Annotated in this window: 45 protein-coding genes, 1 tRNA gene and 1 pseudogene (1 of these 47 running past the window's edge); 35 read left to right on the top strand and 12 right to left on the bottom strand. The window is 37.7% G+C overall.

Annotation, left to right across the window (positions count from 1 at the left end):
* The 13 genes and pseudogenes from ACFINI_RS05895 to ACFINI_RS05955 form a co-directional block, all read left to right on the top strand.
* A pseudogene (locus ACFINI_RS05895) lies at positions 1–65 on the top strand (elongation factor Tu); the annotation flags it as partial.
* A gap of 47 nt (positions 66–112) precedes the next feature.
* A tRNA-Trp gene (locus tag ACFINI_RS05900) sits at positions 113–188 on the top strand.
* 199 nt (positions 189–387) lie between these two features.
* Positions 388–600, top strand: coding sequence for a preprotein translocase subunit SecE (secE, locus tag ACFINI_RS05905; RefSeq protein ID WP_273790652.1), 213 nt, complete (start codon positions 388–390; stop codon positions 598–600).
* Between the two features lie 20 nt (positions 601–620).
* Positions 621–1,151: a transcription termination/antitermination protein NusG gene (nusG, locus tag ACFINI_RS05910; protein WP_273790740.1), complete on the top strand. Its 531-nt coding sequence runs from the start codon at positions 621–623 to the stop codon at positions 1,149–1,151.
* A 150-nt stretch (positions 1,152–1,301) separates the two neighbouring features.
* Entirely contained in the window at positions 1,302–1,730 is a 429-nt protein-coding gene (gene rplK, locus ACFINI_RS05915) for a 50S ribosomal protein L11 (RefSeq protein WP_273723157.1), read from the top strand.
* A gap of 4 nt (positions 1,731–1,734) precedes the next feature.
* On the top strand, positions 1,735–2,439 hold the full coding sequence (rplA, locus tag ACFINI_RS05920) for a 50S ribosomal protein L1 (protein ID WP_375612112.1): 705 nt from the start codon (positions 1,735–1,737) through the stop codon (positions 2,437–2,439).
* A gap of 354 nt (positions 2,440–2,793) precedes the next feature.
* Positions 2,794–3,312, top strand: a complete 519-nt coding sequence (rplJ, locus tag ACFINI_RS05925) for a 50S ribosomal protein L10 (protein ID WP_012755027.1) — start codon at positions 2,794–2,796, stop codon at positions 3,310–3,312.
* 101 nt (positions 3,313–3,413) lie between these two features.
* Positions 3,414–3,785, top strand: coding sequence for a 50S ribosomal protein L7/L12 (gene rplL, locus ACFINI_RS05930; protein ID WP_273790654.1), 372 nt, complete (start codon positions 3,414–3,416; stop codon positions 3,783–3,785).
* Positions 3,786–4,074: 289 nt separating this feature from the next.
* The gene (gene rpoB / locus ACFINI_RS05935; protein ID WP_375646769.1) at positions 4,075–8,223 is read left to right on the top strand and encodes a DNA-directed RNA polymerase subunit beta; all 4,149 of its coding nucleotides are present in this window, start codon (positions 4,075–4,077) and stop codon (positions 8,221–8,223) included.
* 172 nt (positions 8,224–8,395) lie between these two features.
* On the top strand, positions 8,396–12,607 hold the full coding sequence (gene rpoC, locus ACFINI_RS05940; protein WP_375637731.1) for a DNA-directed RNA polymerase subunit beta': 4,212 nt from the start codon (positions 8,396–8,398) through the stop codon (positions 12,605–12,607).
* A 725-nt stretch (positions 12,608–13,332) separates the two neighbouring features.
* Positions 13,333–13,506, top strand: coding sequence for a hypothetical protein (locus tag ACFINI_RS05945; RefSeq protein WP_375646776.1), 174 nt, complete (start codon positions 13,333–13,335; stop codon positions 13,504–13,506).
* Positions 13,507–13,742: 236 nt separating this feature from the next.
* Positions 13,743–14,432, top strand: a complete 690-nt coding sequence (locus ACFINI_RS05950) for a nitroreductase (protein WP_375612167.1) — start codon at positions 13,743–13,745, stop codon at positions 14,430–14,432.
* Between the two features lie 340 nt (positions 14,433–14,772).
* On the top strand, positions 14,773–16,164 hold the full coding sequence (locus tag ACFINI_RS05955) for an L-serine ammonia-lyase (protein ID WP_375646781.1): 1,392 nt from the start codon (positions 14,773–14,775) through the stop codon (positions 16,162–16,164).
* A gap of 1,832 nt (positions 16,165–17,996) precedes the next feature.
* Here the strand turns inward: ACFINI_RS05955 and ACFINI_RS05960 are convergent.
* Positions 17,997–18,275, bottom strand: a complete 279-nt coding sequence (locus ACFINI_RS05960; RefSeq protein WP_375612117.1) for a hypothetical protein — start codon at positions 18,273–18,275, stop codon at positions 17,997–17,999.
* 32 nt (positions 18,276–18,307) lie between these two features.
* The gene (locus tag ACFINI_RS05965; RefSeq protein WP_375620781.1) at positions 18,308–19,657 is read right to left on the bottom strand and encodes a D-alanyl-D-alanine carboxypeptidase; all 1,350 of its coding nucleotides are present in this window, start codon (positions 19,655–19,657) and stop codon (positions 18,308–18,310) included.
* Between the two features lie 234 nt (positions 19,658–19,891).
* On the opposite strand from ACFINI_RS05965, the gene clpS reads away from it, so the two are divergent.
* Both clpS and clpA read left to right on the top strand, forming a co-directional pair.
* Positions 19,892–20,263, top strand: a complete 372-nt coding sequence (gene clpS / locus ACFINI_RS05970; RefSeq protein ID WP_375612119.1) for an ATP-dependent Clp protease adapter ClpS — start codon at positions 19,892–19,894, stop codon at positions 20,261–20,263.
* A 6-nt stretch (positions 20,264–20,269) separates the two neighbouring features.
* Positions 20,270–22,633 (top strand): ATP-dependent Clp protease ATP-binding subunit ClpA, encoded by a 2,364-nt coding sequence (gene clpA, locus ACFINI_RS05975; protein WP_375646785.1) that lies wholly within the window; start codon positions 20,270–20,272, stop codon positions 22,631–22,633.
* Here clpA and ACFINI_RS05980 read toward each other — a convergent pair.
* Entirely contained in the window at positions 22,628–23,050 is a 423-nt protein-coding gene (locus ACFINI_RS05980; RefSeq protein WP_375607220.1) for an HIT family protein, read from the bottom strand. The two genes, clpA and ACFINI_RS05980, sit on opposite strands and share 6 nt — an antisense overlap.
* A 134-nt stretch (positions 23,051–23,184) precedes the next feature.
* A complete protein-coding gene (locus ACFINI_RS05985; RefSeq protein WP_375607219.1) occupies positions 23,185–23,646 on the bottom strand; it encodes a RidA family protein in 462 nt (153 codons plus the stop codon).
* Between the two features lie 143 nt (positions 23,647–23,789).
* Between ACFINI_RS05985 and ACFINI_RS05990 the strand changes: the two genes are divergently transcribed.
* The 13 genes from ACFINI_RS05990 to lpxB all read left to right on the top strand — a co-directional run bounded on the left by ACFINI_RS05990 (position 23,790) and on the right by lpxB (position 37,880).
* Positions 23,790–24,626, top strand: coding sequence for a cell envelope integrity EipB family protein (locus ACFINI_RS05990; RefSeq protein ID WP_375612121.1), 837 nt, complete (start codon positions 23,790–23,792; stop codon positions 24,624–24,626).
* 167 nt (positions 24,627–24,793) lie between these two features.
* Positions 24,794–25,573, top strand: a complete 780-nt coding sequence (rpsB, locus tag ACFINI_RS05995; protein ID WP_273788135.1) for a 30S ribosomal protein S2 — start codon at positions 24,794–24,796, stop codon at positions 25,571–25,573.
* A gap of 102 nt (positions 25,574–25,675) precedes the next feature.
* Positions 25,676–26,599, top strand: coding sequence for a translation elongation factor Ts (gene tsf / locus ACFINI_RS06000; RefSeq protein WP_375646790.1), 924 nt, complete (start codon positions 25,676–25,678; stop codon positions 26,597–26,599).
* 157 nt (positions 26,600–26,756) lie between these two features.
* Positions 26,757–27,476, top strand: coding sequence for a UMP kinase (gene pyrH / locus ACFINI_RS06005; RefSeq protein WP_273790666.1), 720 nt, complete (start codon positions 26,757–26,759; stop codon positions 27,474–27,476).
* A gap of 37 nt (positions 27,477–27,513) precedes the next feature.
* Entirely contained in the window at positions 27,514–28,074 is a 561-nt protein-coding gene (frr, locus tag ACFINI_RS06010; protein ID WP_273790667.1) for a ribosome recycling factor, read from the top strand.
* A 733-nt stretch (positions 28,075–28,807) separates the two neighbouring features.
* A complete protein-coding gene (locus ACFINI_RS06015; RefSeq protein WP_375646794.1) occupies positions 28,808–29,623 on the top strand; it encodes a phosphatidate cytidylyltransferase in 816 nt (271 codons plus the stop codon).
* A 15-nt stretch (positions 29,624–29,638) separates the two neighbouring features.
* Complete coding sequence (locus ACFINI_RS06020; RefSeq protein WP_375612125.1) at positions 29,639–30,787, top strand: RIP metalloprotease; 1,149 nt, start codon at positions 29,639–29,641, stop codon at positions 30,785–30,787.
* A 202-nt stretch (positions 30,788–30,989) separates the two neighbouring features.
* Positions 30,990–33,386 (top strand): outer membrane protein assembly factor BamA, encoded by a 2,397-nt coding sequence (gene bamA / locus ACFINI_RS06025; RefSeq protein ID WP_375612126.1) that lies wholly within the window; start codon positions 30,990–30,992, stop codon positions 33,384–33,386.
* Between the two features lie 65 nt (positions 33,387–33,451).
* Positions 33,452–34,498, top strand: a complete 1,047-nt coding sequence (gene lpxD / locus ACFINI_RS06030) for a UDP-3-O-(3-hydroxymyristoyl)glucosamine N-acyltransferase (protein WP_375612127.1) — start codon at positions 33,452–33,454, stop codon at positions 34,496–34,498.
* 1 nt (position 34,499) lies between these two features.
* Positions 34,500–34,967, top strand: a complete 468-nt coding sequence (fabZ, locus tag ACFINI_RS06035; RefSeq protein WP_375646798.1) for a 3-hydroxyacyl-ACP dehydratase FabZ — start codon at positions 34,500–34,502, stop codon at positions 34,965–34,967.
* A 24-nt stretch (positions 34,968–34,991) separates the two neighbouring features.
* Positions 34,992–35,816 carry an acyl-ACP--UDP-N-acetylglucosamine O-acyltransferase gene (lpxA, locus tag ACFINI_RS06040; RefSeq protein WP_375609506.1) on the top strand — a complete coding sequence of 275 codons (825 nt, stop codon included), beginning with the start codon at positions 34,992–34,994 and terminating at the stop codon, positions 35,814–35,816.
* 2 nt (positions 35,817–35,818) lie between these two features.
* Positions 35,819–36,691 (top strand): LpxI family protein, encoded by an 873-nt coding sequence (locus ACFINI_RS06045; protein WP_375612129.1) that lies wholly within the window; start codon positions 35,819–35,821, stop codon positions 36,689–36,691.
* A complete protein-coding gene (gene lpxB / locus ACFINI_RS06050; RefSeq protein ID WP_375640927.1) occupies positions 36,684–37,880 on the top strand; it encodes a lipid-A-disaccharide synthase in 1,197 nt (398 codons plus the stop codon). Before ACFINI_RS06045 ends, lpxB begins: the two co-directional genes overlap by 8 nt.
* A 20-nt stretch (positions 37,881–37,900) precedes the next feature.
* Here the strand turns inward: lpxB and ACFINI_RS06055 are convergent, their stop codons facing one another.
* From ACFINI_RS06055 to gltX (ACFINI_RS06085), 7 genes are all read right to left on the bottom strand, one after another.
* On the bottom strand, positions 37,901–38,674 hold the full coding sequence (locus tag ACFINI_RS06055) for an amino acid ABC transporter ATP-binding protein (RefSeq protein ID WP_375620787.1): 774 nt from the start codon (positions 38,672–38,674) through the stop codon (positions 37,901–37,903).
* Positions 38,675–38,753: 79 nt separating this feature from the next.
* Positions 38,754–39,461, bottom strand: coding sequence for an ABC transporter permease (locus ACFINI_RS06060; RefSeq protein ID WP_375620788.1), 708 nt, complete (start codon positions 39,459–39,461; stop codon positions 38,754–38,756).
* On the bottom strand, positions 39,458–40,180 hold the full coding sequence (locus tag ACFINI_RS06065; protein ID WP_375646803.1) for an ABC transporter permease: 723 nt from the start codon (positions 40,178–40,180) through the stop codon (positions 39,458–39,460). Before ACFINI_RS06065 ends, ACFINI_RS06060 begins: the two co-directional genes overlap by 4 nt.
* A gap of 79 nt (positions 40,181–40,259) precedes the next feature.
* Positions 40,260–41,012: a transporter substrate-binding domain-containing protein gene (locus ACFINI_RS06070; RefSeq protein WP_375646807.1), complete on the bottom strand. Its 753-nt coding sequence runs from the start codon at positions 41,010–41,012 to the stop codon at positions 40,260–40,262.
* A 466-nt stretch (positions 41,013–41,478) separates the two neighbouring features.
* Positions 41,479–42,231 (bottom strand): transporter substrate-binding domain-containing protein, encoded by a 753-nt coding sequence (locus ACFINI_RS06075; protein WP_375646811.1) that lies wholly within the window; start codon positions 42,229–42,231, stop codon positions 41,479–41,481.
* 707 nt (positions 42,232–42,938) lie between these two features.
* Entirely contained in the window at positions 42,939–44,234 is a 1,296-nt protein-coding gene (gene gltA / locus ACFINI_RS06080) for a citrate synthase (RefSeq protein WP_375618359.1), read from the bottom strand.
* A 261-nt stretch (positions 44,235–44,495) separates the two neighbouring features.
* On the bottom strand, positions 44,496–45,926 hold the full coding sequence (gene gltX, locus ACFINI_RS06085) for a glutamate--tRNA ligase (protein WP_375646814.1): 1,431 nt from the start codon (positions 45,924–45,926) through the stop codon (positions 44,496–44,498).
* Positions 45,927–46,037: 111 nt separating this feature from the next.
* Here gltX (ACFINI_RS06085) and ACFINI_RS06090 point away from each other — a divergent pair, with 111 nt between their 5' ends.
* From ACFINI_RS06090 to gltX (ACFINI_RS06120), 7 genes are all read left to right on the top strand, one after another.
* Positions 46,038–48,296: a ComEC/Rec2 family competence protein gene (locus tag ACFINI_RS06090; protein ID WP_375646818.1), complete on the top strand. Its 2,259-nt coding sequence runs from the start codon at positions 46,038–46,040 to the stop codon at positions 48,294–48,296.
* A gap of 481 nt (positions 48,297–48,777) precedes the next feature.
* On the top strand, positions 48,778–49,482 hold the full coding sequence (gene rpiA / locus ACFINI_RS06095) for a ribose-5-phosphate isomerase RpiA (RefSeq protein ID WP_375612139.1): 705 nt from the start codon (positions 48,778–48,780) through the stop codon (positions 49,480–49,482).
* Between the two features lie 106 nt (positions 49,483–49,588).
* Positions 49,589–50,158, top strand: a complete 570-nt coding sequence (locus tag ACFINI_RS06100) for a DUF2059 domain-containing protein (RefSeq protein ID WP_375612140.1) — start codon at positions 49,589–49,591, stop codon at positions 50,156–50,158.
* Between the two features lie 199 nt (positions 50,159–50,357).
* Positions 50,358–51,749, top strand: coding sequence for a glutathione-disulfide reductase (gene gor, locus ACFINI_RS06105; protein WP_375612141.1), 1,392 nt, complete (start codon positions 50,358–50,360; stop codon positions 51,747–51,749).
* Positions 51,750–51,817: 68 nt separating this feature from the next.
* Complete coding sequence (locus ACFINI_RS06110; RefSeq protein ID WP_375612142.1) at positions 51,818–53,197, top strand: class II 3-deoxy-7-phosphoheptulonate synthase; 1,380 nt, start codon at positions 51,818–51,820, stop codon at positions 53,195–53,197.
* Positions 53,198–53,316: 119 nt separating this feature from the next.
* Positions 53,317–54,978: an NAD+ synthase gene (locus ACFINI_RS06115; RefSeq protein ID WP_375646823.1), complete on the top strand. Its 1,662-nt coding sequence runs from the start codon at positions 53,317–53,319 to the stop codon at positions 54,976–54,978.
* 10 nt (positions 54,979–54,988) lie between these two features.
* Entirely contained in the window at positions 54,989–56,362 is a 1,374-nt protein-coding gene (gene gltX, locus ACFINI_RS06120) for a glutamate--tRNA ligase (protein WP_375646826.1), read from the top strand.
* A gap of 59 nt (positions 56,363–56,421) precedes the next feature.
* On the opposite strand, the gene ACFINI_RS06125 is transcribed toward gltX (ACFINI_RS06120), so the two are convergent.
* Positions 56,422–57,671 carry the 3' portion of a DEAD/DEAH box helicase gene (locus ACFINI_RS06125; protein ID WP_375646828.1) on the bottom strand. The gene runs 154 nt beyond the window's last position, so only the last 1,250 of its 1,404 coding nucleotides appear in the window; its start codon lies off the right edge, out of view; the stop codon is at positions 56,422–56,424.

The raw sequence follows: 57,671 nt of genomic DNA on the forward strand, positions 1-57,671 counted from the left end.
GTTTTGCTATTCGTGAAGGTGGTCGTACTGTTGGTGCCGGTATCGTCTCTAAGATCATTGAATAAATAATGCTTGTTAAAGGGGTGTTAAAAGTGTTTTAGTTTTGAGAGTTAGGGGTATAGCTCAGTTGGTAGAGCGGCGGTCTCCAAAACCGCAGGTCGCGGGTTCAAGTCCTGCTGCCCCTGCCAAAGGGGGATTTTACATATAAGGGAGTGGATTTTGCTGCCTTTTTCGCTTTTTTTGATATGGGGCTTGTTTTTTTGTGTGTGAAACGGTATTGAATAGAAAGTAAGGAAATTGCATAAGTCTGAAAGTTGGCTTTTGCGTTTTTTCCTGTTTATTTTGTTCTATAAAACACAATAGGACTAGAGAGAGTATAGTGTGACGATGGCATCTAAAACCAATCCGATTACCTTTTTGAAGCAGGTTTATGCAGAAACAATTAAAGTGAAATGGCCTACACGTCGTGAGACGGTTATTTCTACTATTATGGTTTTGTTGGTAACTGCATTGGCTTCAGCTTTCTTTTTTATTGTGGATCAGGTTATGCATTTTGGTGTTTGGCGGGTTATTGATCTTCTGAAATATCTTTTTAGTTGAGAATGTAAGGAAGTGTGACTGTGGCAGCTCGTTGGTATATTGTTCAGGCATATTCAAATTTTGAAAAGAAAGTAGCGGAAGCTATTGATAAGGAGGCAAAGCAAAAGGGACTTGATCATCTTTTTGAAAAGATTTTTGTTCCAACAGAGCGTGTTGTAGAGGTTCGTCGTGGACGCAAAGTTGATACTGAGCGAAAATTTTTTCCTGGTTATGTTCTTGTTCGTGCTGAGTTAACAGATGAAGTTTATCATCTTATTAAGAATACGCCTAAAGTGACAGGTTTTTTAGGGTCGGATGCGCGTCCTGTTCCTATTTCTGATCGAGAGGTTGAGCAAATTCTCAAACAAGTTCAGGAAAGGGTTGAGTCTCCAAAGTCCTCTGTATTGTTTGAGGTTGGAGAGCAAGTTCGCGTTGCTGATGGTCCTTTTGTTTCGTTTAATGGAATTGTTCAAGAGGTTGAAGAAGAGCGCTCTCGTCTTAAGGTTGAAGTGCTTATTTTTGGGCGTCCTACGCCTGTTGATTTGGAATTTGGTCAGGTTGAAAAACTCTGATTAAACTTAGAGTAGTTTTAATTACTTTAAGGAAGGAGTGGGAGGTGATTTATAGCTTTTGTCGGCTTAATGATCCGAACCACGTGACTGCAAGCGGGTAACGGGCAAGATGAATTGTCAGTATACCAGTGAAATTAAAGGCAGATTGTTATGGCAAAAAAAAGTATAGGTCAGCTTAAGTTGCAGGTTCCTGCAGGAGCTGCTACTCCATCTCCACCAATTGGTCCAGCTCTTGGGCAGCGTGGTATTAATATCATGGAATTTTGTAAGGCGTTTAATGCAGCGACACAAGAAATGGAAAAGGGGGCACCGATTCCAGTTGTTATTACGTATTACCAAGATAAGTCTTTCACCTTTTCTCTCAAGACGCCTCCTGTATCATTCTTTTTAAAGAAGGAAGCAAACCTGAAATCTGGCTCAAAAGAGCCTGGTAAAGTGTCTGTAGGAAGCATTTCTCGCGATAAAATTCGTTCGATTGCGGAATCAAAGATGAAAGATCTTAATGCGAATGACATTGAGGCAGCAATGCGTATGGTTGAAGGTTCTGCTCGCTCGATGGGCTTGGAAGTGGTGGGCTAATATTATGGCAAAAGTAGCAAAAAGAATAAAAAATATCCGAAAAGATATTGATTTTAATGAACTCTACGCTTTAAAAGATGCCGTTTCAATGGTTAAGGAGCGTGCCGTTGCTAAGTTTGATGAAACAATCGAAATTTCAATGAACTTGGGTGTTGATCCTCGTCATGCTGATCAAATGGTTCGAGGCGTTGCTTATTTGCCTAATGGAACAGGGAGAAATATTCGTGTTGCCGTTTTTGCTCGTGGGGATAAGGCTGAGGAAGCTAAGGCGGCAGGAGCTGATATTGTGGGTGCCGAAGATTTATTTGAAAGCGTTAATAGAGGGACTATAGATTTTGATCGTTGTATTGCAACGCCAGACATGATGCCTCTTGTTGGTCGTCTTGGTAAGATTCTTGGTCCACGGAGTTTGATGCCGAATCCGAAAGTTGGTACTGTAACACTTGATGTTGCTGGTGCTGTCAAAGCTTCTAAAGGTGGTGCTGTTGAGTTTCGTGTGGAAAAAGCTGGTATTGTGCATGCTGGTATTGGTAAGGCTTCTTTTGGTGTTGAAAAAATCGTAGAAAATATAAAAGCCTTTGCAAGTGCAGTTATTAAAGCCAAACCGCAAGGTGCAAAAGGTGAGTATATTAAGCGCGTTGCTGTTTCGTCGACTATGGGAATTGGTGTTAAAGTTGATCCAGCAACGGTTCGTTCAGAGCTAGTATAAGCTGATTTATAATTTTGTTTTGGGGTATGGGAATATCAAAATTGTATTTAAAATGCTGATTTTGATCAGCTCGCTATCTAAGCTTTATAGGGCTTAGGTTGTACCGGGAGAAATTCCGGAATATCCTGTCCGAGATTGTAGGTGATGCTTTTAAGTATCTTAATCAAAAAAACCTGCATGAGACTGGGGTAAAAACTGAGAGTTAAAAGACTTAAAGGGTTTGAGCCAAGGTTGCCTTTGAACGCTGTGCGTGAAAAAGGGGACAGGATCCTCATCGGTGACATGAAGTATTTTATGTTATCAAAGGTAACCAACAGGTTTGTTTTAAGCAAATCTGTTAAATGGAGAGAGACAGTGAATAGAGCGGAAAAACGCGAATTTGTTACATGGCTTAACGAGGCTTTTCGGAAGTCTGGTTCTGTTGTTGTTGCACATTATTCCGGTCTGACAGTTTCACAGATGAATGATCTGCGTTCGAAAATGGGTGAAGCTGGCGGTGCCGTTAAGGTCGCCAAAAACCGTCTTGCTAAAATCGCTCTTCAGGGCACGGAATCTGAATCGATAGTGGGTTTGTTTACTGGACAAACACTTATTGCTTATTCAGAAGATCCAATCACAGCACCGAAAGTTGCTGTTGATTTTGCGAAAAGCAATGACAAATTTGTCATACTTGGCGGTTCAATGGGTGCAACAAGTTTAACTGTAGATGCTGTGAAGTCATTGGCTTCATTGCCTTCATTAAACGAGTTGCGTGCAAAACTTGTGGGTATGATTTCTACCCCTGCGACCCGTATTGCACAGGTTGTTAATGCCCCTGCTGGTCAGGTTGCACGTGTCATTGGAGCATATGCTCAGGAGGATAAGGCGGCTTAAGGCTGTTTGTATTCACGTTTATGGAAGAGCTTTAATGCTTTTCTGTTTTTTTGAATAAGATTTAATAATGGTTCAAATCTTTTAATTGAAGGAATTTAAAAATGGCTGATCTAGAGAAGATCGTAGAAGACCTTTCTAATCTAACCCTTTTGGAAGCCGCTGAGCTTTCTAAGTTACTTGAAGAAAAATGGGGAGTTTCGGCTGCTGCTCCTGTAGCTGTCGCTGCTGTTGCTGGTGCTGCTGCTCCAGCTGCTGAAGAAAAAACAGAATTTGATGTTATTCTTGTTGAAGGTGGCGCACAAAAAATTAATGTTATTAAGGAAGTTCGTGCTCTTACTGGACTTGGTCTTAAAGAAGCTAAAGATCTGGTTGAAGGTGCACCTAAGCCTATTAAAGAGGCTGCTTCTAAAGAAGAAGCAGAAAAAATTAAATCTCAACTTGAAGCTGCCGGTGCTAAGGTGGAACTTAAGTAAATTTAATTTTATCGGCGGGCATTTATGTTCGCCGATTTTCTTTCTCTTAATACAAAGAGGGAAAATAATGAGTAAAAAACTTTTCCCAATGGTTTCGTAACAGGAATGGGATAGGTTTGGATTACTTACCCCTTCATCATAGAGTCAAAGAGATAAATGGCTTATGTTGGTAGGGAAAGTTAATGATGCTCATTATTGAGTGTCAAGTGAACTGGTCTGCATATGCAGGTTAATGGTATAAGGCTTTCAAGGTTGGTCTACCTTGAAGAGTAAAGATCAAGGAGCGACGATGGCTCAGACTCACGCAATGATGTCTCAATTCAATGGTCGTAAGCGCGTACGGAAATTTTTTGGTAAGATTCCTGAAGTAGCAGAAATGCCGAATCTTATTGAGGTTCAAAAAGCCTCATACGATCAATTTCTCATGGTTGAGGAACCGAAAGGTGGGCGACCAGATGAAGGTTTGCAAGCTGTTTTTAAATCGGTTTTTCCTATTTCAGATTTTTCCGGTACAGCTATGCTTGAGTTTGTAGGTTATGAATTTGATTTACCAAAATTTGATGTTGAAGAGTGCCGTCAACGTGATTTAACTTATGCTGCCCCATTAAAGGTCATATTGCGTTTGATTGTTTTTGATGTTGATGAGGATACTGGCTCCAAAGATATCAAAGACATTAAAGAGCAAGGCGTTTATATGGGCGATATGCCTTTAATGACGACGAATGGTACCTTTATTGTTAATGGTACGGAGCGTGTTATTGTTTCTCAGATGCATCGTTCTCCTGGTGTCTTTTTTGACCATGATAAAGGAAAGTCCCATTCATCAGGAAAGCTTCTTTTTGCTGCTCGTGTTATTCCGTATCGTGGTTCTTGGCTTGATATTGAGTTTGATGCTAAGGACATCATTTATGCGCGTATTGATCGACGGCGCAAGATTCCTGTTACTAGTCTTTTGATGGCATTAGGTATGGATGCGTCGGATATTTTATCGACGTTTTATGATAAAGTGACTTATGAGCGTGATGGAGAAGGATGGCGAGTTCCTTATTCTGTGGATCGCTTTAAAGGAATGAAGCTCATTTCTGACCTTATAGATGCAGATAGTGGTGAAGTCGTTGCGGAGGCTGGTAAAAAATTAACAGTTCGTACTGCGAAGTCTTTGGTAGAAAAAGGACTTAAAGCGGTTAAAGTTAGTGAAGATGATTTATTAGGTTGTTATCTAGCCGAAGATATCGTCAATTACGAAACAGGTGAAATCTACCTTGAAGCTGGTGATGAAATTGACGAAAAAGTATTAAAAGTTCTGCTCGATGTTAGTGCTGATCAAGTCAATATTCTTGATATTGATCACATGAATATTGGCGCTTACATCCGCAATACTTTGAAGGTGGATAAAAATGAAAGTCGGCAGGATGCGTTATTTGATATTTACCGGGTGATGCGTCCAGGTGAACCTCCAACAATCGATACAGCAGAAGCAATGTTCCATTCATTGTTTTTTGATCCAGAGCGTTATGATCTTTCAGCTGTCGGGCGTGTTAAGATGAATTTACGTATGGATCTTGATTGTCCAGACACAGTTCGCATTTTACGCCAAGAGGATATTCTTGCTGTTGTTAAGATGTTGGTTGAATTGCGTGATGGACGTGGTGAAATTGATGATATTGATAATCTTGGCAACCGTCGCGTTCGTTCCGTCGGGGAGTTGATGGAAAATCAATATCGCATTGGTCTTCTTCGTATGGAACGTGCGATAAAAGAGCGTATGTCATCGGTTGAAATTGATACAGTTATGCCACAGGATTTGATCAATGCAAAGCCTGCGGCAGCAGCAGTCCGTGAATTTTTTGGGTCTTCACAATTGTCGCAGTTTATGGATCAAACCAATCCATTGTCAGAAATTACCCATAAGCGCCGTCTTTCTGCTCTTGGTCCAGGTGGTTTGACTCGTGAACGTGCGGGTTTTGAAGTCCGTGACGTACATCCTACGCATTATGGTCGTATTTGTCCGATTGAAACACCAGAAGGCCCCAATATTGGTCTGATTAACTCCTTAGCAACATTTGCGCGAGTTAACAAATATGGCTTTATTGAAAGCCCATATCGAAAAATTATTGATGGAAAAGTCACAAAAGAAGTTATTTATCTTTCAGCGATGGAAGAAGCAAAGCATTATGTCGCTCAGGCTAATTCTTCATTAGATAACGAAGGTCGTTTTATAGAAGAGTTTGTTGTTTGCCGTCATGCTGGTGAAGTTTTAATGGCGCCGCGTGATCATGTTGATTTGATGGATGTTTCACCAAAACAGTTGGTTTCAGTTGCAGCAGCGCTTATTCCTTTTTTGGAAAATGATGATGCGAATCGTGCGCTTATGGGATCGAACATGCAGCGTCAAGCAGTTCCTCTTGTACGCGCTGAAGCGCCATTTGTTGGGACGGGAATGGAATCTATTGTTGCGCGCGATTCAGGAGCTGCTGTGAGTGCAAAACGTAGTGGTGTTGTTGATCAAGTCGATGCTACCCGTATTGTTATCCGTGCAACAGAAGATTTAGATCCTTCAAAATCAGGCGTTGATATTTACCGCTTACAGAAATTTCAGCGTTCTAATCAGTCCACTTGTATTAATCAGCGTCCTCTTGTACATGTCGGTGATAGGGTAGAGAAAGGTGATATCATTGCAGATGGTCCATCCACGGATCTTGGTGATTTGGCTCTTGGGCGGAATGTTCTCGTAGCCTTTATGCCTTGGAATGGATACAATTATGAAGATTCTATTTTGTTATCCGAGCGCATTGTTGCTGATGATGTGTTTACTTCAATTCATATCGAGGAATTTGAAGTTGCGGCACGCGATACAAAACTTGGACCTGAGGAAATTACGCGCGACATTCCTAATGTTGCGGAAGAAGCGTTAAGAAATCTTGATGAAGCTGGCATTATTTATATTGGTGCTGAAGTTCAACCAGGTGATATTTTAGTTGGAAAGATTACCCCGAAAGGTGAAAGTCCCATGACGCCGGAAGAAAAGCTTCTGCGTGCAATTTTTGGGGAAAAGGCATCCGATGTTCGTGATACTTCTATGCGTATGCCTCCTGGGACTTTTGGTACTGTTGTTGAAGTTCGCGTTTTTAATCGCCATGGCGTGGAAAAAGATGAACGTGCGATGGCAATTGAGCGTGAAGAAATTGAGCGTTTAGCAAAAGACCGTGATGATGAACAGTCTATTCTTGATCGCAATGTTTATGCGCGCCTCACCGATATGTTGACAGGTAAAGTTGCTGTAGAAGGTCCGAAAGGCTTTTCGGGTAGTAAAAAGCTTGATAGTACAGTAATGGGGCATTATCCGCGATCCCAGTGGTGGCAATTTGCTGTTGAGGATGAAAAGCTTCAAAATGAAATTGAAGCTTTGCGCAAGCAATATGATGAATCAAAAGAAGCATTACAACGTCGCTTTATGGATAAGGTTGAAAAGGTCCAAAGAGGTGATGAAATGCCTCCTGGTGTCATGAAAATGGTGAAAGTTTTTGTGGCTGTGAAGCGCAAAATCCAACCAGGTGACAAGATGGCGGGGCGTCACGGGAATAAGGGTGTTGTTTCACGTATTCTTCCCGTAGAAGATATGCCATTTCTTGAAGATGGGACCCATGCTGATATCGTCTTGAATCCGCTTGGTGTGCCTAGTCGTATGAATGTTGGACAAATTCTTGAAACGCATCTTGGTTGGGCATGTGCGGGGATGGGCAAGAAGATTGGTGCTTTGTTAGAGTTATATCAAGAGACTGGGGATATATTGCCGTTGCGTCAGCGTATTGAAAATCTTATGCCTGATGATAATCATAATGAACCAATTCGTCAGTATGATAATGAAAGCCTTTACAAATTGGCATTGCAGATGAAGAAAGGGGTTTCAATTGCAACGCCTGTTTTTGATGGAGCACATGAGTCTGATATTAACATGATGCTGGAAGACGCAGGCTTAGATAGTTCAGGGCAGGTTACGCTTTATGATGGTCGTACTGGGGAGCCTTTTGATCGCCCAGTAACGGTGGGATATATTTACATGTTGAAATTGCATCACCTTGTTGATGATAAGATTCATGCACGTTCTATTGGTCCCTATTCACTCGTTACGCAGCAGCCATTAGGAGGTAAGGCACAATTTGGTGGTCAGCGTTTTGGTGAAATGGAGGTTTGGGCACTTGAAGCTTATGGTGCTGCATACACTTTGCAGGAGATGCTAACAGTAAAATCAGATGATGTGGCTGGTCGAACAAAAGTCTATGAGGCAATTGTGCGTGGTGATGATACATTTGAGGCAGGTATACCCGAAAGCTTTAATGTGTTGGTAAAAGAAATGCGCTCACTTGCTCTTAATGTGGAGCTTGATGATGCGCGTGAACTTATTGCACAGCGGGCATTGTCTGATACGGCAGAATAATAATTCAAGGAGCGCACTAGAAAAAAGCTGCGCTCTTATTACTTTAAGAGGCTCAATAACCTTATTAAGGCTATACAGGTCATTTTTAAAAGTAAATGTATTTTAAAGAAGATCTGTTATAAAATAAATGAGATATTACAACAGGTTCTAAGAATCTTTGAAGGAGAACAGCATGAACCACGAGGTCATGAATCTTTTCAATCCTCAAGCGCCAGCGCAGACATTTGACTCTATTCGTATTTCTATTGCGAGTCCTGAGAAAATTTTGTCCTGGTCGTATGGTGAGATTAAGAAGCCTGAGACTATTAATTATCGGACTTTTAAACCAGAACGTGATGGTCTTTTCTGTGCACGTATATTTGGCCCTATTAAGGACTATGAGTGTCTATGTGGCAAATATAAACGCATGAAGTATAAGGGCATTATTTGTGAAAAATGCGGTGTAGAGGTTACTCTTTCGCGCGTACGTCGTGAGCGTATGGGGCATATTGAACTTGCGGCACCTGTTGCACATATATGGTTTCTTAAATCATTACCAGGTCGTATTTCTACACTTTTAGATTTAACTTTAAAAGATATTGAGCGGGTTCTTTATTTTGAGAATTATATTGTAACCGAACCAGGATTGACATCTCTTAAGCTCCATCAGCTTCTTTCTGAAGAAGAATATATGCTTGCTATTGATGAGTTCGGAGAAGATCAATTTACAGCTATGATTGGCGCTGAAGCTATTTACGAGCTTTTAGCTAGTATGGAGTTAGATAAAATCGCTAATGATTTGCGTCTTGAATTAGCTGAGACAACTTCAGAGTTAAAGCAGAAAAAATTGATTAAACGACTTAAAATCGTTGAAAATTTTCTTGAATCTGGGAATAAGCCAGAGTGGATGATAATGAAAACAATTCCGGTTATTCCACCGGATTTGCGTCCATTGGTTCCGCTTGATGGTGGGCGTTTTGCGACATCAGATCTGAATGATCTTTATCGGCGTGTTATTAATCGTAATAACCGCTTGAAACGGCTGATTGAATTGCGTGCTCCTGGAATTATCGTGCGCAATGAAAAGCGTATGGTACAAGAAGCTGTTGATGCATTGTTTGATAATGGACGGCGTGGGCGTGTGATTACTGGAGCCAATAAACGTCCTCTCAAGTCTCTATCAGATATGTTGAAGGGCAAGCAAGGACGGTTTCGTCAGAACTTACTTGGGAAGCGAGTTGATTACTCGGGGCGTTCTGTTATCGTGACGGGTCCTGAATTAAAATTGCATCAATGTGGTCTTCCTAAAAAAATGGCTCTTGAATTATTTAAGCCTTTTATTTATGCGCGGCTTGATGCAAAAGGCTATTCATCAACGGTAAAGCAGGCAAAGAAGCTTGTTGAAAAAGAACATCCAGAAGTTTGGGATATCTTGGATGAGGTTATTCGTGAACATCCTGTTTTACTCAACCGTGCGCCAACATTGCACCGTTTGGGGATTCAGGCTTTTGAACCTATCTTAATTGAAGGCAAAGCTATTCAACTTCATCCACTGGTGTGTACTGCTTTTAATGCAGATTTTGATGGTGATCAGATGGCGGTTCACGTTCCGCTTTCTCTTGAAGCACAGCTTGAAGCCCGTGTTTTGATGATGTCCACCAATAATATTCTTCATCCGGCCAATGGTGCTCCCATTATTGTTCCCTCACAGGATATGGTTCTTGGTCTTTATTATCTTTCAATTGTTTCTGAAAAAGAACCAGGTGAAGGAATGGCCTTTTCTGATATAGGTGAGCTTCATTATGCCTTGGAAAATAAGGTTGTAACGCTTCATACGAAGATTAAAGGCCGTGTTAAGAATATTGGGAAGGATGGAAAAGAAGTTTCTAAACTTTATGATACGACACCTGGTCGTTTGATTATCGGTGAGCTTTTGCCAAGAAGTGCGGATATCTCATTTGATATTGTCAATCAAGAGATGACGAAAAAGAATATTTCTAAAATGATTGATCATGTTTATCGGCACTGTGGACAAAAAGAGACGGTTATTTTTTGTGACCGTATTATGCAGCTTGGCTTTTCTTATGCTTGTCGTGCAGGAATTTCATTCGGTAAGGACGATATGGTTATTCCTGATAGTAAGTCGCGTTTAGTTGCAGAAACAGAAGCTTTGGCTAAGGAGTACGAACAGCAATATAATGATGGTTTGATTACACAAGGTGAAAAATACAATAAGGTTGTAGATGCTTGGGGTAAGTGTACAGATCGCGTTGCAGATGAAATGATGAAACGTATTCAAGCCGTCGATTTTGATCCTAAAACAGGTCGTCAACGGCCGATGAATTCGATCTATATGATGTCGCACTCTGGTGCTCGTGGTTCTGCTAACCAGATGAGACAATTGGCCGGTATGCGTGGATTAATGGCAAAACCATCGGGTGAAATTATTGAAACGCCCATTATTTCAAATTTTAAAGAAGGTCTAACTGTTAATGAGTACTTCAATTCCACGCATGGTGCACGTAAAGGACTTGCTGATACTGCTTTAAAGACGGCGAACTCTGGTTATTTAACACGGCGTCTTGTTGATGTTGCACAGGATGCTATTATTTCAGCAGTTGATTGTGGTACCGCAAAAGGGCTTACCATGCAGCCGATTGTTGATGCAGGACAAATTGTTGCCTCCATTGGGCAAAGAATTCTTGGTCGTACAGCGCTTGTTGATATTCTACATCCTGTCTCTGGAGAAGTTATCCTTGAAGGTGGAGCAATGATTGAGGAAGCTGATGTCGCGAAGATTGAAGCAGCTGGGATTCAATCTGTTCAAATTCGTTCTGCTTTAACATGTGAAACACGTCTTGGTGTTTGTGCAAAATGCTATGGTCGTGATTTGGCGCGTGGAACACCTGTTAATCAGGGAGAAGCCGTTGGTGTTATTGCTGCTCAATCCATTGGTGAGCCGGGAACACAGCTTACTATGCGTACTTTCCACTTAGGAGGAACTGCGCAGGTTGTTGATTCATCGTATTTAGAGGCATCTTATGAAGGTAAGGTGGAGATTCGTAATCGTAATGTGGTTCGTAACTCTGAAGGCCAATTGGTTGTTATGGGGCGTAATATGGCTATCCTTATCAAGGATGAGTTAGGAAAAGAGCGCGTTGTACATCGTGTTAGCTATGGTGCTCATATTTTTGTTGATGATGGTGATGTGGTTAAACGTGGCCAACGTATAGCAGAATGGGATCCTTATACACGTCCAATTTTAACGGAAGTTGAAGGTTATGTGGGGTTTGAAGATATGATTGATGGTTTATCTGTCACTGAAACAGCTGATGAATCTACGGGTATTACGAAGCGTTTGGTGATTGATTGGCGCGCTAATCCACGTGGTGCGGATCTTAAACCAGCCATTATTATTCACACAGATAAAGAAGGTGAATCCATTGCTAAATTGTATAAGGGAGGTGAAGCCCGTTATATGATGTCAGTTGAAACTATTCTTTCTGTTGAGCTTGGTGCTCATGTTAAGGCTGGTGATGTTATTGCTCGTTTGCCAATGGAAAGTGCCAAGACGAAAGATATTACGGGTGGTTTACCACGTGTGGCTGAGCTTTTTGAAGCGCGTCGTCCAAAGGATCATGCGATTATTGCTGAAGTAAGTGGCACGATTCGATTCGGCCGTGGTTATAAGAATAAACGTCGTATCATTATTGAACCAAATGATGAAACTCTTGAGGCAGTAGAATATTTGATTCCAAAAGGTAAGTTGTTTCACTTCCAAGAAGGCGATCAAATTGAAAAGGGAGATTATATCCTTGATGGTAATCCAGCACCTCATGATATCTTGGCGATTAAGGGGGTTGAAGCTTTGGCATCTTATCTTGTTAATGAGATTCAGGAGGTTTATCGTTTACAGGGAGTTCTTATTAATGATAAGCACATTGAAGTGATTGTTCGTCAAATGTTGCAAAAAGTTGAAATTACTGAATCTGGAGATTCTGGTTATATTCCAGGTGATAATGTTGATCGTATTGAACTTGATGAAATCAATGATAATTTGATTGCAGAAGGGAAGAAACCAGCATCTGGTAATCCCATTCTTCTTGGAATTACAAAAGCTTCTCTTCAAACGCCTTCTTTCATTTCGGCGGCATCGTTTCAGGAAACAACACGTGTTCTTACTGAAGCAGCAGTTTCTGGTAAAATTGATACTTTGCAAGGACTTAAAGAGAACGTTATTGTCGGTCGTCTTATTCCAGCAGGTACTGGTGGTACAATTTCTCAAATCCGTCGTATTGCTGCAGTTCGTGATGATTTGATTGTAGATGAGCAGCGTAAGTCTAGTAATAACGAAGTGGCTAAGGCTATGTTGACAAATATGACAACTGGGGCCGTTGCTGAATAATTTAAATACAACATTACATAATAAAAAACGTCTGAATAGAACGTTCAGACGTTTTTTTATTTCGAAATACAGAAGTTGTATATTTTTTTGAAAAATATCAAAAATTATAAGGCGATAGTTATTTTAAACATCTTTAGTAGCTTATTGTTTTGTAATGATGCTTATCTTTTTTGTTACTTTATTTTAAAGTTTCTTAATTTCTAAAAGCAGTATAGAAAGTTTTTTTCCAAATATGTGAAACTCAAAAATCATATTCAAGGAAAAGAGTTGATTATCTACAAATCAAATAATGATTGATTTTGAATTTGAGTAAATTTTTTGATTGATATCTTCTATAAAGCTTTAAAAAGACTTATAATGAAAGATCAATAGTCTTTTCTGTAATCTAAAAAATAATTGATTCTCTACTATACAATGCTTGTACGATAAGAATGTATTTTCTTATAAATTAGAATGCAGGAAAGTAGAGATTGGGGTGCTTATTAAGTTATATAAAAAATAGACATATTTCTTATAACAATGTGATCTATGCAGACAGAATAATAAAATGTACGAATATTATTCAATTGGAAAATTAACACGTGAGTTTTCAATAATAGCTCGAACTTTGCTATGAAGAAGAGGGACTTCTTATCCCTTTTCGGTGTGGAAGTACACGGATTTATACATAAACGGATCGTCATAAGTTAAAACAAATCCTGTATGCTAACAGAGTAAAATTTTCGTTGTCTGAAATATCTGATATGTTGACAATGGTTGGAAAACCACCTGATGATGAGAAAAAGCTTAAGAAATTAATTGCAGGAATTCATAAAAAACGAACTGATTTAAAGCAGATGCAGCATGATGTTGATGATCTTCTACAGGATTTAGAACGAATTGAAGAGAGTTTTTTTTGAGAGCTTAGCGGAGTTGGAGGGTAGTCATTGATTATAAATTTATTTTGTCTTCTTTTAGACTAATTTCTTTCTCTTAAAAGAGATAGATTATACCGTCTCTAAGGGGAATATTTACCACTGCGTGAAATGTGTAAGTCATTTAAAGAAATAGAGTGTTTGAAAAAGCTGCAAAGGTATTTTCGCAGTATATTATTCTTGATAAGAAAAAACTATTTTTCATAAAGAAAGTAAAAACAATGACAGTTTCTCCTATGAGTGTTTTTCAATCTATATTGTCACGAAAGTCAATTCGCGCTTTTACTGATCAGCCAGTTAGTTTGGAAACAATCAAAGAAATCTTAAAACTTGCAGCACGTGCACCATCTGGAACAAATATTCAGCCATGGCAAGTAATTGTGCTTACAGGAAGTGTATTACAGAAAGTAGGGCAAGAGCTTTCACAACTTGTGCTTTCAGGTGTAAAAGGAGAGCGTGAATATAGTTATTATCCACGTCAGTGGCGTGAGCCTTATATTTCAAGGCGTCGAAAAGTTGGTTTGGATCTTTATCAGAGTCTTGGAATTCAAAAAGGTGATGAAGAAAAAATACTTCATCAAAAGGCGCGAAATTTTTTATTTTTTGATGCACCTGTAGGACTCTTATTTACAATGGATCACGACATGGAAATGGGGAGTTGGCTTGATTTGGGTATGTTTATGCAGACCATTATGTTAGCTGCACGTGGATTTGGATTAGATACCTGTCCTCAAGCTGCTTTTGCTGATTATCATAAACAGATTCGTACGCTTTTATCTATTCCTTCTGATCGCCATATTATCTGTGGTATGGCACTTGGTTATCGCGATATGAGTGCTCCAGAAAACAATTTTGAGACAGAACGAGAATCGTTAGAAAAATTTGTACGTTTCATTGAAACATACCCATAAAATATTTTATACAATTAAGCATATGTTTTGAAGAACTTAGTGCATTATGAAAAATATTTCCGATAAGATTTCTCATCCTTATTGAATTTTAATATTGCATATTAACACTTATTTTACTACGTTTGGAACATTGGGAGTGGTGACTCTAGGGGCATTGTCCGTTTTAAAGGTTGGCTAATGGAAAACACTATAGAAAGAAAGTGTTGGGTGGTAGCAAAACGAGCGACATTCGTGTTTATTGTTGTCATTTTTTTAGTTTATCTCGCAATTTGATTTTAAACGGAAGAAACGTTATGAAAAAGCATATATGCTCAAGCTGTACTATAGTTTAAGGTGATACGTGTTTCTATCTGTTTTTGAACTTTTTAAAATTGGGATTGGTCCTTCTAGCTCACATACGATGGGACCAATGACTGCTGCTAATATGTTTTTGCAAAAGATAGGAGATTTTTCTCAGTCGTCTGATGTTCAAGTTTCTCGTATACGTGTTTATCTTTATGGTTCTTTAGCTTTCACGGGTATTGGTCATGCAACAGATAGAGCTATCATATTAGGACTTTTAGGAGAAAAAGCTTCTACTGTTGATCCTGATAGCATGGGGTTTTTGTTAGAACAAGTTATACGTGAAAAAAAAGTGCAACCAGAAGGTCATCCCGCTTATCAGTTTGATGTACAACGTGATCTTATTTTTGAACGAAAGCAAATCCTCCCTGGACATACAAATGGACTAGCCTTTGAAGGACTTGATACTGATGGGAATGTTCTGTTGCGGCAGATTTATTATTCTATCGGTGGTGGCTTTGTTGTGACTGAGGATGAATTAAGCCATATGAATGATAATATACAACCAGAAGCATTTGAGGTACCATATCCATTCGATTCTGCTTGTACAATGTTATCAATGGCAGAAAAATCAGGACTTTCAATTGCTGAAATGAAGCGCTTAAATGAAGAAACAAAGATAGAGCGTTTTTCTCTTGATGTAGGGCTTGATGAAATTTTTTCAGCGATGACAAATTGCATTGATAGAGGTCTTTCACAAGAAGGTGAGTTGCCTGGTGGATTGCGTGTTCTAAGGCGCGCTAAAAAGCTGCATGAAACGCTTTTGGAAAAACAAAAGAAAAATTACAATTATCCACTTTGGGCAAATGATTGGCTTTCGGTATATGCTATAGCAGTCAATGAGGAAAATGCAGCGGGTGGTCGTGTTGTTACAGCACCAACAAATGGAGCAGCCGGTGTCGTCCCAGCCGTTTTGCGTTATTATCTTCAGTTTAATGATGATTCAGATCGAGAGGGAATACATAATTTTCTATTAACGGCAGCAGCTATAGGCGGTGTTATCAAACATAATGCCTCTATTTCTGGTGCAGAAGTTGGGTGTCAAGGTGAAGTTGGAACGGCATCTTCAATGGCCGCAGCAGGGTTGACCGCAGCGTTAGGTGGAACACCAGCTCAAATTGAAAATGCGGCAGAAATTGCGCTTGAACATCACTTGGGAATGACATGTGATCCTGTTGCAGGTCTTGTACAAGTGCCTTGTATTGAGCGTAATGCAATGGGAGCTGTTAAGGCGGTAACGGCTTCTTCTCTTGCATTATATGGTAATGGAGATCATTTTGTTTCTCTTGATGCTTGTATAGAAACAATGCGCCAGACTGGTCATGATATGAGTGAACGCTATAAAGAGACAAGTAAAGGTGGTCTTGCAGTCAATGCGATATCTTGTTAAGAGCTGGAACATTTTTCAATCCATAACTGGACTTTTTGGAGAGAGATCGTATTTCCTAATAAAGCTTATGTTTTTTGTTCCTTATAAATCAAAATTCCACTTTAATGCAGCAGTAGTTTGAAATAAATCTGAGATGATTCAGTGTTTTCTTAACGAATAATAGCTTTTTCATGCAAGCTTGGAGGGGAGAGTGTTCTACATCTGTTTGATTTGTCTCTAAAATAGGAAAAAAGTTTAATTTGGAAAAAATAAGAAAGCGTAAAGTAAAATTAGTGATCAATCTGCCATTATTTTTAGCTGGGCTTTATGGCTTTAAAAAGTTTCCATAGTCACATATCTTTTAAGTAATGGAAGATTATGCCTGAGTATCCAAGGAAAATTTGTTTTAAGTCTGAATAATTATGATGAAGAAAGTAGAATTTTAAAGGTTTTAATTTTTTAAAAGTGAAGTTTTTTTCTACCTAGTATGGTAAAAAATGCCTTGAAAAAAAACACTAATTTACAATAATTAAGAGATATATTGGAAATATCTTTTTTATTTATAAATTTTGTACCGACAAAAAAATTAAAATAAATAATAACGTATACATTAAGAAATATTTATAAAAATTCTCATGAGAATAGAATGCACACGATAGAACATTGTTGTGTTACGCGTTCGTGAGTTCGTTTTAAAAAAATATCTCTCAGGCCTCCCCCCAAGCTCATTTCGCGATGGCACCTGTGAATGATATAACGGTAAATCCATTGAGCTGTCTCTATCTTTATGCTTAATAAAAAGAAGTACGCTGGCATGGTTACACACTTTACCAGAGCCCCCCTCTGTACAGGGGGACTAAAGCACTTGGCATTTGAAACGGTTCATTATAGGCATTTTTAGTCTTTTTGGGACAGTTTCACGCTACACACTAATCTCGCTCATAACATGCAAGAGACGGTTTTGATTGATTCAACATAAACAGATTTTAAATGAGAGAATCTTACGATATTCGAGATTCTCATCTAACAAACAAAATAATTAATTATCTTTATAAATCAGTATCTTGCATATGAATAATATAATGTAAGTTTTCCATGAATGGTATAAAATCTATAGAGTATTAGCATCTTTATTTATAAAGGGAGAAAACCAGCACTATCATCCTTTTTTTCAACTTTCAATATTACAAAAGATCCTAGTACTTGAAATGATTCATAAGGGATACTTTGATTCCTTTTGTAAATGCTTTATATGTCAATTTTGCTCGTGATGAGCAAGCGAGCGATTTTGACTGATTCAATATAAGAAGTAAAATAAGAGTATTTTACGAAAATCTCTTGTTCAATATGCAAAAAATAAATTATAATTATAAATTAAAATCTTATGGAAATCGTTATCATAATATTTAATCTGATAATTTATTTACATTTTTTCATCGATAGTATTTGTATTTTCCAATTTTCTGTGCCTGTTGACATAAATACAAGTAAGAGAAGTGAGATTGTTTTTTTTTACAGCGTTTATGTTGTATAGGGAGCGTTATTAAGAGGGATTTTCTTTATTGAACTTTTACAATAATCCCACCAAATGATAAGCTTTCATCTAATGAAGCTATTCATTTTTTCCAGAAAGATATCAAGGATAATTTTTTATATTAAATCCAAAAGTGGAAAAATATTGGGTATTTTTATGTCCTTAACAATGTTTTATTGAAAGCTTGGAGATATTGGATAGTTGGAAAAGCTGTCAGAAAATTCAACAATTTAAGAAAAAAGTATGTTTATCAAAAGGTTTTCTAAGGCTGTAGATAATGGTTAATAATAAAATAATTTTTTAGAGAGGGTCTGTAGAATTAAATATTTGTTGCTCCTAAACGGATTTTAATAGGCACATTACCAGTTTGGCTCGCAACGCGTAAATGAATGCGTACAGGAGGCATTATGAGACGACGGTTGCGCATTGTTTGGCAAATGAGAAGGTTAACAAGAGACTGTGTATCTAATGCAGTCGAATTATATTTTAAACCAGTAAGTTTTGCGGCAGCATCGTGAAGAGAACGCAATGAAAGGAGGGATGATTGCTTCAATAAAACTTCTTTTTTATGGAATGAAGCAAAAGCATTATCTGTCATAATACTATCCTTAACGCAGAATTCAAAAATTTTTAGTAGGCTACAGTATAGCAGTTAAAATTTGCTTTCTTTAATGTAGAGCAAGCATCAAATGCAGCTTTTTTTGATTGAAACCCTGTAAAGCGCGCTCGGTAATAACGCTGCCCATTTTTTTCAAACAGTTGCATATGTGAAGATGCGTTCTTTAAAGTGGAAAAAGCTGTATTTTTTGCTTTTAAAAGTAGAGTTTTTGCTTGTTCTTCACTAGGAAGAGAACCAATTTGGATAGCCCATCCGGCATTTTCGGACAAAGAGACTGTTACAATTTTATGAGTCTCAGCCGGTATAGTTTTTTGAGGATTCGGTATTGGTATAATTACCTTATTGACAGCCGTTATTGCGATATTGGAGTTTTTAGGTTGTTCTGCAAATGCTGTCAACATAGTCGAAATTTCATCGTCAAAATTACTTGAATCAGCTTTAATGGTCGGTATAGGAGTATTGGCCCCAGTGGGTAAGTGATAGCGTACAGAAGCTATTAAACGTTCACCACTTTTCATTTGGCTTGCTTTGGGCAAATATTGATTCAATAAGCTAGCCATATGCTCGTCACGTGCAGTAGATGATTTACCTCCCATAACAACAGCGACAATAGAGCGCCCCTCAAGACGCATCGAAGTTGCTAAATTAGAACCTGACATTTGTGTGTAGCCTGTTTTAATTCCATCGACACCTTTCATTATTTTAACAAGTTTATTGTGGCTGTTAATTTTATGTCCACGGAAATTAAAACTTTTTGTTTTGAACAATTTATATTGTTTGGGAAAATGTTTACGTAAAGCTAATGACAAAGTCGCTATATCTCGTGCTGTAGAATAATTGCGCACATCCGGAAGTCCTGAAGCATTTGCGAAATGTGTATGTTTCATGCCAAGTTTACGAGCTTTTACTGTCATCATTTGAGCGAATTTTTTTTCACTACCTCCAAGATATTCTGCAATGGCAGCAGCAACATCATTTGCGGACCTTGTAATGAGTGCTTTAGCTGCTGATTCTGCAGAAATTGTTTGGCCTGCTTTAAATCCAATTTTTGTCGGTGGACGCATTGCTGCATAATGTGAAACAGGAATTGGTGTATTTGGTGTCACACGACGCATCTGCATAGCTTCAAAGAGTAAGTACAATGTCATCATTTTTGTTAAAGAAGCAGGATAACGTTTCAGTGTTGCATTGGCTTGAAATAAAGTTTTTCCCGTAGTAGCATCTATAACAATAGCCGCATACTTATCAGGATAGGCCCCTTGAGGTGTGGCGGATGCCCAACAGTAAGAAAAAGCTAACATAACAAAAGAAATTGCTATTGTTTTACAGTAGCGCATAATTTTTTGATAATTAATATACACTTGCAGTATCCTATTTCTCCATTTATCCTCAAAAACTTCTATAAAGCTTCCTTTTCTGTAATTTATTGATGCAGTTTAGACGAATGGTATTACTAATTTGTTTACAGAAGTTATTTTATGAGTGAGTGATTGAAGTCTAACCATAGAGGGAAATTTTTTTCTAATACAAACAGGTATTGCAATAGTTATGAAAGAATTTAAAATTAATAAAAATGTACTGCATGGAAAACGATAATGGGACAGATGCTCATAATAAACTCTATAGCTCATATTATGCATAATGAAAAGGGCAAGAATTGGGATGAAGGTAGGCATGGTGCAGTTATAATGCCTAAGGCTAGAGAAAAACTCGAAAAACCTAAATTATGTCGAGTTTTTTTGCTTAATGATGATTACACACCTATGGATTTTGTTGTTTTCGTTTTGAAGAACTTTTTTAAAAAAAGTTTCGAAGAGGCAACGCGGATAATGTTAAATGTTCATCACAATGGGATAGGAGAATGTGGGACTTACACTTATGAAGTCGCTGAAATGAAAATATTACAAGTGAGGGAATGTGCGCGTCAAAATGAACATCCGTTACAATGTGTAATGGAATGGAAGTGAGGAGCTATGCCATCTTTTACACCTAGTCTTGAAGAGGTTTTGCATCGTGCATTAACAATTGCTACTCAAGCACGGCATGAATATGCAACACTAGAGCATCTTCTACTTGCGCTGTTAGATGATGCCGATGCAAATTCCGTTATTCAGGCTTGCCAAGTAGATGTAGAGGAATTGCGAGAGCGCTTAACCAATTATCTTCGCTCAGAGTTAGATGAACAGATTAGAGCTGATGAGGATACAAAGCCTACAGCTTTTTTCCAGCGTGTTATCCAACGTGCGGTGATTCATGCACAATCAGCTGGAAAAGATGAAGTATCGGGGGCAAATGTTCTTGTTGCAATTTTTTCTGAACGTGAAAGCCATGCAGCATATTTTCTTCAAGAGATGGGAATGACACGCTACGATGCTGTACGTTTTATTTCACAGGGTGTCATGCGTGATGATGGGTTATCCATGTTACTTGAAGGACTTGAAGAGCAATTAGATCAGCAGATTTCGGATAATGGTGAAAGAGGAACAAGTGCTTTAACGAATTATTGTGTTGATCTCAATTGTAAAGCACGTAATGGAAAAATTGATTTATTAATTGGCCGTGAAATAGAAATTTCACGCATGATACAGATTTTATGTCGAAGGTCAAAAAACAATCCGCTTTTGGTTGGTGATCCTGGAGTAGGGAAAACAGCTATAATTGAGGGGTTGGCAAAGCGTATTGTTGATGGGCAAGTGCCTGAAGTTTTATCAAATGCAACAATATTTTCTCTTGATATGGGGGGACTTGTTGCAGGTACACGTTATCGCGGTGATTTTGAAGAACGCTTAAAGCAAGTTATTAAAGAGTTTGAGCTGTATCCAGATGCTATTTTATTTATTGATGAAATTCATACCTTAATTGGAGCAGGAGCGACATTAGGGGGAAATATGGATGCAGCAAATCTTTTGAAACCTGTGTTATCTTCTGGAACTATGCGATGTATTGGTTCGACGACTTACAGAGAATATCGCAAATTCTTTGAACAAGATCGTGCTTTAGAGCGTCGTTTTCAGAAGATTGATATTAATGAACCTTCTGTTACAGATGCGATTAAGATTTTGCAGGGGATGAAGCCTTACTTTGAAGATTTTCATCAGATTAAATATACAGATCAGGCGATGAAGGCATCTGTAGAATTATCTTCACGTTATATAATTGACCGTAGGTTACCTGACAAAGCAATTGATATTATTGATGAAAGTGGCGCAGCGCAAAAGCTTTTGCCACAAAAACAACGCAAGAAGAGTATAGGTGTTAAAGAAATTGAAGCGACTGTTGCCACAATTGCAAGAATTCCATCAAAAACAGTTTCTCGGAATGATCAGAAGATACTGAGTAAGCTTGAAAGAGAACTCAAACATGTTGTTTATGGTCAAGATCAGGCAATTTCCGTCTTAGTTTCATCCATAAAATTGGCGCGAGCAGGTTTACGCGAACCGGATAAACCAATAGGAAGTTATTTATTTTCAGGACCAACAGGTGTAGGAAAAACTGAAGTTGCAAAACAGCTTGCATCATCTTTAGGCATTGAATTATTGCGTTTTGATATGTCAGAATATATGGAACGGCATACGGTAGCACGTTTAATCGGAGCACCTCCAGGTTATATAGGGTTTGATCAAGGAGGTCTCCTTACAGATGCCGTTGATCAGAAACCTCACGCAGTTCTATTGCTAGATGAGATTGAGAAAGCGCATCCAGAGTTATTTAATATTTTATTGCAGGTAATGGATTATGGTAGATTAACAGACCATAATGGTAAGAAAATTGATTTCCGCAATGTTATTTTGATTATGACAACCAATGCTGGTGCTTCAGATATGGCAAAATCAGCTATTGGATTTGGGAAAGTACATCGTGATGGTGAGGATATAGAAGCAATCAATCGGTTATTTACACCAGAATTTCGTAATCGGTTAGATGCAATTATTCCGTTTGCACCTTTATCTCATTTAATCATCAATCAGATAGTGCAAAAATTTATTTTTCAGCTTGAAGCACAATTAGCTGATCGGGGAATTTGTTTTGAATTAAGCCCTTCTGCAACTTTATGGCTTTCTAATAAAGGATATGATTCTCAGATGGGAGCACGCCCATTAGGGCGTGTTATACAAGAATATATTAAAAAGCCATTAGCTGATGAAATTTTATTTGGAAAGTTACGCAATGGTGGTACCGTTCGCGTATTGACACAAAAATCAAATGGTAAAAAAGAAAGCTTACAGTTAGAAATTTCATCTTCCGATATATCTGTAAGTTCAAAGAAAAATAAAATGGAAAACTTTACAAAAAAAACGTGTAGGAAAAAAGCACAACAACTTAAGAGTGTGTTATAAAGCTGCACGAATTTTTTTTGCATTCTCTTCAAGTATTTCTGGAGGCGTTACCATATCATTATGAGGGGTAAGCTCTATTCCCTCCATACGTGGTATAATATGAAAATGAAGGTGATAGACGGTTTGTTGACTAGCTGCTTCATTAAATTGCATGACAGTTATGCCATCTGCTTGAAAGGCTTTTTTGACAGCATTTGCAATTTTTTGAACAGCTTTAATAACAGGAAATAATGTTTCAGGATCTGCATCAAGTAAGTTTCTAGAGCCTTTTTTAGGAATGACCAGTGTATGACCTGGTGCCTGTGGCATGATATCCATAAATCCAATAACATCATCATCTTCGTAGACACGAACAGAAGGGATTTCATTGCGAATCAATTTAGCAAAAATATTGTTATTGTCATAAGCTTGTTTCATACAAATATTTCCTTTTATCGTAAGTTTAAGATTCTAATTTAAAAACGAAAAAATGCAAGGTTTATCAGAGTGTAAGACAAAGAAGTATTTTGACTTCAGTTATATTTAGGATAATGCACTGTCTTAATGAAGGTTTAGATTTCTATGATGGCTTCAACTTCTACAGGAACATCCATAGGAAGAGAGGCAACACCAATAGCAGAACGGGCGTGTTTTCCAATTTCACCAAGGATATTGACGAATAAATTAGAAGCTCCATTGGCAACAAAAGGAATATCGGTAAAATGAGAATCTACAGCCACAAAAACAGTAATTTTGACCACACGTTTTATTTTATTTAAGTCACCCAGAGTTGCCTTGAGTTGCGCGAGAATATTGAGAGCGCAAGCTTCAGATGCTTTTTGGGCTTGTTCGGTATTCACAGTTGCACCAACTTTACCGATGGCTATTGGTTTTCCATTAATAAGAGGGAGTTGTCCAGAAATAAAGAGTTGATTGCCACTTTGTGAAGTGGTGATGTAATTGGCAAGGGGGGAGATTACTTCAGGAAGAGTGATTCCGAATTTTTCTAAGTTTTTTTCAATCATATTGGTCATAATTTTAACTCCATAGCTGCTCTATAATATATTCATTGCATAATCTATTTTGATTTAAGAAAATGTGTGGTTAATTGAGAAATTAACCTTTTTTGCCTTATTGTATGATGTTATGCAACGGGGATAAAGTTCGGAAGTTGGGAATGATTAGATCATTATTTATAATAATTTTATATATTGTTTTTTTATGTACTGCGAGAGCTGAAGAGCGCATTTTTATTGTGCCTCATCGAGCAATTTATGATTTTCATCTCGATAGTGTTTCTCATGAAATGACAATTTCTGCGATGTCAGGACGAATGGTTTACGAGCTTACTGGTTCGGCATGCCAAGGCTATAGCACACGTTTTCGTTTCATTAGCCGTGTTCACATTGAAGATATGCCAGTACGTTTGACGGATCAACAGACGACGAGTTATGAAACAGGAGACAGCCGTACATTTCGTTTTAATATTACAGATCAAGAGGGAGAAGAGGTTGTGCATCGTGCCGAGGGGGTTGCTGAGCGTACGCAAGATGGTATCACAGTTACCTTAAAAAAGCCAAAGGAAAAAGAGTATAAGCTTGCAATGGCTGAATTTCCAATGATGCAACTAAAAAATATTATCCGCCATGCAAAAGCAGGAGATCATTTTTACAATGTTACTGTATTTGATGGGACAAATAAAGCAGATAAAGTTATAAAAGAAAGTATCGTCATAGGGGAAAAGAAGACACTTTTATCTGATAGCGAAACGGAAAAAGTAAGAAAATTGGATGAAGAAGAATATTGGCCTGTTACAATTTCTTATTTTGATGATGGAGAAAATAAAGATGGTTTGCCGGTTTATCGTAGCAGTTTTCTCTTACATGAGAATGGTGTCATGCGTGATCTTCATATAGATTATGGAACTTTTTCAGTGCGTGCAAAATTGAACAGTCTCGAATTCTTGGAACTTGGAAAAGATCTTAATCAATGTGAAAATGCAAATATTAAATGATTAAAGAAAATAACTTGAAAAAGAATCAAATATTAGTATGTTTGCGCTATTCCACACGCGGAGTCTGGGTGTTTGCAAATGATCTGTGAGAAACTTCTAGCAAGCATCCGCCGGTAGCAGGTCTTCCTGCTTTTTCCGCGGAGGTTGAACCGGAAAGGATAAGATTTATGGCACTACCCGATTTTACTATGCACCAGCTTTTAGAAGCCGGTGTGCATTTTGGTCACCAGACTCATCGCTGGAATCCCAAAATGACTCCCTATATTTATGGTCAGCGTAATAATATCCATATTATTGACCTTGCTCAGACTGTTCCACTTTTACACCAAGCACTTAAACTTGTTTCAGATACTGTAGCGCGTGGTGGTCGTATTCTCTTTGTTGGTACGAAACGGCAAGCATCTGACATTATCGCAGATGCGGCGAATCGTTCCGCTCAGTATTACGTTAATGCACGTTGGCTTGGCGGCATGCTCACAAACTGGAAAACGATTTCCAATTCGATCCATCGTTTGCGGAAGCTTGACAAAATTCTTGCTGCTGAAGCGCAAGGCTTTACTAAAAAGGAACGTTTAAATCTTGAACGTGATCGTGAAAAGCTTAATCGTGCACTTGGTGGTATTAAAGATATGGGTTCTGTTCCAGATCTTATCTTTGTTATCGATACGAATAAAGAAAATATTGCACTCCAAGAAGCAAAGCGTTTAGGTATTCCAGTGATTGCTATTATTGATACCAATTGTGATCCCGATGACGTAACACATCCAATACCAGGTAATGACGATGCTTCACGTGCAATTTCTCTTTATTGCGATCTTTTTGCCCGTGCTGCTCTTGATGGTATTGCACGCCAGCAAGGAGCAATGGGTATCGATTTAGGAGCTCAAGTTGATGCACCTGTGGAGCCTATTTTGGAAGAAAATGCAGTTTCAGAAGTTTCTGAATAATATAAAATGCCTAATTAAGGTACTTTTATTGTCTAAAGAAGAAGTTATAGGCGTGCAGAGGGATTTTGCACGCTTTCACTGTTATAAAATAAAGAGGCAAATATGAGCATTACTGCTGCACAAGTAAAAGAACTTCGAGAACTATCTGGCGCTGGTATGATGGACTGTAAAGCCGCCCTAGCAGAGACCAATGGTGATATGGAAGCTGCTGTTGATTGGCTTCGTAAAAAAGGAATAGCTAAAGCAGATAAAAAGGCTGGTCGTACAGCAGCTGAGGGATTAATCGGAGTCGTATCAAAAGATTCACATGCAGTTTTGGTTGAGATTAATTCTGAAACAGATTTTGTTGCGCGCAATGATGGATTCCAAGACATCGTGCGTAAAGTAGCAACTGCTGCCTTAGATACGCCAGGGGATGTTGAATCTGTTTCTGTTTCTCTTTATCCAGGTTCTGAGAAGACTGTAGAGCTTACGATTAAAGATGCAATTGGTACAATTGGCGAAAATATGACATTTCGTCGTTCCGCTAAATTGTCTGTTGAGAATGGTGTTGTTGCGACTTATATACACAATAGTGTGGCTGATGGGCTTGGAAAACTTGGTGTTTTGGTTGCGATTGAAACAACAGGAAATAAAGAGGCTGCTCTTGCTTTTGGTCGGCAGGTCGCGATGCATATTGCGGCAACCAATCCATTAGCACTTACAGCACAAGATGTTGATGCTGCTGCTGTTGAGCGAGAAAAAGCAATTTTTTCAGATCAAGCGCGTCAGTCTGGAAAACCTGAAAATATCATTGAAAAAATGGTAGAAGGACGTATGCGTAAGTTTTTTGAAGAGGTTGTTTTGCTTTCTCAAGCTTTTGTTATGAATCCTGATATAACTATTGAGGCCGCTTTAAAGGATGCTGAGAAATCAATTGGTGCTCCAGCAAAAATTACAGGCTTTATTCGTTTTGCATTAGGTGAAGGTGTGGAAAAAGAGGAGTCTGATTTTGCTGCAGAGGTTGCTGCTGCTGTAAAAGGCTAGTTATTGCAAACTCTTGATCAGAGATTTAAAGTCATATCATTGGTTGTAGAATCTCTGAGGGGAATAATGTAATTGTTGAGAGGGCGTCACGTGAAAAAAGTGGTGCCCTTCGTGATGTCAAAAGCAAAAAGTAAATGGGCTTTTGGGGAGATTATTAATGGCATTAGCACTTCCGTATAAACGTATTCTTTTAAAGGCTTCTGGTGAAGCTCTTATGGGAGGGCAGAATTTTGGCATTGATGTTTCTGTTGTAGACCGTATTGCCGCTGATATTGCAGAAGTGCGCACAATGGGGATAGAAGTTGCGGTTGTTATCGGTGGGGGAAATATTTTTCGTGGCGTTGCTGTTGCTTCGCATGGTGGGGACCGAGTGACAGGTGATCATATGGGAATGCTTGCAACTGCTATTAACTCTTTAGCATTGCGAACATCTTTGACAAAATTAGGGGTTGAAACTGTTGTACTCTCTGCGATTGCTATGCCACAAATTTGTGAAAGTTTCTCGCAACGTAAAGCAATAGCTTATATGAATCAGGGAAAAGTTGTTATTTTTGCAGGTGGTACAGGAAATCCATTTTTTACCACTGATTCTGCTGCTACTTTACGTGCAGCAGAAATTGGTGCAGATGTCCTTCTTAAAGGAACACAAGTTGATGGTATTTATTCAGCAGATCCCAAAATAGACCCTACGGCTAAGCGTTTTGACCAATTAACACATGTTGAAGTTTTGCAATGGGGATTATCTGTTATGGATTCAACGGCGGTCACTTTAGCACGTGAGAACAATGTACCGATTATTGTGTACTCCATTCATGAAAAAGGCGGTTTGGCTAAGGTCTTGAATGGAACAGGACGCTTTACAATAGTATCGGAATAAGGGTAAGCTTCAAAGGACAATTGAAGGAGACAGAAATATGAATGTTACATCGATTATGGATGATCTGAAACGTCGCATGGATGGTGCCATTACGGCTTTTAAACATGAATTAGGTGGTTTACGGACTGGACGTGCATCGGCCAGTTTATTAGAGCCGTTGACCGTTGAATCTTATGGTTCTGTTGTGCATATAAATCAGGTTGCTAATATTTCTGTTCCTGAACCTCGGATGCTTTCTGTTTCTGTATGGGATAAAACGATGGTCGGAGCTGTAGAGCGCGCTATTCGCGATTCTGGTCTTGGTTTAAATCCCATAACTGATGGTACGAATCTACGTATTCCTTTGCCTGAATTGAATGAAGAGCGCCGTAAAGAACTTGTAAAAATTGCGCATCACTATGCAGAGCAAGCGCGTGTTGCTACACGTCATGTTCGTCGGGATGGTCTGGACAATTTGAAAAAGTTAGAAAAAGATGGTGAAATTGGACAAGATGAAGCCCATAGTTTGTCTGAAAAAGTTCAAAAACTCACAGATGAAACTATTGCTGATATTGATAAAATTTTAGCCGTAAAAGAATCTGAAATTATGCACGTTTAAGACGATTTTGTCACTAGAAAAAGGATGTTTACTCCCAGCCTGTAAATTGTTTCTAGGGAAATTGTAGGGAGTGGTGTGCTCTGTGGTAGCAAGGTGTGATGCAGGAAGGTATTCTATCATTTTGATATGGGAGAGACTGATTTGAAAGGGCAGATGTTTTTATTTTTTAGTCTGCGTGGTAAATCATGCCCTTTGCTGGGAGATACTATTTAACAGCATGGTGTGGTTTTTTAGTTGAGCACGTCTTTGTTAAAATGCATAATGAAAGCATTGTTAGAAATTATTCAAATATTCTAAGATGAAGGTTGGGGAAAGAATATAATGTAAAAAAACAAGCCTAACCGTTCTCTTATTTCTCATTATAAAACATGGTAAGTATAATCGATCAAGCAGATGTTATGTGGCGTAATTCGTTTTTTAATGACGAATAGTTGATAGAAAAGTGTTTTTATACGAAACCTATATTAGTTAATTTGTGTGGGGCAGAGGTAACTGCTTTTTCATTTTATATTTGAGAAAATATTATAAAAAATATTTTATAATTTTGACGAAGATTTTTGAAGCTGTTTTCATTGATTATTAGTCTCATAAGCGCTATCTTAGTAGATTGAATTATTTATGATAAATTATAAGAGAAATTATACAGGTATGAGATAAAAATACTGCGTAGGGGAGTTTTTCTTGCGTTAATTTTAGAGCTTGTATTTTCTATTTTTATTGTTTGGATGTTGTTTTGTCTAATTTGGTTTATCGTATTCTGACAGCTTTTGTTTTTGGCATTATTGCGTTGTATCTAACATGGTTGGGAGGAAACTTCTTTTTTTTATTTGTATGGTGTATTGGCGGTTTTGTTCTTTATGAGTGGGTGAGTATTACTAAAGAGAAATGGTGTATTTTACAAAAAATATTAGCAAGTATCTTTTATTTAATTTTTGGCTTTTTTTTAGTATTGAGTGTATCTGCTTCATTGATTTTTTGTGTTTTAATCATTTTAGCTACAGTGTTAGCTATTATATCTATAAAAAAGAGTGGTTGGGTTTTTTCTGGTTTTTTATATGCATCTTTTCCTGTTGTTGCTTTATGCTTTCTACGGGATCATGAAATGTTGGGGTTCCAAGTTGTTATTTTCTTATTTACGATAGTGTGGGGAACAGATATTGGTGGCTATTTTATCGGACGTGCATTAGGGGGGCCTAAATTAGCACCACAATTTTCTCCTAATAAAACATGGTCAGGAGCACTTGGTGGTACATTTGTCGGAGTTTTCGGTGGTATATGGGTCGCTTTTGGATTTTTTGATATAAATTTAGCCAGTTTTTTTGTGCCACTCCTTACACTTGTTTTGTCAATTGTTTCACAATTGAGTGATTTAGGGCAATCATGGCTCAAAAGACGGTTTTCTGTTAAAGATTCTAGTTCTTTATTGCCTGGACATGGTGGTTTTATGGATCGTATAGATGGATTGGTAGGGGCAGCTTTTCTTCTTTATTTAATTGGTTCATTTATGTCTGATATGGATGCGCCTTTTAATCTTTTTAGTATGATCTAATTGGGAGAAGATAGTTTGGAACTTTTAAATCATATCGTCACTATCGGTGATTTTCTTTTAAGAAGTTTGAGTATTCTTTTCATCATTATGATTATCATTTTTGTGCACGAATTTGGGCACTATCTCATTGGTCGGTGGTGTGGTATTAAGGCGTTAATTTTTTCGCTTGGATTTGGACCAGAAATAGCGAGTTATACAGATAAGCATGGCACGAAGTGGCGTTTAGCACTTATCCCCTTAGGAGGTTATGTAAAATTTGTTGGGGATGAGGAAAAAATCGATACGGAATCATCCCAATCATCTCTGATTGTTGATGGTTCATTTGTTAGTGCGCATGCTTGGAAAAAAGCAGCAACTGTTTTTGCCGGTCCTTTCTTTAATGCCCTTTTTACTGTTGTTATTCTAACATTTTTTTTCTTTATCTATGGTCGTGTAGCCATTGAGCCCGTTGTTGGTTCTTTGGTAAAAGATAGCCCTGCTCTTCAATCCGGTTTGGAATTAGGTGATCGTTTTGTTGAAATGGATGGACGACGGGTTGAAAGCTTTGAAGATTTGATGAATTATGTAGCTTTTCACGGAAGAGAACCCATAGAGTTTAAAATAGAACGCATGGGGCGAGTCTTTACAACGATGATTACCCCGAAAGTCGTTGAGCGAGATGATGGATTTGGTAATCGAACACGAAGTGCTATGATAGGTGTAGGTGTTCCTGTTGATTTAAATAATCCTGCACGTTTAGATCCAACTTATATAAAACATATTCGCTATGGTTTTGTAACAGCTGTAAGAAAAGCGTCAGACCGTACTGTGTTTATCGCCACTCAAACCGTTCTTTTTATGAGTCGTTTAATAGGAGGCAAAGAGGATCGTTGTCGGCTAAGTGGACCTTCTAAAACCGTTAAAATTGCTTGGAAAGTGAGCGAGACAGGTTTTATCTCTTTGTTGAATTTGGCAGCTTTTCTTTCAATAAGTGTTGGGCTTATTAACCTTTTTCCGATTCTACCGCTTGACGGTGGGCATCTTTTATTGCATGTCATTGAGGTCATTACTGGGAGGAAAATATCTGCTAAAATTCAGGGAATCGTTTTTCGTTTAGGTTTTTTCATTCTTCTCCTTTTTATGATCTTTGTCTTTTTTAATGATTATTTTTGTTGGTTTAGCTAATTAAATTATGGAAAACGCTTTATAAATTAAGTAATAATAGCAAAAACAAATTGAAGGTTGTTTACCATGTCTACAAAATGTTGTGGCGTTGTACATTATAATGAGTAATTAAGGAATGAAAAGTCTCGCTGTAAAAAGGTTGTTATGGCAGTTAGCTTTTAAGGCATCATGTCCAAGGAACGAGAGTAAGGTAAAAAAGCCAATGACTACGAATTCAAAGTTTTTAAATGCAGCATCTGTATTGGTGTTAAAGATGGGGATGATTGCCCCAGCAACGGTTTTTATGTCAATTGCTGCGGTCGGAGAAATACAAGCGTCTGTAGTCCGCTCTATTGAGGTTCGTGGGAATAAGTTTGTAAGTTCTCAGGCGATTCGAGACAATATGGGGATTAAGGTTGGGCAAGGTGTTTCCAGTGGTGATGTTGATAGTGCTGTGAAGAATCTTTTCGAATTGGGTTTATTTTATGATGTTAAAATAAATCCGGTGGGTGATAAATTAGTTGTATTCGTAAAAGAATATGAGGTTGTCAATCAAATATTGTTTCAAGGAAATAAATCTTTTAAAGACCCAGATCTTAAGCGGTTTATTTCTTTAAAACCGAATGAGCCTTTTAATTCTGCTAAGCTTTCTGCTGATATAAATACAATTCGTGAGGCTTATAAAACTCTTGGTCGTAATAATATCACTGTTAACGTTCAAACGATTAACCTTGGAAAAGGGCGGGTTAATGTGGTATTTAATGTCGTTGAAGGGAAAAAAACAAAGATTGGTGATATCACTTTTAAGGGAAATAATGTCTTTGGAAGTCGTCGTTTGCGTGATGTGATTTCAACAAAAACTTCAGGAATTTTTTCGAAGTTGTTGGGAGGTGATGTTTACAGTGAAGAGCGCCTCGCTGTTGATGAAGAAGCTTTACGTCGCTTTTATTATAACCGTGGTTATGCAGATTTTCGTGTAGTCTCTTCTAAAGCAACTTTTGATGCAGCAAGCAATACGTATAAAATTTCTTTCGTTCTTGATGAGGGTGCGCTCTATAAAATTAGCGATATTCAGGTTGAAAGTGATGTTGATGGAATTGACGTTCAATCTGTGAAAAGGATGCTTAAAACCCAGCCAGGTAATGTTTATAGTGCAGAAGATATTGAACAGTCTGTTGCAACTATTAATAACAAAGTTGCTGATTCGGGATATGCTTTTGCTAAAGTTGAACCGCGGGGAAATCGTAATTTAGCAAATCATACAATTTCAATTTTATATAATATTGAACGGGGTACACGTGCTTATATTCAACGTATTGATATACGTGGCAATGAGAAAACGCGTGATTACGTCATTCGCCGTGAGATTGATTTAAACGAAGGAGATGCTTACAATCAAACTTTATTACAGCGGGCAAAACGTCGTCTAGAAAGTTTAGGTTTCTTCAAAGCCGTTAATATTTCAATGGTTCCTACAGATCAATCTGACCAAGTTGTTTTGGTAATAGATGTCGTTGAAGCTTCAACAGGAGATCTCTCTCTTTCTGGAGGGTATACAACAGGGGGAACAAGTCCTGGTATGTCACTTGAAGTTTCTGTTACTGAACGTAATCTTGGGGGACGTGGTCAATATGTTCGTTTAGGATTAGGTGCGGGGCAAGAAAAATCTCGTAATTATAATTTATCATTTGTTGATCCTTATTTCTTAGGGTATCGTTTATCTGCTGGTGTTGATGTTTTTCGTAGTACTTATCGTGCTGATAAAGCCTATGATGTACGGCAGACAGGTGGATCTCTGCGGTTTTCGTTACCTATTAATAATCAATTATCTGCTAATGTAGCTTATTCTTATGTGCAGGAAGAATATGATTTTGGCGGAGAGTATGATTTTGACAAAGAGAGTGACATAATAGAATTATATGGGAAATATTCTGGTGCGATTGTTCAAGCTGCAAAACACAGCCCTTGGAAACGTTCATCAATTAGTTATGGTTTCACCTATAATACGATTGATGATATGAGATCCCCCCATGATGGGTGGTACGTGCATCTGCTTCAGGAATATGCAGGGCTTGGTGGGAGTGCAAAGTTCTTGAAGACCACGGGTAAGGCGATGATGTACAAGACTCTTTCTGACCAGAAGGATATCGTTGGTTTGCTTTCCTTTGGGGGTGGTTATATCCACGGAATGGGCCGAGATGGTGTTCGTATTTTCGATATGTTTAAAGTAAATTCTGATATGATTCGAGGGTTCAAATATAATGGAATAGGTCCGCGTCAGGTTTCCAGTAAGGGTGAGGTTTATTTCTTGGGGGGAACGACATATATGAATGCGACTGCTGAAGTACAGTTCCCTATCCCTGTCGTGCCTGAGGGATTTGGGTTGCGCGGTGCTTTATTTGCGGATATTGCCACGCTTTATGGCAATAATTATAAAGCCGTTTTTAAGGGTGAACCGTCTGTTACCAATACCAAAAGTGCTTGGCGTTCATCTGCAGGTGTGAGTTTGATGTGGGATTCTCCGTTTGGTCCTTTGCGTTTTGATTATGCTTGGCCAATAACGAAACAGGAAGGTGATCGTGTGCAACAATTGAACTTTGGTATTTCTACGAAGTTCTGATTTGAGCGATTTTAAGAAGGAAAAACTTGAAGAGAATAGCTTAAGCTGGGAGAGAAAGTGTTTTGATGGCGGATACATTTTTTTTTACGCCGTCCCGACGATTGACAGTTGCAAATGCTGCTGAGTTGACGGGTGCAAAGCTTCTTAATCCAGAGTTTTCTCATAAAGTTATCAATACTCTTTCTTCACTTGAGAGTGCTGTGGAAGGTTCGCTTGTTTTTGTAGAGCATCGGAAGTTTTCTGATGCTTTACTGGACAGTTCTGCTGTTGCTGTTTTGTGTACGAATGAGATTGTTTTTAAAGTTCCCGAAACTATGGCAATTTTGGTGACATCCACACCACAGCGTGACTTTGCTCAGATTGGTCGTATTTTGTTTCCAGATTCTGTCAAGCCAATGCCTTGGTTGGGGCAGAAGGGGATTTCATCGCATGCGCATATTCATCCAACGGCTAAGTTGGCACATGATGTGTGTATTGAAGCGGGAGCTGTTATTGGTAAAAATGTTGAGATTGGTGCAGGAACTCTTATTTCATCCACAGCTGTTATCGGTGAAAATTGCCGTATTGGATGTGACTGCTATATTGCTCCTAAGGTAACAGTTCAGTGTTCTATAATAGGTGATAAGGTTCAGCTTTACCCTGGTGTTTGCATTGGGCAAGATGGTTTTGGTTATGTTGGGGGCGTTTCTGGAATCGAGAAAATTCCACAGCTTGGTCGCGTTATTATTGAGGATGGTGTAGAAGTTGGTGCGAACACGACAATTGATCGTGGAACATTTCAAGATACTGTTATTGGTGAAGGAAGCAAGATTGATAATCTTGTACAAATTGCCCACAATGTAAAAATTGGCCGCTATTGTCTTATTGCCGCTCAATGTGGCATTGCGGGAAGTACATCTATAGGGGATATGTCTCAGCTTGGCGGAAGTGTGGGAGTAGCTGATCACATCATAATAGGTAAATCTGTTCAGATTGCTGCTCGTAGTGGTGTTATGAATGACATTCCGGATGGCGAAAAATGGGGAGGTAGTCCAGCGCGACCATTTAAACAATGGTTTCGTGAAGTAGCGGCGTTGCGCAGTATGGGAAAAGTTAAAAAGGAGAAACGCTGATATGATCAGCAGTGAAAAAACTAAAAACTTAGAGGCTGTCGATATTGAAAAGCTATTATCAATATTACCGCACCGTTATCCATTTTTATTAATTGATCGTATCGTTGATATTGATGGTGAACAAGAAGCGATTGGTATTAAAAATATAACGATTAACGAGCCACATTTTACGGGACATTTTCCCTCAAAGCCTGTTATGCCTGGAGTTTTGATTTTAGAAGCTATGGCACAAACGGCAGGAGCAATAGCACTTTTAAATTTAGGCAATAAGCAAACAAATTTAGTTTACCTTATGACGGTTGATAATGCGAAATTTCGTAAGCCGGTTATGCCTGGTGATCAGCTCAAGATTCATGTTCAGCTTTTGAAAAAAAGATCTGGTATGAGACGTTTTTCATGTGTTGCAAAAGTAGAAGATGTCCGCGTCGCTGAAGCAGAAATTGCAGCAATGATTGTCGAAGAAGCATAAACGATATTTGATGGGAATTTAAAAATGTCCGGTACGAAAATCCATCCAACTGCTCTTGTGGAGAAGGGAGCGCAGCTTGGTGAGAATGTACGCGTTGGACCATTTTGCCATATTAGTTCAGAGGCTGTTATTGGTGATGAATGTAGTTTGACAAGTCATGTTGTAATAATGGGAAAGACAACGTTAGGAGCCAAGAGTAAAGTATTTTCTCATGCCGTTTTGGGGGCAGATCCGCAAAATAATAAACATAAAGGAGGGGCTACAACTCTTTTTATTGGTAAGAATTGTACGATTCGTGAAGGTGTAACAATGCATAGGGGGTCCGATTCGAGTGTAGGAATGACAGTTGTTGGTGATAATTGCCAATTTTTTTGTTATGCACATATCGCTCACGATTGTTATGTAGGCAATCATGTAACATTTGCCAATAACGCAATGATTGCTGGTCATGTTACTATTGGTGATTATGTGATTATTGGTGGTGGTGCTGCTGTTCATCAATTTGTTCGTGTTGGACATCATGCATTTATCGGCGGCGTATCTGCACTGGTTGGTGATCTGATACCTTATGGAACAGCTGTTGGTGTGCAGGCAAAACTTGCTGGACTCAATATTATTGGCATGAAGCGTGCAGGACTTGAGCGTCAAGATATTCATGCACTCCGTCATGCGGTTGCTATGCTTTTTGATCATAGCAAACCATTTAAAGAGCGTGTCAGTGATGTTGCTTCTTTCTATTCTTCTTCTCAGTCTGTTTCTGAAGTTGTTAATTTTATTAAAGAAGAAGGAAAGCGTTTTTATTGTACACCAAAATTTGAAGGTGTTAGAATAAAAGAACATAAGGATTAAAAATGCCTATTTGGGGAGCCAGAAGTTTTCTTTCCGGCCGTACTGCTATTATAGCAGGAAATGGTGTTCTACCGATTACTGTTGCGCAGACTCTTGAGAAGAATGGAGAAAATCCTTTTCTTGTGCTTTTGCATGGTGAGGCAGATTCTGTTCTTTATCGCTATGAGCATTGCGAGCTATCAATTGTAGAGTTAGCACGACTCGTTAAAATTTTAAAAGAGGCTGGTGTATATAATGTTGTTTTGGCAGGTGGTGTAAAAAAGCGTCCACTTCTTAAACAATTGCGACTGGACTGGACAACATTTTTAGCTCTTCCTAAGTTAATCGGAGCTTTGAAGAGGGGAGACGATGCGTTATTAAAAGCTTTTATACGGGTTATTGAAGCACACGGTTTTTGTGTTATCGGTGCTCACGAAATAGTCCCAGATCTTTTAGCTCCCATAGAATTTAATTTAACAGTACGGCGCGCTACTCCAAAAGAGAAAAAAGATATTTTTTTAGCAGTAGAAGCAGCAAAGCTTTTAGGTCAATTAGATATCGGGCAAGCCGTTGTCGTTGTCCAAGGAAGGGTGGTTGCTCTAGAGGGCGCTGAGGGAACTGATAATATGTTGTGGCGTATTTGTGAAATGCGAGAAAGAGGGCAAATTCCCCTTAAAGGTGGCATTCTTGTAAAATGCGCAAAACCACAACAGGATAATCGCGTTGATTTGCCATCAATTGGGCCCGCGACAATAATGAATATTGCAAAGAGTGGTTTATCTGGTGTTGCGGTGGAGGCAAATAGAAGTCTAATATTATCAGTGAAAACAACAATAGAAAAAGCCAACAAATATTCTTTATTTATAGAGACATTTGAAAAGTTTGGTCATGAATAATTGTTTCTTAAAGATTGCAGTGGTTTCAGGTGAGGAATCTGGTGATTTACTTGGGGCCGATCTAATTTCTTGTTTATCACAACAGATAGGATGCAATATTCATTTGATTGGTGTTGGGGGGAGCCATTTAAAGGCATTAGGCTTAAAAAGCTTTTTTGATTCCCATGATATTGCTTTAATAGGTTTAAAGGAGGTGTTGAAAAAACTACCATTGTTGTTGCTACATATTCGCAATTTATCCAAATTTATTGCACAAGAACAACCTGATTGTTTAATTATTATTGATAGTCCTGATTTCACGCATCGTATTGCAAAAAAGGTACGTGCTTTAGCGCCTTCTATTCCTATCATTAAATATATTGCACCGACCGTTTGGGCATGGAGGCCAGAGCGTGCGAAAGCTATGTGTGGATTTGTTGATCATGTTTTAGCGGTTTTTCCTTTTGAAGAAAAGATTATGCAAGATTTGGGAGGCCCTGCCACGACTTATGTTGGACATCGTCTTTTGACATATCCTCCCCTTTTGAGAGTTCAGTCAGAAAAAAAAAGCCAATTAGAACACAGAAATTTGATCGATACACAAACATTATCGCCTACATTAGTTATTTTGCCAGGATCACGCAATTCAGAAATTCGTTCCTTAATGCCTATTTTTCGAGAAACAGTAGAGATTCTTGTACAACGTATTCCTCATTTACGTATTATTTTACCAACCTTACCTCATTTGGTAGATAGAATCTGGGACTTTGTGCAGGGCTGGAAAAGCAAGATAGAAATTGTAGTTGGTGAAGATGAAAAATGGCGTGCTTTTGCACAAGCAGATGTTGCTCTTGCTGCACATGGAACTGTTTCACTTGAATTAGCCTTAGCAAAAGTTCCTATGGTTCTTTGCTATAAACTTGATTTCTTTTCTAAAATATTTATTTTTCCTAAAATGATGTTATGGAGTGCTGCTCTTCCAAATATTATTTCTGATAAGCCTATTGTTTCGGAATATTTGAATGAATTAATCCGTCCTGGCATGTTAGCAAGACAGGTAGAACAACTTTTGGCTAATCCTTTATTGCGACAGGCACAACTTGATTCCTTTGAGATGGTAGAACAGAAAATGAAAACTGAAGTACCATCGGGGGTTGTTGGCGCACAAACAATTATCACTCTTTTAAAAAGCAGGAATAAAATTGTATAAATAAAGCAATATTTTAATGATTAATATTTAATTTTAGCAAGAAAATTACAAGCACGTTGGCTTTTAGGATTGGTAAAAAATTCTTCAGAGGCTGTATCTTCAACAATTTTTCCATTTTCTAGAAAGAGTATTCTTTCTGAGACTTTACGTGCGAAGCCCATTTCATGGGTAACACAAAGCATTGTGATCCCTGTATCGGCCAATCGAGCCATCACTTCCAAAACTTCTCCCACACTTTCTGGATCAAGAGCAGAGGTTGGTTCATCAAAAAGCATGACTTCGGGTTCCATACAAAGTGCACGGGCAATCGCAACACGTTGTTGTTGCCCACCAGAAAGTTGTAAAGGATATTTTTCACAGTGTTTTTCAATACCAACATGCGTTAAGTAACGAATTGCCCGTTCTTTTGCTTGTTGTTTGGAAAGGCCCTGAACTGTCATAGGTGCTAAAATACAATTTTGTATAACGCTCATGTGGGGAAATAAATTAAAGTTCTGAAAGACCATTCCTATCTTACGAAGAACATTTTTTTGCTGTTGTATAGGTGCAGTATGGATATCAACGTTATGGATACAGATTGAACCTTTTTGTGCTTGTTCTAATTGATTAATACAACGAATTAACGTTGATTTTCCTGATCCGGATGGTCCACAAATAACGATATGTTCACCAGCTTGAACATTAAAGTTGATATCATGTAGGACCTGAAAGTTTCCATACCATTTATTTAGATTTCGAATAGAGATCACTGGTTTTTTACTGGGAGAGATCGATTTATTATTTTTCAAATTCATCTTATTTTATTCTTTCATTGATGAAGAACTTGATTAATTCAACATTTTGGTTTGGTAAAGTTTTTTATGATCATTTTATTTACCGTAAATGTCGAGTGAGGCGCTGCTCGATAAAAACAATAAAACGATGAATGAGTTCAACGATAAAGAGATAGATAAGAGCAGCCCAAACGTAAACTTGAAAATCGAAAGTCCGTGAATAAGCGAGTTTAGCAACCCCCATTAAATCATAAACAGTAATAAGTGAGGCAACAGCACTGGATTTAATCATTAAAATCAACTCATTTCCTAGGGGGCGTAATGCTACAATCATTGCTTGTGGAAGAATAACTCTAAAAAATGTGACAGAGTTGCTTAAACCTAAAGCTTTTGATGCTTCGCGTTGTCCAGTTGTTACGGATAGAAAACTTCCTTTAAAGATCTCAGATTGATAGGCAGCAGAATTGAGTGTAAAAATAAAAAGACAACAATACCACGCGTTTTGAAAAAACCACCATAGCCCCACCTGTTGCCAAAAACTGTTCATTGAACCAAGCCCATAATAAAAAAGAAAGAGTTGAGCTAATAAAGGAGAGCCGCGGAAAAAATAGACATAAGCATTTGCAAAATATTGTAAAAATGTATTCTTTGATAGACGTGCAAAAGCGATAATCATACCCAAAAAAAGACCTAGAGAACAAGAAATAGAAACAAGCTCAACAGTAATAATAAAGCCATTAATAAATTTTGGTCCATAATGGCTTAAAAGATCAGGATTAAAAAGGAAATAAAGCCACTCAGGAATCATTGACCTAGCACCTTTTTATAGCCTATTTGAGTGTATGTTTCCAAATGGCGTAAGATTGCAGCAAAAAACGCTGAAAATAACAAATAGAGTAAGCATGCTATAAAATAAAATAGCATGGGTTTATTGGTAGCAGCGACAGCTAAATTCGTTTGTCGCATGAGGTCAACAAGCGCGATTGTAGAAACAAGGGATGTATCTTTCAGTAAAGTAAGCCAATTATTAGAAAGTCCTGGTAAGGCATTTCGGATGAGCTGAGGAAAGACAATACGAAAAAATGTGGTTGTTCGCGAAAGACCTAAAGCTTTAGCCGCTTCATATTGACCTTTATCAAAAATATTAAATGCTCCAAGCCAAACTTCACAAGAAAAAGCTGCAAGAACCATACTAAGAGCAAGAACACCAGCAACAAAAGCATTGATACTGAACATGATTTCAAAATTAAAATAGTCAAATAAATTTTGAATAAGGCTTTGTAATCCGTAGTAAACTAAAAACAGAGTTAAAAGCTCTGGTAATCCACGAAACACCGTTGAAAAGAGACGTGCTAGAGCTTTAGCTATCTTAATATTGGATCGAATCATTACTGCATTGAGAAGTCCTAGAGGAAATCCTAGAAGGCCACAACATAACGCCAATGACAATGTCATTCCTGCACTGGAAAGTATAACCGCTCCCCATCCCCCATTGCTAAATGATAGCAATGCTAAATTTTCAATCATTCTTGTGTTCCTCATGAAAGAGTTAGATAATATTTTTTAGCAATAACCAACGGGTTTCATTTAAATATCATATTGATATTCAATAAACATCACTTGTAAAATATTTTCTCATAATTTTCTCATAAGTTCCATCCAAACGAATTTCTTTTAGCGCCTCATTGAGCTTATTTTTAAGATCATTATTATTTTGACGGACTGCAATTGCAACAGGAAATCTTGTTTCTTCTAGAGTTCCTAGGAGGAAACAGCAATCTTTTCCTTCATTTTTAAGCCAATTTAATGCTTGTAATTTATCAACAATAATCACATCAAGTCGATGATTTAAAAGATCACGATTCACTTCGATTGTGGAAGGATAGAGTTTTATTTTCACCTCTTCAGAGGCATAATGATCTTCTGCATAGAAAGCTTGTGTTGTATTTGATTGCACACCAAGATTTTTACCTCTAAAGTCTTTTGTCGCGATTTCTTTAATTCCCGAAGCTTTGGTAACAATAACAGCCAGTGCTGTATCGTAGTAAGGATCTGTAAAGTCAATTTTTTGTAAACGCTCTTGTGTGAGAGAGAGGGAAGCAATGATAGCATCATATTTTTTTGCAATAAGTCCAGGGATCATTCCCTCGAAGTCTTGTGTAACAATAGTACACTCAACATTCATTTTTTTACAAAGTGCATAAGATATATCAATATCAAGTCCCTGCAATTTATTATTTGAGTCAATATAACTGAAGGGAGGATAGGTGCCTTCACTCGCAATTTTTAATGTTTTCGCATCAGCCAATTGGGTGAATAGTGCGGCGCTTATTATAAGAGCTCCTGCTAATAGTTTCATGATGTTCTCCTATTGGATAAGCGGGCAATATGAAATCATTATGTTTTTATAATCTGTAAGCTTTTTGGGAGCAATTCAAAAATTTATTGATGTTTATTTTAGATCATTATGTTGGGCATTATTGATAAAAAAAGAATAAATATCTTATTGCTTGTATGATAGCTTAATTTTCACGAAATGATTGATTTGAATCATTTCATGAGTCAAAACTGAGATTTTTTTTGAAAATAAGGCTATTCAATTTGAACATAAAGAAAAAATTAGATTTTGATACGATAAAAATACAACCTTATTGTTGTTATTAGATTCTACAAAATGTTTAGATCTCAAGGAGCAATTAAAAGTTATTTTGATAAATGTAAATTTTCTTATAAAAATGCCGAATTTCCAATTATACCCGCATGTCCAATAAAAAGTTAAAGATACCCCTTAAATATACAGATTGAGTTTTAATTCATAGTGATATCTAATTGATATCGAAAGTAAAATATTTTCTCATAATTTTCTCATAGGTTCCATTGGCGCGAATTTCTTCTATTGCTTTATTAAAACTGTTTTTAAGATCATTATTATTTTGACGGAGTGCAATTGCAATAGGAAAATTTGTTTCTTCTAGAGTTCCCAAGAGGAGACAGCAGTCTTTTCCTTCATTTTCAAGCCAATTTAATGCTTTTAATTTATCAAAGATGATGATATCAAGCCTATGGCTTAAAAGATCACGATTAACTTCTGTTGCTGTAGGATAAAGTTTGATATTAACTCCTTCAGAGGCATAATGATCTTCCGCATATGCAGCTTGTGTTGTATTTGATTGTACACCAAGGTTTTTACCTCTAAAGGCTTGTGTTGAGATTTCTTTAATTTCCGAATTTTTGGTAACGATAACAGCGAGTGCTGTGTTGTAGTAAGGATCTGTAAAATCAATTTTTTGTAAGCGCTCTTTTGTAGGAGAGAGGGAAGAAACGATAGCATCATATTTTTTGGCAAGAAGACCGGGAATCATCCCCTCAAAGTCTTGTGTGACAATAGTACATTCAACATTCATTTTTTTACAAAGCGCATAAGATATATCAATATCAAACCCTTGCAGTTTGTTATTTGAGTCAATATAACTAAATGGCGGATAAGAAGCATCGCTTGCAATTTTCAGCGTTTGAGAATTGGCCGATAGGGTAAACAGTGTCGCGCTTATTATAAGAGCTCCTGCTAATAATTTCATTATGTTCTCCTATTAGATAAGCTGGCAAATATGAAACCATCATGAATTTTTATAATCTGTAAGCTCTTTTGGAGCAATGTAAAAAATTTATCTATGTTCATTTTGCTATCATTATGCTGAATATCATTATCAAAAAAATAATTTCTTTTTATCAAGTATGGGAATAAAAAATACAGGAAAGAAAGTCACCTCTTATTGATTATAGGGTGATTTTTAATAATTTTATTTAAAAATCAATAATTTATCTTTAAAAGAAAAACTATCAACTTAAATACAAAGAAAATTTCAGCTTTTAACAGGACAAAATGTAAAAGTGTTTTTATTCTAATTAGAGAAGCACTTAATGTAAGCTTTTTGCAATTTTATCTGAAGAAGATAGAAAGAAAAATTCTGACATTGCTAGATTTTAATATGTAATAAGGCTTTTAAACATGGGGGAATGATAGGGAATACATTTCCATTAAAGATAATGAGGATTATAAGGTAAAATTTTCAATTTCTTTTTGCTAAATGTTTGGCTAATTTGCAGAAGAGTATTCTCAATTTCTTTACAGAGCTAAAACTTAGAATTTTTTAGTAAATTTTTATGATGATGTTATCTCTGTAGAAAGAGTTTTAAAATCACGTTTTATAAAAATTTTTAAAGGATGTTTTTTGATTACTCTCAATAAAGCTTCAGTAAATTGAAGCTTTATTGATTTCTTTTTTTAATTTGCACGTTCATCTATAGGAACATAGTCACGCATAGCATAGCCTGTGTAGAGTTGTCGAGGACGACCAATTTTTTGTGCAGGGTCTTCAATCATTTCTTTCCATTGTGCCACCCACCCGACACTGCGCGCCAATGCAAAAAGGACAGTAAACATTTCAGTTGGAAAACCTAGAGCTTTTAATGTAATGCCGGAATAGAAATCAACATTGGGATAAAGCTTTTTCTCAATAAAATATTCATCACTTAAGGCAATTTTTTCAAGCTCTATTGCAATATCAAGAAGAGGGTCATCTTGAATGTTGAGTTCTTTTAAAACTTCATGACAGGTTTTTTGCATGATTTTTGCACGTGGATCATAATTTTTATAGACACGGTGCCCAAAGCCCATAAGGCGGAAAGGATCATTTTTATCTTTTGCACGTGCAATAAATTCAGGAATTCTTTTAATAGAACCTATTTCTTGTAGCATTTTTAGGCATGCTTCATTGGCACCACCATGTGCTGGTCCCCAAAGGCATGCAACACCTGCTGCAATACAGGCAAACGGATTAGCACCTGAGGATCCAGCAAGACGTACCGTAGATGTAGAAGCATTTTGTTCATGATCTGCATGAAGGGTAAATATTTGATCCATCGCCCGAGCAAGCACAGGGTTTGTTTTATATTCTTCACAAGGAACAGCAAAACACATATGGAGGAAATTTGCAGCATAACTAAGATCATTACGTGGATAAACAAATGCTTGTCCAATACTGTATTTATAGGCCATAGCAGCAAGCGTTGGAACTTTTGAGATAAGACGAACAGAAGCAATCATTCTCTGGTGAGGATCTGTAATATCAATAGAGTCGTGATAGAACGCAGACATAGCGCCAAGGCAGGCAACCATGACGGCCATAGGATGAGAATCACGACGGAAGCCATGGAAGAAGCGTGCAAATTGTTCGTGGACCATGGTATGCTGCATAATACATCGATCAAATTCATTTTTTTCTTGCTGTGTTGGGAGTTCACCATAAAGTAAAAGATAACAACTTTCGAGAAAGTCTCCTTTTTCAGCCAATTGATCAATAGGATAACCACGATAAAGCAATATGCCTTTATCACCATCGATATAAGTAATTTTTGATTCACAAGAAGCTGTTGAAGTAAAACCAGGATCATAAGTAAAAATATCGGTTTTTTTATAGAGAGAAGCAATTTCAATGACTTCAGGTCCACTCGTGCCTTTACGCAAGGGAAGCTCTACTTTTTTATCATTCACAATAATATATGCGTTATTCTCAGACATTCGGTATTCCTTTCAGATCCTTCACTTCTAAAAATTAAGACTCTGCTTCATCAGAGTGGGGGATGTATAACTGAAGCTTTTCTTACTTATTTAAGGGTAGATTGCCTCTAAAAGTGAGTACATGCAATCTAAAAATATTTCCTTATTGATCATTATTACTCAATAAGAAATGTATTTCAATGATATAACATAAAAAACTCTTTTAGGGCACGTTGAGATATCTGTATAGACCCTTATTTGAGGAAATATACTCAGTGTCCATCATGGGTATATTGTTGTGATAAGTTGGTCCTTGATGCGATGAAGAGATTCATCGCGTCCTAATAAAATAAGAACATCCAAAACACCTGCTGATGTTGCACATCCTGTAAGAGCTGCGCGAAGTGGTTGGGCGATAGATCCAAATTTGAGATTCTGTGTTTGTACACAAGAGCGAAGTGTTTCATCTAGAGTTTTTGTATCCCAAGAGGGGCAAGCTTTCAGAGCAAGATAAAGATCGTTTAAAATGGTTCGTCCATTTTTATCTAAGAGTATTTGAGCTTTTTCATCAAGTTGTAAAGGTCGTTGCATAAAAATGAAGGAGGCATTGTCAATCAGTTCGCACAGTGTTTTTGAACGTTCTTTCAAATGCGGGATTGCTTTTAAAAATTGAACACGGCGTTTTTCATCAAGTCTTTCAATAATTTGTGCTCCCCTATCGGTTTCTGGTAGAATATTAAGAGCGGCATCAAAAAGTTCTTGATCATTACTCATACGCATATAGTGTCCGTTGATGGAATCGAGCTTTTTGAGATCAAAACGAGCAGCACCTTTGTTAATATCCTTAATATCAAACCAAGAAATCATATCTTTAAGGGACATCAGTTCGTCATCACCATGACTCCAACCTAAACGGACAAGGTAATTGCGCAAAGCAGCAGGAAGATATCCCATTGTTCGGTAGGCATCAACACCGAGCGCACCATGTCGCTTTGATAATTTTGCACCGTTTTCACCATGGATAAGAGGAATATGGGCCATAACAGGAATGTCCCATCCCATTGCTTTAAAGATAATCGTTTGTCGGGCTGCGTTGGTAAGATGATCGTCACCACGTATAATATGTGTGATGCCCATATCATGATCATCAACGACAACAGCATGCATATAGGTAGGCGAACCATCAGAACGCAAAATAATGAAGTCATCGAGATCTTTATTAGGAAAACGGACATCACCTTGAACACGATCATGTACAATCGTTTCTCCATCTTGAGGGGCTTTGATGCGAATAACAGGCTTAACACCTTTAGGAGCTTCAGAACTATCACGGTCACGCCAACGTCCATCATAACGTGGTGGGCGCCCTTCTGAACGGGCTTTTTCACGCATTTCAGCTAACTCCTCAGGGGAAGCATAACAATAATATGCTTTGTCATTTTTGACCAACTGTTCAGCGATTTGGCGGTGACGTTCTGCACGTTCGAATTGCGAAATAGGGGCGCCATCATAACTAAGACCCATCCAGTGCAAGCCATCTATAATGGCTTTTACAGCTGCTTCTGTTGAACGCTCTCGGTCTGTATCTTCAATTCGTAAAAGCATTTTTCCACCGGTATGTTTTGCATAAAGCCAATTAAAAAGAGCAGTACGAGCACCACCAATGTGAAGGAAGCCAGTGGGTGAAGGGGCAAAACGAGTAATAACAGACACGAATATTTTCCTTTAAACTAAGATATTACTTATGGAATTTTATAGAAAAGTCATGTTAGCATAAGTGATGGGGCGTGCAATAGCCGTATTGCGAGTTAAAGTGGGGGACTGATGTTTTATAAAAGTAAAGAGGGTTTATCCGAAAAATCTGTTACAGAAAGAAAAAAGCCATGTCAGATAGGGCAGAGTGTTTTTTCTAGGTATGATGATGCAAAGAACAGTAGCTATAATCAACAAAAACTTTTTTTATTGACACTCTTAAAAGAAGTAATCATTTTTTTTCGCAAATGGTTAGAAGATTGTATTAATAAAGAAGTTTCTTTTGGTATCCTTTTTTCGCTGATTTTAGTCTTTTTTGCCCTAGGAATCATTTTCTATTTTCATTTAGAGTGGGAACCAAGTTGGGGACAATTGGGGGCGTTGGTCAGTATTTTTCTGGGAATATTCTATGTAGCACGTTTTTATCGAAAAATATCGATTCCCGTGGGGTTTCTGTTTTGTATTATATTGGGTACTTTAGCGGCAAAAATAGAAACGTGGCGTATTGCAACACCCATGCTAAGCAGTGACATTGTCACTACATTGACGGGAAGAATTGTTTCTATTGAGTCAGGTGCCAAAGGAGGATTTCGTTTAGTTTTGGATATTTTGAATACAGAAAATCCCGTATTACGCCATAGTCTTCATCGTGTTCGTTTATCGGCAAGATATTTGCCATCTGGCTTAGCGATTGGTGATGGATTGCATGGAAAAGTTAAGATTCGTGCATTCTCTGGGCCGGTGCGTCCAGGAGGCTACGATTTTAGTTTTCATAATTATTTTAAAAGAATTGGAGCACAAGGCGTTTATTTAGGAAAACCAAGAAAAATATCCGTTTCGCAGCCTGATGGAATATTCGCTATCATTCTACAGAAAATTGAAAATTTACGCACGAAGATGACACAAAGAATCCGTATAGCCCTTGAAGGAGAAAAGGGGAGTGTTGCAGCTGCCCTCATAACAGGGCAGCGTGCTGGTATTTCAAATGAGACAAATGAAGCATTACGTACAGCTGGATTAGCTCATATTTTATCAATATCAGGTTTACATATGGCGTTGTTAAGCGGCATAGTTCTTTTGAGTATCCGTAGTTTTTTAGCATTTTTTTCAGTTTTTTCTTCCTATTATTCCAGTAAAAAATTTGCTGCTATCGTTGCTTTTATGATAACAGCTTTTTATTTGTTATTGTCGGGCTTAGCAATATCAGCGCAAAGAAGTTTTGTGATGATTGCTGTTATGTTGGTTGCTATATTGTGTAATCGCTCTGCTATAACAATGCGTAATTTTTCCATTGCAGGGTTGATAACTCTAGCGATGACACCTCATGAAATATTAGGTCCTAGCTTTCAAATGTCTTTTTCTGCGACTGCTGCTTTGATCGCTTTTTTTGATTGGTGGAGTGGAAGGTCATTTTTTCTTAAAAGAAAAACAACTCCCTCTTATGTTGGAGGAGGAGTGATAAATTTTGTTTTCTTATCGATGCTTTCAACATGTGCTTCTTCCTTTGTTGCAGGGAGTGCAAGTGGAATTTATGCTGCTTATCATTTTTCTAATATGGCATCGTTGAGCATTATCAGTAATGCTTTTGCTTTGCCTGTCATCTCAATTTTTGTCATTCCCTTTGGATTAATCGCAGTTCTTGCAATGTTAGGAGGATTCGAATGGCTTCCTCTTCAAATTATGGGTTTTGGAGTTGATCTTGTAATAAAGATTGCACATGCTATCAAGGCTATTTCTCCTGATTTGAATCCTGGTTTTATGCCGTTATCAGCGTTAGTTTTATTGAGTATAGGCTTGGTTGGACTGACTTTTTGCAAAACACCCATCCGGCTCTTTTTTAGTTTGTTTATTTTGGCAGGTATTTCTATTTGTGTATTGCATTCACCTGTACAACTGATTATAGCAGATAATATGCGCCTCGTGGGCGTTATTCATGATAAAAAATTATATATTGATCGTTACCATATTTCTAAGTTCACGACATCCATATGGAAAAAGTCATTTCGTGTGAATGAAACGATTAAACCAACAAAATATGGTCCTTCGTTGCACGGACAATTTATTTGTGATTATCATGTATGTACATCTTTATTGGATAATGGATTAAAAGTGATCGTTTTACAGAGAGAAACAGATCAATGTGTAGAGGCAGATATTCTCATTCAGACATTTGTGATGCATAATCCAACTTGTTACAAGAAGGCAAAAATAGTATTTATACCTCAACAATTGTTATCACGAGGAAGCGTTATGATGACCAAAGGTGGAGATATTATTTGGTCTTCGCTAGGGTTTCATAGACCATGGAATATGCACAGACAGCATTCATAAAAACATATAATCAGTCATATTTTGCTTCACATTTGGATAATGACAAAACAAAAAATAACAGAAGACTTTTCTCATAATATTTTACGGTATTTAAATTGGTAAGTTTATCAACGTTATTGAAATGAGATAATAATCTACAGTTTTCTAGAAATGGATGATTTTTTATATCTGATCATTTTAATTTTTTCAAAAAAATTGATATGTGCATCTTTGTGCATCCTATTGATAGCACAAAATAAATCAAAAATTCTTATTGAATGAGAAAAATGCTAACAAATATTCTCAAAGAAATAAAAAGATAATTGTTGATTATTCTATTTTATTCTTATCATATATTTCTATAACGAGTAACATCTCTTCAAGCAAGAGATGATGGTCAATTTAAATAGATTGCGTCAAGAGGTTGTCTTTTATTATCATTATTATCGGTGGTAATAGGGGTGATAAATCCTGCTTATACGGATAGAAGGCAAAGTCATTCATGAATGTTCAGCAGTTAAAAAAAATGGCAGCTATTAAAGCGCTTGAGTTTGTTGAAGATGGTATGCGGCTTGGTATCGGATCTGGTTCGACAGTCAATGAATTTATTCGTCTTCTAGGTGAGCGTGTTGCGGATGGTTTGCGGGTGACTGGTGTTGCTACTTCAAAATATTCTGAACAACTCTGTCATAAGTTTGGAGTGCCTGTTAGCACTTTAGAACAAATACCTGAGCTGGATCTTGATATTGACGGAGCAGATGAAATTGGTCCTGAGATGATGCTCATTAAAGGGGGAGGGGGAGCATTGTTGTATGAAAAAATTGTAGCGTCGGCATCTCGTGCAATGCTTGTCATTGCGGATGAAACAAAGGTGGTAAAAAGACTTGGTGCTTTTGCACTACCAATTGAAGTTAATCCATTTGGTATCCACACAACATGCAGAGCCATTGAAAAAGTCGCTGATGATTTAGGGCTTTCTGGAAAAATTGCATTGCGAATGAATGGAAAAAATCCTTTTGAAACAGATGGTGGCCATTTTATTCTTGATGCATTTTGGGGCTGCATTTTGCAACCAAAACCATTATCAGATGCACTTCTTGCTATTCCTGGTGTTGTTGAGCATGGCCTTTTTTTGGGGTTGGCTTCACGTGCAATTGTCGCTATGGCTGATGGTCAAATAAAAGTTTTAGAACCGTTTGATTTTTAGAAAAGGCATTTACATGATGATATGTTAGCACAGTAAAAAAGGGTCTTAAAGATTTTAGGTAGAATAACGAATTAAAATTATAATTAGCGATCGGGGTAATCATTAAATGAAAATAATATTTTCTTTTCAGCGTTTTGTCGTATATTTTAGTGCAATTGCTATTTTTGTTGTGAATGTTGGCATGGCTTATGCACAAGGGGTGAGTGATCAACATTTAGATTCAGCGCGAAAGGCAATCAGAGCTATTCATGCAACGGATCAATTTGATAGCTTTTTACCAAATGCGGTCCATGATTTCAAAAATGAACTGATTAGCGATGATCCGAATTTGGCAACAGCTATTTCTGATATTGTTGATAAGCAGGCGCTTGCTTTAATTAAAAGGCGCTCTGATCTAGAAAAAGAGATTGCTCATGTATATGCAAAATATTTTACTCAAAAAGAGCTTGATGCGATAACAACATTTTATAATTCTGATACCGGTAAAAAGTTTTTGACAGAAGTCCCCAATATTGCACGTGATTCTTATTCAGCATTTGATATATGGCGTACTGCTCTTATGCGGGATCTTGTAGAAAATGTGAAAAAAGAGATGTCTGAAACACTTAATTTGAATAATTCTACTATGCCTACAAATATGCCTATAAAATCAGAATCTTCAGAAAATAAAAAATAGCTTGATCGATATCATGACAACAATAGGCAATTTCTGATTTTTTTAATAGCGGCGGTTTTCCCGCCGTTTTAAATATTTTAATGAGAATAAGTCTTTTTAGAATACTGCTTTATAAAAAAGGCTTCTTCAAAAAAAAGACTTTCATTTGATAATAAAAGATCTTAGCCTACTCTTGCAGATGTATAAGAAGGAATAATTCGTGGGCTCTTTTGACTTTGATTTATTTGTTATTGGAAGTGGTTCTGGTGGAGTGCGTGCAGCACGGCTTGCTGGAGGTCTTGGCAAGCGGGTCGCTATAGCAGAGGAATATCGTATAGGGGGCACTTGTGTTATTCGTGGTTGCGTTCCCAAAAAACTTTATGTTTATGCATCACAATATGTAAAAGAATTTAAGAAAAGTGTTGGTTTTGGGTGGGAATATGCGGATCCAATTTTTAGCTGGGAAAAGTTGGTTGCAGCTAAAAATAAAGAAATATCAAGGTTAGAAGGGTTGTATCGTAAGGGATTAGAAAATAACAATGTGCATATTTATGAAAGTCGTGCTACTTTTATAGATGATCACACATTAGAGCTTTCTGCCACGGGTGAGCGGGTAAGTGCAGAAAAAATTTTGATTGCAACAGGGGCAAAACTTGCACCAAATACGTCCATAGAAGGCGGTGAATTTTGCCTTACTTCTAATGAGATTTTTGACCTTAATCAACTCCCAAAATCAATAGTGATTGTTGGTGGAGGGTATATTGGTGTTGAATTTGCTAATATTTTTCATGAATTAGGTGTAAAAACAACACTCCTTCATCGTGGTGATTTAATCCTTCGTAATTTTGATCATGATTTGCGGCAATTGCTCAGCGATGCAATGATTGAAAAAGGGATTTCTATTCTCTATGGCATAACAATTTCTAAAGTGCAGGCTGCAGAAAATTGTTATGAAGTTGTTTTATCAAATGGGAAAATAATCAGAGCCGATCAGATTATGTTGGCTACGGGGCGTGTACCAAATACAACGGGTTTAAGACTTGAGCGGGCAGGTGTTAAGGTGAATGAATTTGGTGCAGTTGTTGTTGATGAGAAAATGACAACAAATATCCCCCATATTTGGGCTGTTGGTGATGTAACAGGTCATATTCAATTAACACCCGTTGCGATTCATGATGCAATGTGTTTTGTTAAGACAGCATTTGAAAATATTCCAACAACACCTGATTATGATTTAATTACAACAGCAGTTTTTTCACAGCCAGAGATTGGAACGGTTGGTCTTTCAGAAGAGGAGGCGGTAAAGCGTTATAAGCGTCTTGAAATTTATCGTACAGTTTTTCGTCCTATGCGTAATATTCTTTCTGGTAGTTCAGAGAAAATGCTTATGAAACTCATTGTTGATGGTGAAAGCCGTATTGTTGTGGGCGCTCATATTTTAGGGGAAAATGCTGGTGAGATGGCTCAGCTTATAGGGATATCTCTCAAGGGTAAGCTGACGAAGGATATCTTTGATGAGACGATGGCAGTGCATCCAACGATGGCAGAAGAATTGGTAACGATGTATAAACCAAGTTATATATATGAAAATGGGAAGAAAATAGAAAGTTAAACAGCATATATTGCGGTAAAAAGCTTTTGATATGCTAATCTGTAAGATTAATCTTTAGAGAGAGTGTAATGATAAAAGAATGGGCGCCTGACACTTGGAGAACAAGGCCAATTAAACAAGTTCCGACTTATCCAGATAAGTCTATGTTAGAAGATGTTGAGCGAAAACTGAGAAGGTATCCTCCTTTAGTTTTTGCCGGTGAAGCACGTGATTTAAAAAATGAATTAGCAGCCGTTGCGAAAGGCCAAGCTTTTTTATTGCAAGGTGGTGATTGTGCCGAAAGCTTTGCAGAACATGAAGCTGATAATATTCGTGATTTTTTTCGTGTATTTTTGCAAATGGCGATTGTTTTGACCTTTGGTAGTTCTAAACCGGTTGTTAAAATTGGTCGTATTGCTGGTCAATTTGCAAAGCCTCGCTCTTCTGATATTGAAAGAAAAGAGGGAGTTGAATTTCCTGCTTATCGTGGGGATATTATTAATGGCATTGAATTTGAAGCCGGTTCTCGTATTCCAGATCCGCAACGGATGTCTATGGCTTATCGCCAATCTGCGGCAACACTTAATCTATTGCGTGCTTTTTCACAAGGTGGCTATGCTAATTTAGAAAATGTTCACACATGGATGTTGAGTTTTGTTTCTAACAGTCCGCAGGGAGAACGTTATGAATTATTGGCAGAGCGTATTTCTGAAGCAATTGATTTTATGCGTTCTATAGGGATTACATCCAAAACACATTCTTCATTGCGTGAAACATCTTTTTATACCAGTCATGAAGCACTGTTGCTTGGTTATGAAGAGGCTTTGACTCGGATTGATTCAACTTCAGGAAATTGGTATGCAACATCTGGTCATATGTTATGGATTGGTGACCGTACGCGTCAGATTGACCATGCTCACGTTGAATATTGTCGCGGCATTAAGAATCCTATAGGATTAAAATGTGGTCCTTCCATTGAGCCTGATGAGCTTTTAAAATTAATTGATATTTTAAATCCTGAAAACGAGTTGGGGCGGCTTACTCTCATTACGCGCTTTGGTTATGATAAAGTTGAAAGTTATCTGCCTAAACTCATCCGTGCTGTTGAACGCGAGAAGCGTGCGGTTATATGGTCATGTGATCCAATGCATGGCAATACAATTACTGCCAATGGTTATAAGACGCGTCCTTTTGATTATGTTTTAAAAGAAGTAGAGAATTTTTTTGCAGTGCATCGTGGAGAGGGAACTTATCCAGGAGGCATTCATATTGAGATGACAGGTCGTGATGTTACTGAATGTACAGGAGGGGCGCACGCCATTTCTGTGGACGATTTATCTGATCGTTATCATACGCAATGTGATCCACGGTTAAATGCAGATCAAGCGTTAGAATTGGCTTTTCTTGTTGCTGAACTCCTTAAAAAAAATCGCGTGACTGAATCGTTAGCAATTGCTGCTGGGGGGTAGGCAAAAATTTGCCTAATATTTTTAGGTCATTATGGCAGAAAAGAATTTTAAAAAATGATGTTTCCGATGATGAAGAATAAAGTTGTGGTTGCTAAACTGATGAAATGATACAAAGGCTTATGAAAAATGATTTTCGGGTATCAATTGCCCAATTAAATCCTATTGTCGGTGATATTGAGGGGAATTTTTCTTTAGCTGTCATGGCGCATCAAAAGGCCAAAGAAGAGGGGGCTGATCTTGTTTTATTCACGGAACTTTTTATAAGTGCTTATCCGCCGGAAGATCTTGTTCTAAAACCTGCTTTTACAAAAACATGTGAAGAGACTGTTGAGAAATTAGCAAAGATAACCGTAGGCGGACCAGGAATTGTCATTGGTCTTCCATTAAGGCGCAATGGTAATATTTACAACGCTGTCATGGTTCTTGATGAAGGGAGAGTCATTGCCGAATGTTTGAAGTTTGATTTACCTAATTATGCTGAATTTGATGAAAAGCGTTTATTTTCTTCAGGTCCACGTCCTCAGCCTATTGTCTATCATGGAATTAAATTAGGAATAGTCATTTGTGAGGATCTTTGGAATGATTCCTCTCTTAGTACAGAGCTTAAAGATAAAGGAGCGGAAATTATTCTTGTCCTTAACGGATCTCCTTATTATCGTAATAAAACATTAAAACGTATAGACGTTGTTCATACACAGGCTCTACAATCTGGAGTGCCAATTATCTACGCTAATCAAGTAGGTGGTCAAGATGAGCTCGTTTTTGATGGTGGGTCTTTTGCCTTGAATGGACAAGGCAAAAAGATATTTCAAATGAAACACTTTGATAGCCATATTGCTTTAAGCCATTGGCAAAAAACAACGACGGGATGGCACTGTATTTCAGGTCCTAATGAAAGTCTTCTCAATGGATTAGCGTCTGATTATCAAGCTTGTGTTTTGGGGTTGAAAGATTACGTTAATAAAAACGGCTTTAAGGATGTTATTCTTGGTCTTTCAGGAGGAATTGATTCAGCCCTGTGTACGGCAATGGCGGTGGATGCTCTTGGTGCTGAGAGGGTTCGCACCATTATGATGCCCTATCATTATACTTCGCAAGAATCATTAAAAGATGCCAAAGAATGTGCTGATCTTTTGGGATGTCGTTATGAAATCATACCGATTGCACAACCTGTTGAGGCTTTTTTAAAGACAATGGCATCTGTTTTTTCAGGGTTACCCTCTGACGTCACAGAGGAAAATCTTCAAAGTCGTATACGCGGTACACTTTTAATGGCGCTTTCAAATAAATTCGGCTCAATGGTGGTAACGACAGGCAATAAGTCAGAAATGGCTGTGGGATATGCAACACTGTATGGGGATATGAATGGCGGGTTTAATCCTCTTAAAGATATTTATAAAATGCAGGTTTATGCATTAGCGGAGTGGCGCAATAAAAATCACTTGCACAATTTAAGAGGACCAGAAGGAATGATCATTCCATCCAATATTATAGAAAAAGCACCCTCTGCAGAGCTGCGGGAAAATCAAAAAGATGAAGATTCTCTTCCGCCTTATCCTATTTTAGATGATATATTACAATCTCTTGTAGAAAATGACATGAGTATTTGTGATATTGTTAAACGTGGACATTCACGAGAAACTGTTGCGAAAGTTGAACAGCTTCTTTATGGTGCCGAATATAAAAGGCGTCAATCTGCGCCTGGTGTAAAAATCAGTTACAAAAATTTCGGACGCGATCGTCGCTATCCTATAGTCAATCATTTTCGCGATAAAAATTGAGTATTATTTTATGGTTAAAGTTCGTTTTGCTCCCTCTCCAACAGGTTATATTCATATTGGCAATATCCGTATTGCGCTTTTCAACTGGCTTTATGCGCAAGCGTATAAGGGAGAATTTATTTTACGCTATGACGATACAGATATTGAACGTTCTAAACAAGAATATATCGATGCTATTGCTGTTGACCTTGAATGGCTTGGTATTCAACCAGATGCAATTTATTACCAATCCAAGCGATTTAATCGATATGATGAAGTGGCAGAAATTCTCAAACAACGTGGCCTTCTTTATCCTTGTTATGAGACAACAGAGGAATTAGAGCGGCGTCGTAAAATCCAGCTTTCACGCAAATTGCCTCCTGTTTATGACCGTGCAGCATTGAAGTTGACAACAGAAGAGAGAAAAAACTTTGAATCACAAGGTCGTAAACCCCATTGGCGTTTTCTTCTTCCTAATTTTGAAAGTGATCCTTTACACACAAAGCGAACAGAAGTTTGCTGGAATGATGCAATAAAGGGAAAGCAGACGATTGATTTAGCTTCTCTTTCAGATCCTGTTCTTATTCGTGAAGATGGAACCTATCTTTATACATTGCCGTCTATTGTTGATGATGTAGATATGGCTATTACGCATATTATTCGTGGGGATGATCATATTACAAATACAGGCGCTCAAATTGCTCTTTTTAAAGCTCTTAATGCAGAATTACCGGTTTTTGCTCATACCAATTTATTGGCGACAGTTTTAGGAAAAGGATTTTCAAAACGTAATAATGATCTTTCTATTCGTTCTCTACGGGAAGAAGGATTTGAATCTATAGCTGTTCAATGCCTTGCCGTTTTGATTGGGACATCGCAAAATGTGCATCCCTATCCCAATCAAGCTGCGCTTTTAGAGCATTTTAATCTCCAAGATACGTCAAGATCCGTTGCAAAATTTGATATTGCTGATCTTCTTGCTTTGAATAGTCATCTTGTCCATGAGTTAACCTATGAGGAAGTAAAAATGCGCCTTAAAAAACTTTCTATTGAGGGAGATAAGGCGGAATATTTCTGGAACGCGATAAGAAGCAATATTAATAAAGTCAATGATGCTGTTTTTTGGTGGAAAATCATTCATGATGAACAGAATTTTGATACAGTAGCACTAGAGGATCGTGCTTTTGTGCACCAATCACTCGATTTCTTACCTGAAGGTGCTTTGAATGAGGAAAGTTGGAAAATTTGGACAACAGCATTAAAAGAAAAAACAGGTCGAAAAGGAAAAGCTTTATTTATGCCATTACGTCAGACACTTACGGGCATGGATCATGGACCTGAAATGGGAAAAATTTTGCATCTTTTAGGGCGTGAAAAGGTAACGGAAAGGCTCTCTAGGAAATAAGAGCGGATTTTTTAAAAGTATTTCGTTCATTTCACTCTAAAAGAGAATAAAGAACGGGTTTATTTACACGTTTTTATAAGCATGAAAGCAGGAATATCATCACCAAATCCAATAGGTGTGTAATTCTTATTTTTTCGTGAGCGTTGTTGCTCAGATGGCTTCTCCTTATTATCTGCATTTTTGATATATTCTGTTTTATTCTCTTCTACAGATTTTTGAGTGTGAGCAACAGTCTCTTTTGGAGCAGTTTTCTTTGATGGTTTTGAAGATTTTTTCTTTACAACAATATCTTCTGTTTGATCATCGGCTATTAAAGTTGAGAGATCTCCATTGAGCCATTCAATTTTTTCATTACTCATTTCCTCGATGGCATTGATATATTTTTGATCAGCTTTTGTAACGATTGTAAAGGCTTTTCCGCTACGATTTGCACGCCCTGTACGACCAATTCGATGGATATAGTCTTCAGCATGTGTAGGAACATCATAGTTAAATACATGACTTACAGCTGGAATATCGAGTCCACGGGCAGCAACATCAGAAGCAACAAGAAGTGTAAGTTTATTATTTTTAAAATCAGCTAGGGTGTTCATGCGCGAATATTGGTCCATATCTCCATGAAGTGCCCCTACATTAAAGTTATGTTTGATGAGCGATCTAAAAAGTTCAGAAATATCTCTCTTTCGATTACAGAAAATGATTGCATTTTGAAGCTCTGCACCTTCATTTTGGATAAGCTCTCGTAAAACCGCTCTTTTATCCCATGATTTATTTCCAGATTTGACAAGCCGTTGTGTAATTGTGGTAGCTGTTGAGGAAGCTTTTGTAACTTCAACAGATACGGGAGAATGTAAAAATTGTTTCGTTAGTTTTGTAATTTCTGGCGCCATTGTTGCAGAAAAAAACAAAGTTTGACGCGTAAAAGGGGTTAGCTTACAGATGCGTTCAATATCAGGAATAAAGCCCATATCCAACATGCGATCAGCTTCATCAATCACAAGGATTTCAACGCCCATCAGGAGTAGTTTACCGCGCTCGCAATGATCAAGAAGGCGCCCTGGTGTTGCTATAAGAACATCAGCTCCTCGTTCAAGTTTGCGATCTTGGAGTTCAAAAGATACCCCACCAATCAAGAGAGCAACGTTTAAACGATGATTTATTCCGTATTTATCAAAATTTTCTTCAACTTGAGCTGCAATTTCTCTTGTTGGTTCTAAGATGAGCGTACGGGGCATTCGTGCTCTTGCACGACCTTTTTCAAGGAGAGTGAGCATAGGCAATACGAAAGAGGCGGTTTTACCTGTTCCCG

The sequence above is a fragment of the Bartonella sp. AA56HLJMS genome (assembly GCF_042197145.1).
Taxonomy (GTDB): domain Bacteria; phylum Pseudomonadota; class Alphaproteobacteria; order Rhizobiales; family Rhizobiaceae; genus Bartonella.

Coding starts and splice junctions, on each gene's coding strand:
- secE (WP_273790652.1), top strand. CDS start 388: ATGGCATCTAAAACCAATCCGATTACCTTTTTGAAGCAGGTTTATGCA.
- rplK (WP_273723157.1), top strand. CDS start 1,302: ATGGCAAAAAAAAGTATAGGTCAGCTTAAGTTGCAGGTTCCTGCAGGA.
- rplA (WP_375612112.1), top strand. CDS start 1,735: ATGGCAAAAGTAGCAAAAAGAATAAAAAATATCCGAAAAGATATTGAT.
- rplL (WP_273790654.1), top strand. CDS start 3,414: ATGGCTGATCTAGAGAAGATCGTAGAAGACCTTTCTAATCTAACCCTT.
- rpoB (WP_375646769.1), top strand. CDS start 4,075: ATGGCTCAGACTCACGCAATGATGTCTCAATTCAATGGTCGTAAGCGC.
- rpoC (WP_375637731.1), top strand. CDS start 8,396: ATGAACCACGAGGTCATGAATCTTTTCAATCCTCAAGCGCCAGCGCAG.
- ACFINI_RS05950 (WP_375612167.1), top strand. CDS start 13,743: ATGACAGTTTCTCCTATGAGTGTTTTTCAATCTATATTGTCACGAAAG.
- ACFINI_RS05960 (WP_375612117.1), bottom strand. CDS start 18,275: ATGACAGATAATGCTTTTGCTTCATTCCATAAAAAAGAAGTTTTATTG.
- clpS (WP_375612119.1), top strand. CDS start 19,892: ATGGGACAGATGCTCATAATAAACTCTATAGCTCATATTATGCATAAT.
- clpA (WP_375646785.1), top strand. CDS start 20,270: ATGCCATCTTTTACACCTAGTCTTGAAGAGGTTTTGCATCGTGCATTA.
- ACFINI_RS05980 (WP_375607220.1), bottom strand. CDS start 23,050: ATGAAACAAGCTTATGACAATAACAATATTTTTGCTAAATTGATTCGC.
- ACFINI_RS05985 (WP_375607219.1), bottom strand. CDS start 23,646: ATGACCAATATGATTGAAAAAAACTTAGAAAAATTCGGAATCACTCTT.
- ACFINI_RS05990 (WP_375612121.1), top strand. CDS start 23,790: ATGATTAGATCATTATTTATAATAATTTTATATATTGTTTTTTTATGT.
- rpsB (WP_273788135.1), top strand. CDS start 24,794: ATGGCACTACCCGATTTTACTATGCACCAGCTTTTAGAAGCCGGTGTG.
- tsf (WP_375646790.1), top strand. CDS start 25,676: ATGAGCATTACTGCTGCACAAGTAAAAGAACTTCGAGAACTATCTGGC.
- pyrH (WP_273790666.1), top strand. CDS start 26,757: ATGGCATTAGCACTTCCGTATAAACGTATTCTTTTAAAGGCTTCTGGT.
- frr (WP_273790667.1), top strand. CDS start 27,514: ATGAATGTTACATCGATTATGGATGATCTGAAACGTCGCATGGATGGT.
- bamA (WP_375612126.1), top strand. CDS start 30,990: ATGACTACGAATTCAAAGTTTTTAAATGCAGCATCTGTATTGGTGTTA.
- lpxD (WP_375612127.1), top strand. CDS start 33,452: ATGGCGGATACATTTTTTTTTACGCCGTCCCGACGATTGACAGTTGCA.
- fabZ (WP_375646798.1), top strand. CDS start 34,500: ATGATCAGCAGTGAAAAAACTAAAAACTTAGAGGCTGTCGATATTGAA.
- lpxA (WP_375609506.1), top strand. CDS start 34,992: ATGTCCGGTACGAAAATCCATCCAACTGCTCTTGTGGAGAAGGGAGCG.
- ACFINI_RS06045 (WP_375612129.1), top strand. CDS start 35,819: ATGCCTATTTGGGGAGCCAGAAGTTTTCTTTCCGGCCGTACTGCTATT.
- lpxB (WP_375640927.1), top strand. CDS start 36,684: ATGAATAATTGTTTCTTAAAGATTGCAGTGGTTTCAGGTGAGGAATCT.
- ACFINI_RS06055 (WP_375620787.1), bottom strand. CDS start 38,674: ATGAATTTGAAAAATAATAAATCGATCTCTCCCAGTAAAAAACCAGTG.
- ACFINI_RS06060 (WP_375620788.1), bottom strand. CDS start 39,461: ATGATTCCTGAGTGGCTTTATTTCCTTTTTAATCCTGATCTTTTAAGC.
- ACFINI_RS06065 (WP_375646803.1), bottom strand. CDS start 40,180: ATGATTGAAAATTTAGCATTGCTATCATTTAGCAATGGGGGATGGGGA.
- ACFINI_RS06070 (WP_375646807.1), bottom strand. CDS start 41,012: ATGAAACTATTAGCAGGAGCTCTTATAATAAGCGCCGCACTATTCACC.
- ACFINI_RS06075 (WP_375646811.1), bottom strand. CDS start 42,231: ATGAAATTATTAGCAGGAGCTCTTATAATAAGCGCGACACTGTTTACC.
- gltA (WP_375618359.1), bottom strand. CDS start 44,234: ATGTCTGAGAATAACGCATATATTATTGTGAATGATAAAAAAGTAGAG.
- ACFINI_RS06090 (WP_375646818.1), top strand. CDS start 46,038: ATGTTTTATAAAAGTAAAGAGGGTTTATCCGAAAAATCTGTTACAGAA.
- rpiA (WP_375612139.1), top strand. CDS start 48,778: ATGAATGTTCAGCAGTTAAAAAAAATGGCAGCTATTAAAGCGCTTGAG.
- ACFINI_RS06100 (WP_375612140.1), top strand. CDS start 49,589: ATGAAAATAATATTTTCTTTTCAGCGTTTTGTCGTATATTTTAGTGCA.
- ACFINI_RS06110 (WP_375612142.1), top strand. CDS start 51,818: ATGATAAAAGAATGGGCGCCTGACACTTGGAGAACAAGGCCAATTAAA.
- ACFINI_RS06115 (WP_375646823.1), top strand. CDS start 53,317: ATGAAAAATGATTTTCGGGTATCAATTGCCCAATTAAATCCTATTGTC.
- gltX (WP_375646826.1), top strand. CDS start 54,989: ATGGTTAAAGTTCGTTTTGCTCCCTCTCCAACAGGTTATATTCATATT.